The 57671-nt window shown below is 64.0% G+C and carries 45 protein-coding genes and 1 tRNA gene (2 of these 46 only partly in view); 28 read left to right on the top strand and 18 right to left on the bottom strand.

The window, feature by feature from the left end:
• The 6 genes from ETR14_RS11620 to ETR14_RS11595 form a co-directional block, all read left to right on the top strand.
• Positions 1–565, top strand: the 3' portion of a protein-coding gene (locus ETR14_RS11620) for a sodium-translocating pyrophosphatase (RefSeq protein WP_129384747.1). 1613 nt of this gene lie to the left of the window's left edge; the window shows 565 of its 2178 coding nt (coding positions 1614–2178); its start codon lies off the left edge, out of view; it ends in the stop codon at positions 563–565.
• Between the two features lie 506 nt (positions 566–1071).
• Positions 1072–1290: a translation initiation factor IF-1 gene (infA, locus tag ETR14_RS11615; protein WP_106511916.1), complete on the top strand. Its 219-nt coding sequence runs from the start codon at positions 1072–1074 to the stop codon at positions 1288–1290.
• Positions 1291–1300: 10 nt separating this feature from the next.
• Positions 1301–1867 carry a nucleoside triphosphate pyrophosphatase gene (locus ETR14_RS11610; protein ID WP_129384746.1) on the top strand — a complete coding sequence of 189 codons (567 nt, stop codon included), beginning with the start codon at positions 1301–1303 and terminating at the stop codon, positions 1865–1867.
• Positions 1860–2837 (top strand): ribonuclease, encoded by a 978-nt coding sequence (locus ETR14_RS11605; protein ID WP_129384745.1) that lies wholly within the window; start codon positions 1860–1862, stop codon positions 2835–2837. Before ETR14_RS11610 ends, ETR14_RS11605 begins: the two co-directional genes overlap by 8 nt.
• Positions 2815–3009 carry a DNA gyrase inhibitor YacG gene (locus ETR14_RS11600; protein ID WP_129384744.1) on the top strand — a complete coding sequence of 65 codons (195 nt, stop codon included), beginning with the start codon at positions 2815–2817 and terminating at the stop codon, positions 3007–3009. The genes ETR14_RS11605 and ETR14_RS11600 overlap by 23 nt, the downstream gene beginning before the upstream one ends.
• Positions 3010–3048: 39 nt before the next feature.
• Positions 3049–3124: transfer RNA gene (locus tag ETR14_RS11595), tRNA-Phe, on the top strand.
• A gap of 45 nt (positions 3125–3169) precedes the next feature.
• Here the strand turns inward: ETR14_RS11595 and ETR14_RS11590 are convergent.
• Positions 3170–4759: an alpha-L-rhamnosidase gene (locus tag ETR14_RS11590; RefSeq protein ID WP_243455875.1), complete on the bottom strand. Its 1590-nt coding sequence runs from the start codon at positions 4757–4759 to the stop codon at positions 3170–3172.
• 200 nt (positions 4760–4959) lie between these two features.
• On the opposite strand from ETR14_RS11590, the gene ETR14_RS11585 reads away from it, so the two are divergent.
• The 7 genes from ETR14_RS11585 to ETR14_RS11555 all read left to right on the top strand — a co-directional run bounded on the left by ETR14_RS11585 (position 4960) and on the right by ETR14_RS11555 (position 15453).
• Positions 4960–8139 carry a TonB-dependent receptor domain-containing protein gene (locus ETR14_RS11585; protein WP_129384743.1) on the top strand — a complete coding sequence of 1060 codons (3180 nt, stop codon included), beginning with the start codon at positions 4960–4962 and terminating at the stop codon, positions 8137–8139.
• A gap of 64 nt (positions 8140–8203) precedes the next feature.
• On the top strand, positions 8204–9772 hold the full coding sequence (locus ETR14_RS11580) for a glycoside hydrolase family 28 protein (protein WP_129384742.1): 1569 nt from the start codon (positions 8204–8206) through the stop codon (positions 9770–9772).
• Positions 9759–11381: a glycoside hydrolase 43 family protein gene (locus tag ETR14_RS11575; RefSeq protein ID WP_129384741.1), complete on the top strand. Its 1623-nt coding sequence runs from the start codon at positions 9759–9761 to the stop codon at positions 11379–11381. The genes ETR14_RS11580 and ETR14_RS11575 overlap by 14 nt, the downstream gene beginning before the upstream one ends.
• Complete coding sequence (locus tag ETR14_RS11570) at positions 11378–12538, top strand: endo-1,4-beta-xylanase (protein ID WP_129384740.1); 1161 nt, start codon at positions 11378–11380, stop codon at positions 12536–12538. Before ETR14_RS11575 ends, ETR14_RS11570 begins: the two co-directional genes overlap by 4 nt.
• 79 nt (positions 12539–12617) lie before the next feature.
• Positions 12618–13712 (top strand): type III polyketide synthase, encoded by a 1095-nt coding sequence (locus ETR14_RS11565; protein WP_129384739.1) that lies wholly within the window; start codon positions 12618–12620, stop codon positions 13710–13712.
• Entirely contained in the window at positions 13709–14395 is a 687-nt protein-coding gene (locus tag ETR14_RS11560) for a methyltransferase domain-containing protein (RefSeq protein WP_129384738.1), read from the top strand. The genes ETR14_RS11565 and ETR14_RS11560 overlap by 4 nt, the downstream gene beginning before the upstream one ends.
• Complete coding sequence (locus tag ETR14_RS11555) at positions 14374–15453, top strand: NAD(P)/FAD-dependent oxidoreductase (protein WP_129384737.1); 1080 nt, start codon at positions 14374–14376, stop codon at positions 15451–15453. The genes ETR14_RS11560 and ETR14_RS11555 overlap by 22 nt, the downstream gene beginning before the upstream one ends.
• On the opposite strand, the gene ETR14_RS11550 is transcribed toward ETR14_RS11555, so the two are convergent.
• The 4 genes from ETR14_RS11550 to ETR14_RS11535 form a co-directional block, all read right to left on the bottom strand.
• Positions 15382–15783 carry a hypothetical protein gene (locus tag ETR14_RS11550; RefSeq protein WP_129384736.1) on the bottom strand — a complete coding sequence of 134 codons (402 nt, stop codon included), beginning with the start codon at positions 15781–15783 and terminating at the stop codon, positions 15382–15384. The two genes, ETR14_RS11555 and ETR14_RS11550, sit on opposite strands and share 72 nt — an antisense overlap.
• Before the next feature lie 6 nt (positions 15784–15789).
• Positions 15790–20034, bottom strand: coding sequence for a translocation/assembly module TamB domain-containing protein (locus ETR14_RS11545; RefSeq protein WP_129384735.1), 4245 nt, complete (start codon positions 20032–20034; stop codon positions 15790–15792).
• Positions 20034–22232, bottom strand: coding sequence for a BamA/TamA family outer membrane protein (locus tag ETR14_RS11540; RefSeq protein WP_129384734.1), 2199 nt, complete (start codon positions 22230–22232; stop codon positions 20034–20036). Before ETR14_RS11540 ends, ETR14_RS11545 begins: the two co-directional genes overlap by 1 nt.
• 169 nt (positions 22233–22401) lie before the next feature.
• Positions 22402–22797, bottom strand: a complete 396-nt coding sequence (locus ETR14_RS11535; RefSeq protein WP_129384733.1) for a hypothetical protein — start codon at positions 22795–22797, stop codon at positions 22402–22404.
• A gap of 102 nt (positions 22798–22899) precedes the next feature.
• Between ETR14_RS11535 and ETR14_RS11530 the strand changes: the two genes are divergently transcribed.
• The 6 genes from ETR14_RS11530 (at position 22900) to ETR14_RS11505 (ending at position 31138) form a co-directional block, all read left to right on the top strand.
• Positions 22900–24333: an FAD-binding oxidoreductase gene (locus tag ETR14_RS11530; protein ID WP_129384732.1), complete on the top strand. Its 1434-nt coding sequence runs from the start codon at positions 22900–22902 to the stop codon at positions 24331–24333.
• A 214-nt stretch (positions 24334–24547) separates the two neighbouring features.
• Positions 24548–25360 carry a metallophosphoesterase family protein gene (locus ETR14_RS11525; protein WP_129384731.1) on the top strand — a complete coding sequence of 271 codons (813 nt, stop codon included), beginning with the start codon at positions 24548–24550 and terminating at the stop codon, positions 25358–25360.
• Between the two features lie 141 nt (positions 25361–25501).
• Positions 25502–26263, top strand: a complete 762-nt coding sequence (locus ETR14_RS11520; RefSeq protein WP_129384730.1) for a polysaccharide biosynthesis/export family protein — start codon at positions 25502–25504, stop codon at positions 26261–26263.
• A 63-nt stretch (positions 26264–26326) separates the two neighbouring features.
• The gene (locus tag ETR14_RS11515; protein ID WP_129384729.1) at positions 26327–28543 is read left to right on the top strand and encodes a GumC family protein; all 2217 of its coding nucleotides are present in this window, start codon (positions 26327–26329) and stop codon (positions 28541–28543) included.
• 46 nt (positions 28544–28589) lie between these two features.
• Positions 28590–29762 (top strand): hypothetical protein, encoded by a 1173-nt coding sequence (locus tag ETR14_RS11510; RefSeq protein ID WP_129384728.1) that lies wholly within the window; start codon positions 28590–28592, stop codon positions 29760–29762.
• Complete coding sequence (locus ETR14_RS11505) at positions 29762–31138, top strand: O-antigen ligase (RefSeq protein WP_129384727.1); 1377 nt, start codon at positions 29762–29764, stop codon at positions 31136–31138. The genes ETR14_RS11510 and ETR14_RS11505 overlap by 1 nt, the downstream gene beginning before the upstream one ends.
• Before the next feature lie 47 nt (positions 31139–31185).
• Here the strand turns inward: ETR14_RS11505 and ETR14_RS11500 are convergent, their stop codons facing one another.
• Positions 31186–32934 carry a hypothetical protein gene (locus ETR14_RS11500; RefSeq protein ID WP_129384726.1) on the bottom strand — a complete coding sequence of 583 codons (1749 nt, stop codon included), beginning with the start codon at positions 32932–32934 and terminating at the stop codon, positions 31186–31188.
• A gap of 266 nt (positions 32935–33200) precedes the next feature.
• Positions 33201–34334 (bottom strand): glycosyltransferase family 4 protein, encoded by a 1134-nt coding sequence (locus ETR14_RS11495; protein ID WP_129384725.1) that lies wholly within the window; start codon positions 34332–34334, stop codon positions 33201–33203.
• Positions 34335–34469: 135 nt separating this feature from the next.
• Between ETR14_RS11495 and ETR14_RS11490 the strand changes: the two genes are divergently transcribed.
• Positions 34470–35537 (top strand): EpsG family protein, encoded by a 1068-nt coding sequence (locus ETR14_RS11490; RefSeq protein ID WP_129384724.1) that lies wholly within the window; start codon positions 34470–34472, stop codon positions 35535–35537.
• A 183-nt stretch (positions 35538–35720) separates the two neighbouring features.
• Positions 35721–37019, top strand: a complete 1299-nt coding sequence (locus ETR14_RS11485; RefSeq protein ID WP_165356411.1) for a right-handed parallel beta-helix repeat-containing protein — start codon at positions 35721–35723, stop codon at positions 37017–37019.
• Here ETR14_RS11485 and asnB read toward each other — a convergent pair.
• Entirely contained in the window at positions 36997–38952 is a 1956-nt protein-coding gene (gene asnB / locus ETR14_RS11480) for an asparagine synthase (glutamine-hydrolyzing) (RefSeq protein WP_243455874.1), read from the bottom strand. The genes ETR14_RS11485 and asnB overlap by 23 nt on opposite strands.
• 319 nt (positions 38953–39271) lie before the next feature.
• Between asnB and rfbF the strand changes: the two genes are divergently transcribed.
• The gene (rfbF, locus tag ETR14_RS11475) at positions 39272–40042 is read left to right on the top strand and encodes a glucose-1-phosphate cytidylyltransferase (protein ID WP_129384721.1); all 771 of its coding nucleotides are present in this window, start codon (positions 39272–39274) and stop codon (positions 40040–40042) included.
• 31 nt (positions 40043–40073) lie between these two features.
• Here the strand turns inward: rfbF and ETR14_RS11470 are convergent, their stop codons facing one another.
• The 4 genes from ETR14_RS11470 to rfbG all read right to left on the bottom strand — a co-directional run bounded on the left by ETR14_RS11470 (position 40074) and on the right by rfbG (position 44767).
• A complete protein-coding gene (locus ETR14_RS11470; protein ID WP_243455873.1) occupies positions 40074–40964 on the bottom strand; it encodes an NAD(P)-dependent oxidoreductase in 891 nt (296 codons plus the stop codon).
• Between the two features lie 90 nt (positions 40965–41054).
• Positions 41055–42788, bottom strand: coding sequence for a thiamine pyrophosphate-binding protein (locus ETR14_RS11465; protein ID WP_129384719.1), 1734 nt, complete (start codon positions 42786–42788; stop codon positions 41055–41057).
• Positions 42788–43492, bottom strand: a complete 705-nt coding sequence (locus tag ETR14_RS11460) for a hypothetical protein (protein ID WP_129384718.1) — start codon at positions 43490–43492, stop codon at positions 42788–42790. Before ETR14_RS11460 ends, ETR14_RS11465 begins: the two co-directional genes overlap by 1 nt.
• Positions 43493–43654: 162 nt before the next feature.
• Positions 43655–44767, bottom strand: coding sequence for a CDP-glucose 4,6-dehydratase (gene rfbG, locus ETR14_RS11455; protein ID WP_129384717.1), 1113 nt, complete (start codon positions 44765–44767; stop codon positions 43655–43657).
• A 232-nt stretch (positions 44768–44999) separates the two neighbouring features.
• Between rfbG and ETR14_RS11450 the strand changes: the two genes are divergently transcribed.
• Positions 45000–45431 carry a GtrA family protein gene (locus tag ETR14_RS11450; RefSeq protein WP_165356410.1) on the top strand — a complete coding sequence of 144 codons (432 nt, stop codon included), beginning with the start codon at positions 45000–45002 and terminating at the stop codon, positions 45429–45431.
• Positions 45432–45437: 6 nt separating this feature from the next.
• Here ETR14_RS11450 and ETR14_RS11445 read toward each other — a convergent pair whose 3' ends face one another.
• The 3 genes from ETR14_RS11445 to ETR14_RS11435 form a co-directional block, all read right to left on the bottom strand.
• Positions 45438–46211 carry a TylF/MycF/NovP-related O-methyltransferase gene (locus tag ETR14_RS11445; protein ID WP_199192740.1) on the bottom strand — a complete coding sequence of 258 codons (774 nt, stop codon included), beginning with the start codon at positions 46209–46211 and terminating at the stop codon, positions 45438–45440.
• A 211-nt stretch (positions 46212–46422) separates the two neighbouring features.
• Complete coding sequence (locus ETR14_RS11440) at positions 46423–47232, bottom strand: aldolase/citrate lyase family protein (protein ID WP_243455872.1); 810 nt, start codon at positions 47230–47232, stop codon at positions 46423–46425.
• A gap of 141 nt (positions 47233–47373) precedes the next feature.
• A complete protein-coding gene (locus ETR14_RS11435) occupies positions 47374–48309 on the bottom strand; it encodes a glycosyltransferase family 2 protein (RefSeq protein WP_206186024.1) in 936 nt (311 codons plus the stop codon).
• On the opposite strand from ETR14_RS11435, the gene rfbH reads away from it, so the two are divergent.
• The 5 genes from rfbH (at position 48303) to ETR14_RS11410 (ending at position 55543) form a co-directional block, all read left to right on the top strand.
• A complete protein-coding gene (gene rfbH, locus ETR14_RS11430) occupies positions 48303–49811 on the top strand; it encodes a lipopolysaccharide biosynthesis protein RfbH (protein ID WP_243455871.1) in 1509 nt (502 codons plus the stop codon). The genes ETR14_RS11435 and rfbH overlap by 7 nt on opposite strands.
• Positions 49808–51463, top strand: a complete 1656-nt coding sequence (locus ETR14_RS11425; RefSeq protein ID WP_129384714.1) for a hypothetical protein — start codon at positions 49808–49810, stop codon at positions 51461–51463. The genes rfbH and ETR14_RS11425 overlap by 4 nt, the downstream gene beginning before the upstream one ends.
• Before the next feature lie 87 nt (positions 51464–51550).
• Positions 51551–52708 (top strand): glycosyltransferase family 4 protein, encoded by a 1158-nt coding sequence (locus ETR14_RS11420; RefSeq protein ID WP_129384713.1) that lies wholly within the window; start codon positions 51551–51553, stop codon positions 52706–52708.
• Positions 52709–52824: 116 nt separating this feature from the next.
• The gene (locus ETR14_RS11415; RefSeq protein WP_165356409.1) at positions 52825–54633 is read left to right on the top strand and encodes an ABC transporter ATP-binding protein; all 1809 of its coding nucleotides are present in this window, start codon (positions 52825–52827) and stop codon (positions 54631–54633) included.
• Positions 54634–54688: 55 nt separating this feature from the next.
• Positions 54689–55543, top strand: coding sequence for a glycosyltransferase family 32 protein (locus ETR14_RS11410; RefSeq protein ID WP_129391731.1), 855 nt, complete (start codon positions 54689–54691; stop codon positions 55541–55543).
• Positions 55544–55556: 13 nt separating this feature from the next.
• Here the strand turns inward: ETR14_RS11410 and ETR14_RS11405 are convergent, their stop codons facing one another.
• The 3 genes in view from ETR14_RS11405 to ETR14_RS11395 are tightly spaced (at most 23 nt apart) and all read right to left on the bottom strand, a layout consistent with a single transcriptional unit that may run on beyond the window.
• Positions 55557–56501 carry a glycosyltransferase family 2 protein gene (locus tag ETR14_RS11405; protein ID WP_129384711.1) on the bottom strand — a complete coding sequence of 315 codons (945 nt, stop codon included), beginning with the start codon at positions 56499–56501 and terminating at the stop codon, positions 55557–55559.
• Between the two features lie 23 nt (positions 56502–56524).
• Complete coding sequence (locus tag ETR14_RS11400) at positions 56525–57637, bottom strand: glycosyltransferase family 1 protein (protein WP_129384710.1); 1113 nt, start codon at positions 57635–57637, stop codon at positions 56525–56527.
• A gap of 4 nt (positions 57638–57641) precedes the next feature.
• A protein-coding gene (locus tag ETR14_RS11395) for a glycosyltransferase (RefSeq protein WP_129384709.1) crosses the window boundary here: on the bottom strand, positions 57642–57671 show its final stretch. 1077 nt of this gene lie beyond the right edge of the window; the window shows 30 of its 1107 coding nt (coding positions 1078–1107); its start codon lies off the right edge, out of view; its stop codon occupies positions 57642–57644.

The raw sequence follows: 57671 nt of genomic DNA, 5'->3' as shown, positions 1-57671 counted from the left end.
CGGTTTGCTGCTCGGCGCGCTGCTGCCCTATCTGTTCGGCGCAATGGGCATGACCGCGGTCGGCCGCGCCGCCGGCGAAGTGGTGATCGACGTCCGCGAGCAGTTCCGCAGCAACAGCGGCATCATGGACGGGACCAGCCGGCCCAATTACGCCCGTACCGTCGATCTCGTCACCCGTGCCGCGATCCGCGAGATGATCGTCCCGTCGCTGCTGCCCGTGCTGGCGCCGATCGTCGTGTTCTTCGGCATCTCTCTGATCGCCGGGCGTGAGCAGGGCTTCGCGGCCCTGGGCGCGCTACTGCTCGGCGTGATCGTCTCCGGCCTGTTCGTCGCCATTTCAATGACATCGGGCGGCGGCGCCTGGGACAATGCCAAAAAGTATATCGAAGACGGCAATTACGGCGGCAAAGGTTCCGAGGCCCACAAGGCGGCGGTGACCGGCGACACCGTGGGCGATCCGTACAAGGATACGGCCGGCCCCGCGGTCAATCCGATGATCAAGATCACCAACATCGTCGCCCTCCTCCTGCTCGCCGCGCTGGCGGCCGGTGGGGCAGGCGGCTGAACGTTCGGGCGGAGGCAGCTTGATCGCAAGCTGCCTCCGTCAACCTTCGCACCCACCGGAACATGGCGCCGATCGTCTCGATGCGGCCAGGGCCCCTCCCGACGATCGACCGTATTCACCGTTATTACGGTCGATTTTCACAATTGTGGCTCGACCGAATCTGCGAGGTCACCGGAGCGGCCTCCAAGTCATCATCCAGTCCCCAGCCTTCAAAGACGAGCGATGCGCCCGGCGACAGGGGAACGACTCCACGGCACCGATGGCTCGCCCGATAGCGGGCGAGTTCGAGACCGATCGTTGCCGCGGGAACATATCATGAACAAGGTGGAATGGCAACTTGGACCACCGGCGACGTGAGCCGCCGCGCCCCACCTGGGCAAGCAGGGCCAGCCGGTGCATGCCGGCCATGGCGTCACGGCGCAGCCCTGTCCTCCTCTACATGAGCTTCCCATTTTCGCCTTCAGCCGCTATGGCGGCGCGAATTTTTTCGAGCACCCAGAGGATCGATGGCCAAGGAAGAACTTCTCGAAATGCGCGGGCAGGTGGTTGAGCTGCTGCCCAACGCCATGTTCCGCGTCCGGCTCGAGAACAATCACGAGATCCTCGGCCACACTGCGGGCAAGATGCGCAAGAACCGCATCCGCGTCCTCGTCGGCGACGAAGTTCTCGTCGAGCTGACCCCCTATGATTTGACCAAGGGTCGGATCACCTATCGCTTCAAGTAGCGCGAGCCCAGTGCGGCTCGTTCTCGCCTCCTCCAGTCCGCGCCGGCTGGAGCTCCTCGCCCGTATCGGCGTCGTTCCCGACGCGGTCACCCCCGCCGACATCGACGAGACACCGCGCCGGGGCGAGCTTCCGGCGCCTTACGCCGCGCGCGTCGCGGCGGAGAAGGCGGCCGCCGTCGCGGGCGATGGCGGCCTTGTTCTTGCCGCCGACACCGTCGTCGCCGCCGGCCGGCGCATTCTGCCCAAAACCGACGACGAAGCGGAGGCACGGGCGACGCTGACGCTGCTGTCGGGGCGTCGCCACATCGTGCTTTCAGCCGTCACCCTGGTCGATGCGACGGGCCGGGCGCGGCATCGCCTGTCGACCAGCATCGTCACGTTCAAGCGGCTCAGCGACGACGAGCGCGAGTCCTACCTCGCCAGCGGCGAGTGGCGCGGCAAGGCGGGCGCCTATGGCATTCAGGGCCGGGCCGAGGCGCTGATCCGCGCGATTTCCGGCAGCTATTCCGGGATCATGGGACTGCCGCTGTACGAGACCCGAACCCTGCTGCGGGCAGCGGGCTATCCCCTTGCCTGAGTGGCTGTACGAGGAGGGCATCGGGGAGAACCGGGCCATCCTCGTCGACGGCGATTCCATCCTCGAAGCCGCCATCGAGCTGCCAGGAGCAATACGCTTCGGCGCGGTCGTCGAGGGGCGTCTCACCCAGATACACGTTCCCGGCCGCCGCGGCCTCGCGGTTTTCGACGGCGGCGAGGCGATCGTTGAGCCGTTGCCGTCGCGGATCACGCAGGGACAGAAGGTCCGGATCGAAATCACGCGCGAGCCGATCCCCGAACAGGGACGGCCGAAACCCGCCCGTGGGCGTATCACCGATTCGCCGTGCGGCGCCGGCGCAAGCCTGCGCGAACGGATCGGCGGAGTGGCGTCGCTCGGCCCTGGCAGCGGCGATCGCTTCGAAGCGGCGGGGTGGACGGAGCTGCTCGAGGAAGCGAGCGTCGGCGAGATCGGCTTTGCCGGCGGATCGCTGCGGATGAGCGTCACGCCGGCGATGACGCTGTTCGACATCGACGGCGCGCTCCCTCCGGCGGAGCTCGCCGTTGCCGGAGCCGCCGCCGCCGGGCGCGCGATACGGCGGCTCGGGATCGGCGGGTCGATCGGCATCGATCTGCCGACCCTCGCGGGCAAGGCCGAGCGCCAGGCACCCGCGGCAGCGCTCGACGCAGTGCTGCCGCAGCCGTTCGAACGCACCGGCGTGAACGGCTTCGGGTTCCTCCAAATCGTCCGCCGCCGCACGCGTCCCTCGCTCCCCGAACTGCTCCAGTGCGATCCCGTCGGCGCCGCGGCCCGGGCGCTGCTGCGGCGCGCGGAGCGTTCCACCGGCATCGGCGAACGCACGCTCCGCGCCGCCCCTTCCGTGATCGCGCGGATCGAGGCCAATCCGGAGTGGCTGGACAAGCTCGCGCCCCGCATCGGCGCCCGCATCGCCTTGCAGGCGGATGCCGGGCTCGCCATATCCGCAGGGCATGTCCACAGCCTCCACGTCTAGGAAGCGCAACGGCTGTCCGCTCTGCGGCAAACCGGCGGCGCCCGATCACACACCCTTCTGCAGCCAGGGGTGCCGCGACCGCGATCTTTTGAACTGGCTCGGCGATTCCTATCGCGTCCCGGGACCCTCGGCAGACGAATTCTCGTCCGACGGGCTGGACAGCGAGCGCTAAGCCCTTCTATAGGCGCGCTCGGCCGCACACGCAGCCCATGCCCAGGTAGCTCAGTTGGTAGAGCACGTGACTGAAAATCACGGTGTCGGCGGTTCGATCCCGTCCCTGGGCACCATTTCCCAAAGCGCCGTTAAACTCGACCTGGGGACGACAACGTCGATCACGTGAGCGTGATCCTCTGGTTCGGGGCCAGAGTGAATCGGCGGAACGGCGCCGATCCGATCCGCAACCGCACCTGCTGAACCGACGGATCGATCCCGAGCAATGCCTGCGCGCGGCCGGCCTTGTCGGTGATCAAGCGGGCGGCGCCGCCTTCGACGGTCGCGACGGGCTTGCCGGCCAGCTGCAGAGCCGCCCCCCTGGCGCCATAAGCCATCGCTGCCGTGCTTCCCGCATCGGTGCCCATAGTCAGCCGCGCGGAGCGGGCGGCAGGGTGGGCCGGCCGCACGTTCCAGTGCAGCGTCTCGGCTTCCTCGGTAAGCCCCACCAGACGCCAGGTGTAATCGATCATGACCAATGCGGCGGGCGAGTAATTCGGCTGGTCCGCACCCTTGGTGAAGGCGCCGCTTTCCGGATCGATCTGCTGGCGCATGGCCGGATCCGCCTGGATCGCCTCGCACCAGCGATCCATCATCGCAGTGAACTCGGCCGTGCGCCCATAATGTTCTATCCAGCGCGGGGCGCGCATTGCGGTGAGAGCCTGGGATGCACCGCCCCAGCTGTTGGCCGGTATGGGCCGAACGAACAGCGGATCGTCCGCAGCGATGGAGGGCAAAGGGTAAGGCGTCCAGAAAGCCTTGGGATTGCCCAATTGCCGCGCCCAGAGCGTATCGAACAGCGCTTGATCAACGACATGCTCCCCGCACACCCGGGTCAGCACGTCGCCTCGCACCCGAACGAAACTCCCCTGCGCGTCGAGATCATAAAAGGCCGCATCCTCGGGCACGTAGAGCGTGTCGAGAATCGAGCGGCGGATCGCCGCCGCGGACTCGGCCCAGCGATCTGCGTCAGCAGTCCTGCCGAGCGCGGACGCCATCGCGGCGAGCGCGACCCGCGCCCCGTAGACGGTCGCCGAGAGATCGGGGCACAGGCGCGGCAGCGAGGCGATCGGATGATGCCGGCGCGCATCCTTGTTGGGGCATTGGTTCGGGAGCCCGGCCCAGCGCGGGCTGTTGTCGTGACCGGTATCGTAGGTGCAGAAGCCTTCGACGAGGCCGGTGCCGCGTGTGTTGCGGTAGGTGCGCAGCCACCCGTCCCAGGCCGAGCAGCCCCGATAGGCGCGCTCGAGCAATTCAGAATCGCCGGTCGCCCGCGCGAGCTCCCAAGCGGTTGCGGCGATCGGCACGACCATCTGGATCTGGCCGAAGCTCGTCTCCGTTTCCTTGTTGTTGGCGGGGAGCTGGCCGTCGGCGCGCTGGAGATCGAAGAAGGTCAGGTGGCTGTTGCGGGCAACGTCGGACCGGAACTTGCGATAGAGCAGCGCCTCGTGCGGGCCGCATTCCTGCCAGATGCCGCGGTAAACCGAACCTTCGATCAGAACCGGCGCACTGACGTAGGGCATGATCTGCACATTGCCGGCGAGCACCGCCAGCGCTCGATCATACGCGGCCTGCCAGCGTGCGTTCGCCGTCGAAAAGGTGGGTGCGCCTTCCCCGGCACGCGCCTCGGCTGAGGCGACGCGTACCTTTCCAGTGACGGCCGCAGTGAGCGCGAGAGCACCGCCCCCGATGAATTCTCGACGCTGAATCATGGGCTTCCTCCCCTTTCTCGCAGACCTCGCCGCCAAGGTGAAGCCGCTTTCATGTCAGACAACATCCTACATGTTGAAATATCGTTTGACTATGTGGAAATGTGAGCGGTAACAATCGGCAGAGATCGGGTTCACCGGCATTCCATCAGGCGAATCGTGCACAAAGAGCAGTCGCTCTCGTGCCAAGGGGAGGTAAAGTCATGAGAAAGACTGGTTTTCGCTCGTATTTCACGTGCTCCGTCGCGGTTGCGGCACTTGCCGCCTCGTGGGGCGCGCCCGCGGCCGCGCAGACCTCGCCGCAGCCGGGCACGCCCGGCACTCCGGACCAGGCGCAGCCCTCGGTGGAACCGGTTTCGTCAGCGACCGCGTCGAACCCGGGCGATCAGCCCGATGGCAACGTTTCCGCCGATGGACAGGCGGTGCAGGGACAAGGCGAGATCGTCGTCACCGGATCGCGGATCGCCCGCAACGGATTCGCCGCCTCCACCCCGGTCAACGTCGTCGACGCGCAGGACATCAAGCTTTCCGGCAACGTCAATATCGAGCGGATGCTGGCGCAGCTTCCGCAGGCGGTCGCATCGCAGCTGGGCAGCGCCACGTCGAATACGGTTCCCGGCGGCTTCGCCGACGTGAACCTTCGCGGTTTCGGATCGACCCGCAACCTGGTTCTGGTCAACGGCCGCCGTTTCGCCATCTACGGCCCGGAGCAGGTCACCGACCTCAACACGATCCCGACCACCCTGATCGCACGAACCGAGGTCGTCACCGGCGGATCGTCCGCCGTCTACGGCTCGGACGCGATTACCGGCGTCGTCAATTTCATCATGCGCGAGGATTTCGAAGGGGTCGAAGCGCGCGCGCAGATCAACATGGATCGGCCCACCCAGACCCCGACCTACAATATCGATCTGACCGTCGGCGGCAATTTCGCCGACGGACGCGGCAACGTCGTCGTCTCCGGAAACTATCTGAAGCGCGGATCGATCACCCGCGGCCAGCGCGGCAGCTTCGCCTTCGATTCGCTGGAAGATGCCTGCGTGGTTGCGGGCACCAGCCGATCCGACCGTGCCGGCACGCCGCTGACGGTACCGGCCGGCCAGACCTGCACCAGCGCCGGCGGAGAGCTCGGCTTCCGCGCCGGCGGCAGCGGCGACATTCCCAACGGCCGCTTCTCCGGCATACCGACCCCGGGTTCAGCCCAGTCGAACCCGGCGCTCAACGCAGCCTATGCGGCTGCGGGTATCGGCGGAATGGGTGCGTTCGGCTTCACCTTCGACGAAGCCGGAGCGGCCGCGCGCGCCGCGCTCGATCCCCAGGATCGCTTCAACCTCGCACCCGACAATTACCTGATCCAGCCCCAGGAACGCTGGATGATCAACAGCTTCAGCCATTACGATTTCACCGATTCGATCACCGGCTACATGGAGCTGCATTACAGCAACAACGTCGTCAACGCGCGGCTGGCACCGACCAATGTCGGCGCACCGACCCTGTTCGACGTCAACAACCCCTATCTGACCCCGCAGCTTCGCGACGTGCTTCGGCAGCTGGATCTGCGCGAAACCGGCACGACCAACGTCACCAGCGGCACCAGCAGCCGGACGACTGTCGCCGGCGACAATCTTGCCGTGCTGACCGCCGGCCGGCGCTACGTCGAGGTCGGGCCACGCCTGGCAAGCGAGCGCCGCAACGTCTTCCGCGGGGCCTGGGGCGTTCGCGGCAAGCTGGGCGACCTTTCTGACTCCTTCCTCACCAACCTCAAATACGATCTTTATTACACCTACGCGCGCAGCGAGGACACGTTGCTGCTGCGTAATGCAATTTCGCGCAGCCGCCTGCAGGCTTCCCTGCTCTCGGTCGGCGGGGCGTCCCCGGTCTGCAACATTTTCGGCGCCAACGTTTCAGATGCCTGCGCCGACGCGATCCGGATCAGCGCGACCAACACGACGATCGCCACCCAGCAGGTCGCCCAGGGCAGCGTCACTGGAAACCTTTTCTCGCTCCCGGCCGGCCCGATCGGCTTCTCGACCGGCGTCGAATGGCGCAAGACCAGCGCCCGCTTCACGCCCGATTCCTTCTTGTCGTCGGGCGACGTCGTCGGGTTCAACCCGGGGCTTCCGACCGAAGGCAGCGTCTCGGTCAAGGAGATCTTCGGCGAGCTTCGCGTGCCGCTGATCCACGACACGCCGCTGATCGAAAGCCTGATCGCCAACGGCGCCTTCCGCTATTCCGACTACAGCCTGTCCGGCATCGGCGGCGTCTGGACCTATCTGGGTGGGCTTGACTGGCGGGTCAGCCCCGATCTGGCCTTCCGCGGCCAGTATCAGCGCGCGATCCGGGCGCCCAACGTCAACGAACTGTTCGGTGGCGTCACCCGGGTGGTCGGCGTGACAACCGATCCGTGCTCCAGCCGCGCCGCGGCGGCGCAGCAGACCGCAGCCGTGCGCGACGTCTGCATCGCAACCGGCGTGCCTGCATCCCAGGTGTTCACGGCAGGCGTACAGCCGAACACGATCTTCCCGGCCGATTTCGGCGGCAACCCCAATCTCGGCGAAGAGAAATCGGACACCTATACGGTCGGTGCGGTGATCACGCCGCGCTTCGCGCCCCGGCTGTATCTCAGCGTCGATTATTTCAACATCTCGCTCGACGGCGCGATTGCGCCGCTGGGCGGCGGTGCCCAGAACACCCTCAACCTCTGCTATCTCGTCCTTCAGGACGCAACCAGCGAGTTCTGCCAGGCCGTCCGCCGCAATCCGACCAGCGGCGAGATCAACGATCCCTATGCCCTGCAGATCAGGAACGCCAATACCGGGAGCCTCAAGACGTCGGGCGTCGACTTCGCGGCGCGTTACACCTTCGATCTGGGCTTCGGCCTTCCGGGGATCGCGGAGACCAGCCGGATCGAACTCGGCACCAACGTCACCTGGCTGCGGGAATTCACCAGCACGCCGGTGGTCGCCTTCCCCGACCTGCAGAACGAATGCGCCGGTTCCTTCGGGCCGACCTGCGGCCAGCCGCTGCCGCGCTGGCGCGGGACGTCACGGGTCACCTGGAGCCTCGCCGACCTCAGCCTCAGCCTTCGCCATCGTTATATCGGCAAGGTCACGACGGACCGCTACATCGTGCCGCATCGGCAGGGATCGGCGGCGACGCCGCTTCTCACCAACATCGCCTACCCCGTTCTCGACGATCAGCATTATTTCGATTTGTCGTTCAGCTACGACATCGGGGAGAATGCGCAGCTGTTCGGCGGCGCCAACAACATCTTCAACAACAAGCCGCCGATCACCACCCAGGGACCCAACGCCAACACCTTCTCCGCCACGTATGACGTGATCGGGACGGAGTTCTTCCTGGGCGCGACGTTCAAATTCTAACAGCTCCCGCCTCGGCCGCGCGTCCGAAGCGCGCGGCCGCTTTTTCGCGGGCAGGAGAGGGTTGATGATGCTGGACCGCCGAACGCTCGTTCTCGCCGGCCTCGCCGCCGGCCTGGTCGGCGCCCATCCGGCTTTGGCGGCGCTGCGGCCGCGCGGCGGCGAGGGCTGGATCGACGTGCGCCATTTCGGCGCCAAGGGCGACGGCCGCACGATCGACACGCCGGCGATCAACCGCGCGATCGATCATGTCGCCGAGCGCGGCGGCGGTACCGTCTACTTCCCTCCCGGCACCTATGCCTGCTTCACCATCCGCCTCAAGAGCCGGATCACCCTGCACCTGGAGAATGGCGCGACGATCCTGGCGGCCGCGCCGGGCGAGAGCAAAGGCTACGATCTTGCCGAGCCCAATCCCTGGGACCAATATCAGGATTTCGGCCACAGCCATTGGCGCAACAGCCTGATCTGGGGCGAGAATCTCCACGACATCGCGATCGAGGGCCAAGGACTGATCTGGGGCAAGGGCCTCGGCCGTGGCGACGGCAAGGACGATTGGCTGAAGGATCCGAACGGCCCGGGAACCGGCAACAAGGCGATCGCGCTCAAGTCCTGCCGCAACGTGACCTTGCGCGACTTCAAGCTCCTGGAGGGCGGCTGGTTTGCTCTGCTCGCCACCGGCGTCGACAATCTCACGATAGACAATATTCTGTGTGACACCAATCGCGACGGCTTCGACATCGACTGCTGCCGCAACGTGCGGGTGACCAATTGCACGGTCAATTCCCCCTATGACGACGCGATCTGCCCGAAGAGCAGCTACGCGCTGGGCGAAGCGCGGATCACCGAAAATGTTATGATTGCCAATTGCCTGGTCACCGGCAATTATCAGATCGGCTCCGTGCTTGACGGCAGCTGGCGCAAGATGCCCGCCGACTTCGCGCCTTTGATCCACGGCAGGATCAAGTTCGGGACCGAGACCAACGGCGGCTTCCGCAACATCACGATCAGCAACTGCACGTTTGAGGACAGCCGCGGCCTCGCGTTCCAGACGGTCGATGGCGGCGTCGTCGAGGATGTGACGGTGAGCAACATCACCATGCGCGGCATCGTCAACGCACCGATCTTCCTGCGCCTGGGCCGCCGCATGCGCGGCCCGCCGGGGCGGCCGATCGGAACCATGCGCCGGATCTTGATCCAGAACGTGTCCAGCTCTGGGGCCAACCCGCTGCCGTCGGTGATCGCCGGCCTGGGCGGGCACCCGATCGAAGATCTGAAGCTCAGCGATCTCCACCTTCACCATGTCGGCGGCGCGCCGGCGGCGATGGCGGCCCTGCGGCCCGAGGAGAACGAGCTCGGCTATCCGGAAGCGACGATGTTCGGCGATCTGCCCGCCACGGGCTTCTTCATCCGCCACGCGCGCGGCGTCGAGCTCAGCAATGTCGAGATCGCAGTCGCAAGGCCCGATCCCCGTCCGGCACTGCACCTGGACGACGTTGCCGACATCGACCTGTTCCGGGTGGGGGTGCCGGCCGGCGCCCGCGCTGTGACGATGCGCAACGTCACCAACCTGCGCAGCTTCGGATGCCGCACGATCACGGACCGCACCATCCCGGGACCCACCAATGGCCGCCTCTGATCGTCGCCCCCGCCGCCTCTTGGCGGCCGCCGCTCTCGTGGTCGCAGGATTCGGCCTGTCGGGCGCGGCTCCGGTCACCTTCCGCAATCCGGTGCTCTACGCGGACTATTCCGATCCGGACGTCATCCGGGTCGGCAGCGACTATTATCTGGTAGCGTCGAGCTTCCACTTCTCCCCCGGCATTCCGATCCTGCACTCGAAGGATCTGGTGCATTGGCGGATCGCCGGCCACGTCCTGTCGAAGCTCCCGTTCGCGCCGGAATATGACATGCCCGGGCCGCACACGCTGACCGATGCAATCTCGAAGCCGATCGGAGGGACCAAATATGCGAGCGGCGTTTGGGCGCCTTCCATCCGCTACCGGAACGACCTCTTCCACGTCTACTGGGCGACGCCCGACGAAGGCGTGTTCATGGCCACGGCGCGCCGCCCGGAGGGACCCTGGTCGACGCCGGTTGCCGTGATCGCCCAGAAGGGCCTTGAGGACCCGTGTCCGTTCTGGGACGACGACGGCACCGCCTGGCTGATCCATTCGCGCGTCGGCGCGGGCCCACTGATCCTCCACCGCATGAGTGCCGACGGCACCCATGTGCTCGACGCCGGAGCGACCATCGTCGAGGACAAGGCCGCGCTGCCGATCCTCGAGGGGCCCAAGCTCTACAAGCGCAACGGCTATTACTACATCTGGGCGCCGATCGGAGGAGTCTCGACCGGTCCGCAGGTCGTCCTGCGCTCGCGCCGGATCGAAGGTCCGTACGAACATCGGGTCGTGCTGGAACCGGGCGCGAGTCCGCTCGAGGGCCCCCACCAGGGCGGATGGGTCGAAACTCCCTCCGGCCAGGGCTGGTTCGCGCATTTCAACAGCACCGGCGCCTTCGGCCGGATCGTTCACCTGCAACCGGTTCGATGGACCGCCGACGACTGGCCGATCGTCGGCGAACCGATTCCCGGCAAGACTTCGGGACAGCCGGTGGCGGTGCACGCGATGCCGGACACGGGCGCGGACAGCGTCGGCTGGACGCTTCAGGACAGCGATGAATTCTCGTCATCGCGACTGGGGCTGCAATGGTCGTGGAACCACAATCCCGACGATCGCGCCTGGAGCCTGACCGAACGTCGCGGCTTCCTGCGGCTGCGCGCCAGGCCGGCCGAGCATCTGGTGGGCGCGCGCAACACGCTGACACAGATCCTGCAGGGACCTCGGATGATCTCGACGGCGCGCATCGACATCGGCCGAATGACGGAGGGACAGCGTGCCGGCCTTGCTCTGTTCGGGGTGCGTCCGAGCTGGATCGGCGTCGTGCGGGAAGGCGGCACGACGAATCTGACGCTCGCCTCCGAAGGCAAGGAGACGAAAGGTGTCGCTGTGACCGGCCGGACGCTTCAGCTGCGGGCCGATGTCCGTCCGGATCAGACCGCTTCCTATGCGTACAGCCTCGACGAGGGACGCAGCTTCAAGGCGTTCGGCGATCCGATCCCGCTCGCCCGCTTCTCGTGGTGGAAGGGGTCGCGGCCGGCGTTGTTCACCTTCAGCCGGGGCGGATCGGCAGAAAGATCTGGCTGGATCGACGTCGACTGGTTCCGCGTCAGCCGGAGCGAAGCGCAATGAGCGCGCTCATCTGCCGCCGCGACGCGCTCGCGATGATGGGGAGCGCGGCGGCCGTCGCGTCCGCGGCTCCCGCCTGGTCTAAAGCCATGCTGCCGCCCGGAGGCCCGTCGCTGGACGCGATCGCACGAAGGAAGGGCCTGCGCTTCGGATCCTCGATGGGGCTCGGCACGCAGGAGAAACCGCGCGGCTTCACCGATCCGCGGTATCGTGCGCTGATGGCCGCCGAATGCGGCATCACCACACCGGAAAACGAACTCAAATGGTCAGTGATCCGGCAGGGCGGCCCAGCCACCTGGGATTTCGAAGGGGCCGACCGGCTGCTTGCCTTCGCGGAAGCGAACGCAATGGCGTTCCGCGGCCACACTCTGCTCTGGAACCATCCCGATTACGCCCCGAGATGGTGGGAAAGCTACGAGTTCGGCGGGCGCCCGGCTGCCGAAGCGGAGCGGTTGATGCGGGAGCACGTCACCCGGGTCTGCGGGCGATACGGCGGGCGGATCGAAAGCTACGACGTCGTCAACGAAGCGATCGACCACAAGACCGGAGCGCTGCGCCAGACGGCATTGTCGCGGGCGATCGGACCCGAGCGGCTGATCGACGTCGCGTTCGAAGCCGCCCGCGCCGCGGCGCCGCATGCCGAGCTGGTCTATAACGACTACATGCTGTGGGAGCCGGGCGGCGCGCTTCACCGCAGCCGCGTCCTGCAGCTGCTCGAAGGCTTCAGGAAACGCAACGTGCCAGTCGACGCGCTGGGCATCCAGGCGCACATAGGGGATCACGATCCCGACAAGGGCAGCGCGTTCGGCCTGCACGACGAACGTGCCTGGCGCGCTTTTCTCGATCGCGTCACCGGAATGGGGTATCGGCTGCTGATCACGGAGCTCGACGTCAGCGACAAGCGGCTGCCCGCCGATATCGCCGTACGGGACGCCGCGGTCGCGGAGTATTGCCGGGCGTTTCTGGACGTGACCCTTTCCTACAAGCAGCTTCGGGACGTGATCCTGTGGGGCATCGCCGATCGCTACAGCTGGCATCAGGGGCTGACGCCGCGAAAGGACGGACTGCGCAAGCGCCCGACGCCCTATGACGAGGATTTTCGCCCCAAGCCGCTGCGCGATGCGATCGCCCGCGCCTTCGCCCATGCGCCGGAGCGATGAGCGACAAAGCCTGCAAGCTTCACCGCACTAAGGCCATGGCGGGAACTTAGGCGGGCGCCGTTCATCTCCCTCCCCGACTCTGCTAGTCGTTGCAGGGAGCTTCGGGGAGACGGTTACGCCTACCGCCTGTATCAACGCCATCGCGACCGCCGTTCCCAGCCACGACGTGCACCGCGCCTTCATCCAATGGGCGGAGCATCAGCTCGTGGACATGCGGGAGCGTGCGCTCTTCCGGCGCATGGCGGAGCGATCCGGCATCGGCCATCGCTGGTCGGTGCTGCCCTATGCCGAGAACGGCGGCTCCCCCGTCGATCCCGGCGGCTTCTACGAAAGTGCCTCGCCAGGCACGGCGGCGCGCATGCGCGTCTACGCCGAGGAGGCGCCGCGGCTGGCGCTGCGGGCGATCGCCGGACTTGGGCCGCTCGGCCGAATCACCCACCTCGTGGTTGCGAGCTGCACCGGCTTCGTCGCGCCGGGCATCGACCAGATCATCGCCGCGGAGCTCGGGCTGCCAGGCGACATCGAACGGACCCTGGTCGGCTTCATGGGCTGCTATGCGGCGGTGGCCGCACTGCGCGTGGCCTATCATATCGCACGGTCGGAGCCGGGTGCCCGGATCCTGGTGGTGAACGTCGAATTGTCCAGCCTGCACCTCCAATATGAGGCGCGCCTGGAGCCGCTGCTCGCCATGCTGCAGTTCGGCGATGGCGCCGCAGCGATGATCGTCAGCGGCGAAGGCCCCGGCTTCGCGCTGGAGCGGCCATTTGCCGCCACCTTGCCCGATTCCGCCCAGCTGATCCGGTGGGACGTCGGCGACACCGGCTTCGCCATGCACCTGTCCGGCGAAGTGCCGGGCCGGATCGCCGAAGCGCTCCGGGACGATGCGCTGCGGGCCGCCTTGCTGTCGGGGTCAGCGGCGGGAGACATCGATTCCTGGGCCGTCCATGCGGGCGGGCGCTCCGTCCTCGACGCGGTGGAACACGGGCTGTCGCTCGATCCCGACGCGCTTGCCGACTCGCGCGCGGTGCTGGCTGCGTTCGGCAACATGTCGTCGGCGACCTTGCCCTTCGTCCTCTCCCGGCTGCTGCGCGAACCCGACCGCACGCACGGTGTTGCGCTGGCGTTCGGCCCGGGTCTGGCCGCGGAAGGTTTCCACTTCCGCCGGCTGCGATGAGAAGCCTCGCCCGGCGGGCCATCGCCGAAGAGCAGATGGACGATCCGGGCCTTCCCGAGGCCGTCTACGACGCGGTGCTCTCCGATCTGGGCCGCATCAACCGCTGGACCCTCGCAGCGCGACCGACGCTCGGCTTCCTGCGGCGCGTGACGCGCGGCCGCGACCAGTTCAGCCTGCTCGACGTCGGTTTCGGGGACGGCGGCATGCTGCGCCTGATTGCGCGCTGGGCAAAACGGGCGGGCAAGTCCGCGGAGCTCGTCGGTGTCGATCTCAACCCGAAGAGCGCTGCGGTGGCGGCGGCGGCCACGTCGTCCACCGACGCGATTGCGTGGCGGACCGGCGACTATCGCGATCAGGGCGGCTTCGACATCGTGATCTCGAGCCTGGTCGCCCACCACATGGACGATGCCGAGCTGCGGCGGTTCCTGCGCTGGATGGAAGCGAATACGATGGCGGGCTGGCTGGTCAACGATCTCCACCGCCATCGCCTGGCTTATGCCGGTTACCCGCTGCTGGCCCGTCTGCTCGGCGTGCACCGCATCGTTCGCGAAGACGGCCAGCTTTCTATTGCCCGCGCCTATCGTCCCGCGGAGTGGCGGAGCATAATCGATGAGATCGGACTGGCCGAGGCGCAGGTCGTCCGCCGTTTCCCGTTCCGGCTGTGCGTCGAACGGCTGCGCTGATCGTCGGCGGCGGGCCCGCCGGCGCGGCCGCGGCGATCCGGCTCGCCCGCGGCGGCGTGCGCCCGCTGCTCGTCGAACGCAGCGCCGGGCCGCGCGACATGGTCTGCGGCGGCTTCCTCGGCTGGGATGCTCTTGCCAATCTGCGCAAGCTCGACATCGATCCGGGAGCGCTCGGAGCCCGGCCGATCGACCGCGTTCGGTTCGTTTCGCCCGAAGGTTCGGTGGAGACTGCGCTCCCCCATCCTGCCGCCGGCTTGTCGCGCCGGACGCTGGACGAAGCCTTGCTCGACAGGGCGCGCGCGGCCGGCGCGGAGATTCTGCGCGGCCGCGCCGTCCGGGCCGCCAGTAGCAGGCGGGTTCGCCTCGACGATGACGAGGAGATCGAGGCTGAGGCATTGCTGCTGGCGACGGGCAAGCACGAGCTGCGCGGGCACGAGCGTGATGCGTCGATCGCCGGCGCCGCGATCGGACTGCGCTGTGCGATCGGCCTATCCGATGCCGCTGCGCGGGCGATCGACGGAACGATCGAGCTGCACCTGTTCGACGGCGGCTATGCCGGCCTGCTGATCCAGGACGACGGCCGATGCAATTTCTGTCTGTCGGCTTCGCGCGCGCGGCTAAAGGCGGCGGGCGGACCCCAGGCGCTGCTGGAGCGGCTGACCGGGGAAAGCAGCGTGCTGGCGGAACGGCTGGCCGGCGGGGATGCCGGCGACTGGAGCGCCGTCGCCGGCGTCCCCTATGGCTGGCGCGCGCGGCGCACGGTTCCCGGCGTATACCGGATCGGCGATCAGGCCGCGGTCATCGCCTCGCTGGCGGGCGACGGTATCGCGGTGGCGCTTGCCAGCGGCCTCGGCGGTGCGGAGGCGTTGCTCGAGGAAACGGCCGCGGCCGACTGGCAGCGCAGCTTCCATCGTCGCAGCCGGCGGCCGATCATGGTCGCCGAGATGCTGCGCCGCGCCGCGGAAGCTCCGCGGCGGCGGGCGCCGTTAATGCAGCTGCTGAGCCAGTTTCCGAGCCTCGCCCGTATCGGTGCCCGCCTGACCCGGATCGGCAGCTGAGGCCGTTTCGGATGGCGCCTTGCGGAACAGGCCGGGCACGAAGCGGGTGAGCAGCAACAGCAGGGTGGGGATCAACAACGTGTTCCACACGTCCTTGACGCTTTCCGCCCATTGCATGTCGCGCTGCGGCCAGATCTCGTAATGGTAGTCGTAATATTCGTTGGCGAGGATCACCGCAGCGGTGACCAGCCAGGGCCAGGGGCTGGACAGCCGCCGACGCAGCACCAGCGCGACGAACACCTGGCACAATATCCCGGCGTGGACATGGAGCGCGTCCATGTCGAGACCGCTCGTGGTCTCGAGCCACTGCTTCACCGCGTGCCAATCCATGTCGGTTCAATATTGCTTTCTGTAGCGGGCGTTGAGGCTGGAAGTGCCCGTTGAACCGGCCTGGAACAAGACCGAAAGCGCACGCGAGAGCGCGACTTCGATCTGCGTGGCGGTGAACCCACGCGCATCGGTGATCAGCTCGAGATAGATGTCGTTGGAAATGTAGAAGCCGGCCGCAACCGCGGTGCCGCGTCCGGTCGTCTCGTCGGCGCCGAGCACACGAAGGCGATCGAGGCCGGATCCGGAACGCAGCTTGCCGAGCGGGTTGAGCCCGCCGCCACCGCCGCGGAGCGCGTTCAGCGACGATGCCAGCTGCACCGCCTGCAGGGCGGAAATCTCGCTGATCGAGCCGCCGAACAGGATGCGCGACAGCAATTCGTCCTGCGGCAGCGCCGGCTGCGAGGTGAAAGCGATCTGCGGATTGGTCGAGCTGCCGGTGACGTTGATGTTGACCGTCACGTCGTCGACATCCGCCGAGGCGACGATGTTGAGCCGCGGATTGATCGGACGCCCGCCCGGGAAATCGATCCGGCCTTCGGTCAGATCGAAACGGCGGCCGGAGAAGCTGAAGGTGCCGCGCAGGACCTCCGCTTCGCCGACGATCGAGGGCGTCGCCGATGTGCCCTGGACCCGCAGATCCGCCTTCCACTCGGATTCGAGCCCCATGCCCGAGATGAACAACTGGTTGTCCGCACGGACCCGCAGATCGAGCTTCCAGATGCTGGGCGTGCCGCTCTCTTCCTCGACCTGCTCGCCCGGTGTCGGCAGGGGATCGCCCTTGCGGCGCACGCCCTGCAGTTCGACGACCTGCGCCGCGCCCTGACGGACGAACTGGTAGCGCAGGTTCGGGATGTTGAGATCGCCGGCGATCAAGGCGCCGTTCGCCTTGCTGTTGGTGACCGCAATCGTGCCGCTGACGGTCGCGCCGATATTGTCGCTGCGGGCGAGACGCGCGTTGGCGAGCGTTGCCCTGATGTCCATCGGGAAACCGGCATCGGCTGCGAAGCCCACCCGGCCCTGGCCCTCGATCGTTCCCTCGCCCGCCCGGCCGGACAGACGATCGATTTCGAGGGTGGAGCTGGTGAAGCGTCCCTGGAGGGCGAGGTTGGTGATGCGGGTGCCGTAGGTCTCGTCCGTGAAGATGAGGTTGTTGGCCCGGATCACGCCGGTCAGCTGAGGCGCCTGGACCCGGCCGCTGAAATCGGCGGCGATGCCGATCGGCCCGGAAAGCTGCTGGCTGCTCATCCCGGTGAACGACCAGAGAACGTCCGCGGGACCATTGTAGCGGATGCCGCCGGCGAGCGGCGCGGCGAGAAGCCGATCCATCCAGCCGCCGGCGGCGGACGAGACCGGTTGCAGACGCGCCTGGGCGCGCCCGATGACGTTGCCGCCGCGCCGGATCACGGCGGCGAGGCTGCCGCCCTCGGGCCGCAGGGCGCCCGCAACCGCGAGATCGACCGGTGGGGACCGGGTGGCGATGCCGGTGCGGGTGAAACCGGCGACGTTGAGCCGGGCGTCGGCGCGCGGGAAGGCGGTGCCGGCCGGCTGCGCGAAATCGAGGCTTCCGGTCACGCGGCCGCCGACGCCGAGGCCCGGCGAGAAGGCGTTGAGGATCGACAGATCGAAATCGTTGAGCCGCGATTGCACCGACGTCCCGCCGCTGCCGCCGAACCGGCCGGCGAGCAGGACATTGCCTTGCGGAAGAACGATCTGGGCGGGCGCGAGCTGCCAGCCGCCGCCGGCCGCCGGCCGCACCTCGGCCGGTCGCGCCAGCCGGAACGGAATGTTGTTCGCCTGCCCCTGAAGGGCGACGCGGTAGAGATCGGGGGCGAGCGCCGCGTTGGCAGCAATCCGGAACGGCACGCCGCTGGAGCCTTCCGCGAACAGCTGGGCTGTGCCGCGACCGCCGCGATAGTCGGCACGGGCACGGCCGCGGACCAGATTGAAATTGTTGCTGCGAACGCCGGCAAATTGGGCATCGCCGACGATGTGGGGCGCATCCGGATAGAGGATCGCGGTCGCCTGGACGATCGCGCGCTGGATCAGGATCGGCGTCTCACCGGGAATACGGGCGTTGTTCGCCAGGGCGTTGACGTCCGCGCGCTGAAAGCGTCCCTCGGCGGCGAGACGGATGGTCCCGCTCATCCCCTCGCCGCTCATCGCCAGATTGCCCACGAACGGCCCCGCCGGCGATTGCGTGACCCGGCCGGTGAAGGTCATGCCGGCGAAGACGACCCGGTGGACGTCGACGCTGAGCGCGCGTCCCGCGACCACCGTCACGTCGGCCGAGAAGGGCCCATATTGCGATTCACCCGTGGCGTTGATGCGGTAGCCGCTGCCGGTCGAGCGGATGTTGGCGGTCACGTCGCGCAATCCCACGCCGAAGCCCGGGCTGGCCGCGCGCAGCTGAACTTGCGGCCGATCGACGGTGCCGCCGACCACGACCGCAAGCGGCCCGTATTCGCGCGAGACACCGGCAACGCGGAAATCGATGCGTCCGTCGGGGCGCCAGCTGCCGCTGCCGGAGGTGACGCGAAGTCCGGGCGAGTTCACCCGAATGTCGTTCAGCAGGACGGCGCCGGCTGGGTTCATCGTCACCCGCGCGGACGCGGTGGCGTTGCCGCCGAGGAAATCCCGGGCCGACGCATTGTCGATCCGCTCGGTCTTGATGGCGACGCGGCCGGCCAGGCCGAAGCCGCCCGGACCGCTGGTGACGTTCATGTTGGTCGTGATGTCGAGAAGGCCGACGCCGTCGAGCTGATAATTGTCGAGCGTGCCCTGAATGCCGGCCCGGTACTGGCCGCGCGCGACATCGCCGGCCAGCACGATGGTGGCATTGAGGCGGTCGGAACGGACCCGAAGATCGTCCGAGACGATGCGAGTGCCGCTGACGAACACGGTGCCGTCGGCGGCGACGTTGGTGAGCAGCCCGCCGACCGACGGATCGAGACCGGTGACCCGTTTCGCCCGCGCCGACACGGGTATGCGGATGCGGTCGGCGTCGACCTTGGCACGGCCGCGCGCGGTGAAGCCTTCGAGAATGGTGCCGTTGAAGCCGACCGCATCGGCCTTGACGTCATAGGCCACGAACGGCGTTGCGAAGGCGCCGTTGAGCACCGCCGAGGCCTGCAGATTGCGGGCGGCGAGATTGGGCGCGATCGCGCCCGGCTGCAGCAGGCGGCCGGCGAGCTTCAAATCCTGGAAGCGGTTCTGGCCGAGATCGACCAGGCCCTCGGCGGCGAGGGCGACGGCCGACGAGTTCAGGCGGAGCCGGAGATCGGCACGGCGCTCGGCAAGGGTGGTGACGAGCCCGAGTTGAACGGACGAGAAGAGACGCCGCGCCGGGCCTTCGGGCAGAAGCGTGCCGGGCTGGATCGGACCGTTGAAGGAGAAGGTGCCGTCGCGACCGCCGATGGCGATGTTGGCGAACGGTTTGCCCGCCACATTCGCACGGGCGCGGCCCTGCCAATTGGCCCAGGTGCCGGAGCCGGTGACCAGAGCGGCGATCGGCTGCTTGAAGCCGGTCAGGTTGGCGACGAACCCGTTGCCGGGCGCTTCGACGCGCAGGCCGATGCCGAGCCGGTTGGCGGCGGGCACCGCATCGACGCGCAGGACGAGCTTGTCGCCGCCGGGTAGATTGGGGGCCGCGAGCGCGCCGGCATCGAGCGCGACCTGGGCGCGCCCGTCGGCGATCTTGGCGCGGCCGCTGAGCCCGAGCAGGTGGCGGTAACCGGTGACGCCCGGATCCACCATGATTCGCCCGACGGCAAAGCGGCCGACGTCGATGTCGATGTCGGGAAGCAGCGGCGCGTTCGGATCGGCACCAGGCCGCAATTCCGGGAGCCGATAGAGATGGGCGTCGGGTATGGTAAGGGCGCGGATATCGATGTGATTGCGGAAATAGGCGAGCGGCCGCCACTCCATCTCGGCCTCGCGGGCGGAGAAGAACAGACCCTTCGGGTCCTTGAGCTTGATGTCGTGGACCTTGAGCGTGCCGAACAGGGAGCCTTCGATCCTGCCGACGTCGATATCGAGGCCGGACGCCATTTCCAGATTGTTGATCTGGCGGACGACGTAGCGGTGGCCGAGCTCCGAATTGAGCCAGACGAAGAATCCGCCGAACAGGACGAGCAGCCCGAGCAGGCCGATCCCGGTCCACTTCGCCGCGGTGCGGGCGCGGTGACGCGGGCGGGGCTGCGGCGCGGCGGCGGCCTGATCGGGGGCGCTGTCGATGGAGTCCTCGCCGGCCATCAGAAGGCCTGCCCGATGGACACGTAGACGGCGAGCTTAGATTCGCCTTCCCGGCGCCCGATCGGCATGGCGATGTCGGCGCGGATCGGACCGAAATTGGTGTAGAAGCGGCCGCCTATGCCGACGCCGAAGCGCAGATCGGACAGGGTCGGGAACTGACTGTCATAAACCTGGCCGGCGTCGATGAACGGCACAATGCCGAAATTGCCGAACCGGTAGCGGGCCTCAAGCGCGAACTCGACGACCGACCGGCCGCCCCTCGGCACCAGGATCGTGGCGGGCTCCTTGTCGGGATCTTCCGGATCGAAGTCCGGATTGGCAAGGACGTCCTTTGGCCCGAGTTCCTGGAAGCCGAATCCGCGCACGGACCCGCCGCCGCCGGCATAGATGCGCCGCGACGGCGCCAATTCGTCCAGGTCTGCGCCGAAGATCGATCCGATCCGTGTCCGCGCCGCAATGGTGATGTTGTCCGACGCCGGGAAATAGACGCTGCCGTCGACGAAATTGCGGATGTAGGGCTGAGTCGGATCGCGTAGTGACGTTTCCGGATTGATCCGGCCGAGCAGGCGGAACCCCTTGGTCGGATCGAGCAGACTGTTCGAGGCGTCATAGCCGAGCTGCCCGCTCACGCCGGCGAGCAAGAAGGCGTCACCGATCGAGAGATCCGGCTCACCGATCCGGCTTTCGTTGGTAGCGATGATCTCAGCGCCGTACGCCCAGGTCCATTTCTTCTGCCAGATCGGAGTCGATTCGCGCGAGATCAGACCGCTCAACCGCGTCGTGTAGCCGCGGAAGGCCGCGTAATCGCGGCGGCCCGCTTCCGCCTGCAGCAGGACGGTGCGATCCCGCTGGCCGGCATTGGCGCGGCGGAACTGGAAACGAACGGTCTGCTCCTGCGTACCGGCGATCACGGAGGCGCGGATCGCGCCTTCGGGCCGGAAGAAGTTGCGATGCTCCCACGTCGCCTCGGCACGGAAGCCCTCACCCGTGGCATAGCCCGCGCTGCCCGAGATCGATCGGGCAGGGCCTGCGTCCTGACGCACCAGGATATTCACATATTCATTGCCGTCGGGCGCCGCCTCGTTGGTCCGCACCGGCTCCGCCGAGACGGTGGTGAAGAGGCCGGTGGCGATCATCGCTTCCCGAAGGTCGTCGACCTTGCGCTGATCGTAGAGCTCGCCGCGCTTGAAGCGCGCAAGCACGCCGACATGGTCGGCATCGAAGGCGAGGTCGCCCTCGGTGGTGAAGCCGGCAAAGCTCGAGCGCGGGCCGGGCTGAACCGGCAAGGTGTAGTCACCAAGCCGCGTATCGGGATCGAGCAGAATGTCGCGTAGCCCGATCTCGGGGAAGGGATAGCCTTGCTGGGGGAGGCGCAGGCGGACATTGGCCTCGGCAGCTTCGACGTCGATCGCGACGATCGGCGCGCCGCTCTTCAGCGGCAGCGCCTCCCGAGCGAGACCCGGCGGCCGCGTGTCCGGCCCATCGATACGGATCGCACCGAAATTGTAGCGCTGGCCGGGGACGGCGGTGAGCACCACCCGCAAGCGGCCAGGCTCGACCAGCTGTTCGACCGTCGCGGTTGCGGTCGCGTCGTAATAACCCTGCGAGCGCAGCAGCCGCACGGCGAGCAGTTCGTCCTCGTCGGCGCGCTGCTGAACCTGAGAGCCGTTGGTCGCTTCGCCGTCGGAATCCTCGAGCGCAGACAAATCGCGGAACTCGTCCTCGAGCCCGATCTCGTCGAGGCCCTCGACGTCCAGCGTGTAGCGGACCGGCTCGATCGGGCCGGGCGCGTCGTCCGGCGTCTCGGCACCGGGGGCCGGCGTCGCCACGTCGAAGGACCCGATCGGGGTCAGCGGCTCCGTCAGAGCGGGATCGTTCGCAGGGGGTGCCCCGGGGACAGGCGCGGTGGGCGCAGCGGTGACCGGTGCGTCCGTCACGTCGAACGATTCGAGCGGTTCCAACGGCGCTCCGAGGGCAGGATCGAGCGACGGCAGCGCTTCCTGGAACTGGCTGTCGGGAACGATCGGCGCCGAACTTGCCGGGGGCAGCACCGGCGCAGGGGCAGCCGGCGCGGACAGCGGCCGGGACTGTGCAGACACTGCCGGCGCCTGTGCCGTCGGCGACTGCGCGCCGGCCGCCGAGGCGAAGGCGATCGCCCCGCCGGCAGCCGTCGATAGAAATAGTCCCGCCTTCTTCAACCAGCATCGCTCCCGAAACGATTATGGTTTGGCCGAAAAGTGCTGTGATTGGAAGACCTTGGCGATGCACGCCCGACGAAAAGATTTCCGGCGAACGCCGGAACAAAGCGGCTCGTCAACCTTTGTACCCGGTTACTTCAAGCGCAACCATACGAAGCAGGCTTCGAGGTCATTCGTCCTCGAAGATTGCCCCCTGATCGGGCGCGATTTCCACGATGCGGTTGACCAGGATCCTGCCACCCTCGTTGCGAACCGTCACCTCCTGCGTCGCCGGCGCCGCCCTGGCGTTGCACACGGCTTCGAACGCCAGAGCCTGCACGAGCCGATCCTGCCCGCTCTTGCCGAGCGACAGCCACGCCGTCTCCTCGATGGTCGCGCTGCCGGCACCGTCCGATTCCATCACCGCCGTCTTGACCAGCCGGGCGACCGAGGCCTTGACCTTGACGCAGAGATCGGCGGGCAGCGAACCGAGCAGCGGTGCGGCCGGCTGCTCCTGCGGCTGATCGCATCCGGCAAGCGGCGCCAGCATGATTCCAAAGCCGACTGCAACGGACCAGCGTCCCATGATTGTCTCCCTTCCGCTCTTCCCCGCTCCCATGTTGCAGCCCGCCGCGCGACGCAAGCATCGCACGTTGCCGGACCGCCGCGTTTGAGTCAGGGGAGGACGATGACCACCCCTCCCACAAACCTTCTCGACGAGCTTCAGTCCCTGCTGGGGCCGCGCGGCTTCACCGCGGCGGCGAGCGATCTGGCGCCCTGGCTGACCGACTGGCGCGGACGCTATCGCGGCAAGACGGCGGCATTGCTGTCGCCCGCGACGACGGACGAGGTACAGGCGGTCGTCACTCGGTGTGCCGCGGCCGGTGTGCCGCTGGTGCCGCAAGGCGGCAACACGTCGATGGTCGGCGGGGCGACACCGCCGTCCGACGGCGCAGCCTTGCTGCTGTCGCTGCGCAGGATGAACGCGATCAGGTCCATTTCCGTCACCGACAATGTGCTGACGGCGGACGCCGGGGTCATCCTTGCCCAGGTCCATGATGCCGCCGCGGCGGCCGGGCGGCGCTTCCCGCTCTCGCTCGCGTCCAAGGGTTCGGCGACGGTCGGCGGGCTCGTTTCGACCAACGCGGGCGGTACGCAGGTGCTGCGCTTCGGCCCGATGCGCTCGCTCGTCCTCGGAATCGAGGCGGTGATGCCGGATGGATCGGTTTACGAGGGGCTTTCCGCGCTTCGGAAGGACAATAGAGGCTATGATCTGCGCGAGCTGCTGATCGGCGCCGAGGGAACCCTGGGAATCGTCACCGCCGCAAGCCTGCGCCTTGCCGCCGCGCCGGGATCGCGCGCCGTGGCCTGGGCCGGGCTGCCCGACCCGCAGACCGCGCTTCGGCTGTTGCGGGATCTCGAGCGGCAGATCGGCGAGGCGGTGGAAAGCTTCGAACTGGTCCCCGCCAACGCACTTGGCCTGGTTCTTCGCCACATCGACGGATCTCGCGCGCCCCTCTCTGAAGCCCATGCCTGGAACGTGCTCATCGAAGCGGTGGCGCCACAGGGCGCCACCGACGCCGGCGAGGCGCTCGGTAACGCTCTGGGCCTGGCGCTGGAGCAGGGTCTCGCGGCGGATGCCGTCGTTGCCACGTCCGAACGCCAGGCGGAGGCATTGTGGCGGTTGCGCGAAAGCGTCTCGGAAGCCGAACGAATAGAAGGTCAGGCGCTCAAGCACGACATATCGGTGCCGGTATCGGCGATGCCCGAGTTCATCGAGACGGCACGCGCAGCGGTGGAGCGACGCTATCCGGGTGCCCGGGTGATCGCATTCGGCCATCTCGGCGACGGCAACGTCCACTTCAACGTCCAGGCGCCAGTGGAGAGCGAAGCCGCGACCTGGCTCTTCGAGACCGGCCCAAGCGTCTCCGCGTTCGTCTACGATCTGGTCACGGCGGCAGGCGGGTCGATCTCCGCCGAGCATGGCATCGGCCAGATGAAAGCAGCAGAATATTGGCGCACCGCTTCGCCGACGCGGCTCAGGGTTCAGCGGGCGATCAAGGGCGCACTCGATCCGCGCAATCTCATGAACCCGGGCAAGCTGCTTCCCGATCCCGATTGATCCGGGCAATGCGCACGAGTCCGCACGTGCGCACCACCGCCGGGTTTGACATCGGACGCAAGACTCGTCACGGCGACGGAGCGCTCAATGTGCTGCGGTCTTTCCCGCCGCAGCGTCGGGCCCTGCCCCCTTCAGCGCTTTTCGGCAGGACGAGACGGACGCGTGGGGGCGCGCGGCTGGTCATCGGCTGGGGCTGTGGAGTAGAAGTGCCGTCATGGGATTCTTTCAAAGGCTGAAGTCCAATCTCGGGACGCGTTCGGGCCCGCGCGGCAAGGATGGTGCGCGCGCCTATGCGATCGGGGATATTCACGGCCGCCTCGATCTGCTCGAGCTTCTGATCGCGAAGATCGAGGCCGATATCGCAGGACGGCCGCCAGCCCGCAATTTCATCGTCTTCCTCGGCGATTATGTGGACCGCGGGCCTGACTCTGCGGGTGTCATCGAGCGGCTTCGCACCTGGCAGCCGGACAATGCCCGAGTCATCTTCCTGGGTGGCAATCACGAAGAGGTGATGCTCCGGGTTCTGCGCGGCGACGAGGACGTTCTGCAAAGCTGGTTGAAGTTCGGTGGCGCCGAATGCGCCGAGAGCTACGGCCTCGATTCCGACTCCCTGCGCAAGCTTCATCCGGCCGCAGCGATCGACCTGCTGGTTGCCAAGGTGCCGCGGGCGCATCGCAAGTTCCTCGAGGAACTGGCGGACACGTTCAGATTCGGCGACTATCTCTTCGTCCATGCCGGGATCCGCCCGGGCCTGGGCCTGGAAGAGCAGGATCGCCATGACCTTCGATGGATACGCGAGCCGTTCCTCACCGACATCAAGGAACATGGCTTCGTGGTCGTCCATGGCCATACCATCGTGAGCCAGGTGGAAGAGCGCCCCAATCGGATTGCGATCGATACCGGCGCTTATCATAGCGGCGTGCTGACGGCACTCGCGATCGAGGGTGGCGAGCGCTGGTACGTCGCGACGAACCGCGACGAGCTCGAAGGCAGCGGCCCGGCGGGACCTTCCAGCGCGTTCGCCTGACGATGCTTATCGTGTGTCTATCTGTTTGCCGGGGAACGGATTCTCCGTGCGGCGCCGGTCGGGATGGGGTAAAGCGGGTTGACCGCGGAGCCGTGATCGTTAATTTTGGGGATCGAAATTTTGCAGAATTCAGGACCGTCCGTGTCGATCTTTGACGACGCCCCGCTGGCGGGCACACCCCGTTGCAACGCTAGTGCCGCCGGGGCATTGCGCCGGCTGGTCTTGGCTTCCGTTCTTGCCACGTGCCTGGCCGGCTGCGCCGGAACCCGTGGCGGCAATCTTCCGTATCATCCGAGTGAAGAAGCGTTCGGGGAACCCGATTCTCAGGCCCTTGCGGCGCTCGAGTCGAACTATCGTATCTCTCCGCTCGACAAGCTGAAGATCAACGTTTTCCAAGTCGCCGACCTCTCGGGTGACTATGAGGTCGATCTGACCGGCAACATCGCAATGCCCTTGGTCGGCAATGTTCGGGCGGTGGATCTCACGACGGATCAGCTCGACGCTAAATTGACTCAGGTGTTGGGCGAAAAATACCTGCAGTCGCCCGATGTGAGCGTCGGCGTCGTGTCGTCGAGCACGCGGGTAGTGACGGTGGATGGAGCCGTTCGCGATCCCGGCATGTACCCGGTGAATGGTCGCATCACGCTGATTCAGGTCATCGCGCGGGCGAAGGGCACAGCCGACGACGCCAATCCAAGGCGGGTGGCCATCTTTCGACAGATTGACGGTCAGCGTATGGCAGCGGCATTCGATCTCACCGACATCAGGCGCGGCAAAGTCGAGGATCCTCGCGTGTACAGCGGCGACATCGTCGTCGTCGACGGATCCAGCGTCCGTGCCGCGCAGCGCGAACTCCTCACCGCGCTGCCCGTAGTCGGCTTTTTCAACTCCTTCGCATTCTAGCACGACGCGCTTCCGTCAAGCGCTCGCCGACATATCTTCATTTGAAAGGCCGCTCCGCGTCTTATGAGCAAGAACGACATCGAGCCCGCAGGCGCCCAGCCGATCTGGCCGCTCGGCCCTCAAGTCGCGGGCAATCTCGCGCTTCCCGATAATTGGGGTCAGCAAAGCTACAAAGCGCCGAGTGCAACGGACATCAATATCGCCACTCTTTGGCGGATCCTTTCCGAATGGCGCTGGCTCATACTCGGCGCAACAGCTGTTGGCTTGGCCACGGCCGTCGTGCTCACGTTCTTGATGACGCCAATGTACAGCGCCAGCGCCACGCTCGAGATCAATCCCCCGACGGTTGAGATCTTGGACGAACGCAAGACCGGTACCCGAGCATCCAACGACCGTGACTATCTGACGACTCAATATGGTCTCCTTTCCAGCCGAAACCTTGCCGAACGCGTCGTTCAGAACATGAACCTAGCGGGCAACCCTGATTTCGTGCCCGCTGGAGCGGATCGCAGCACCCGCACCAAGATCGCCACCGGAACCCTCCAGGCGCATTTTCGAGTCGAGCCGATTCCACAGAGCCGCCTCGTTCGCATTGGTTATACGTCGCCGTCGCCAGCATTGGCCGCGCAAATCACCAACAGCTATGCCGAAAACTTCATCAATTCGAGCCTTGAGCGGCGCTACGAAGCCTCTTCCTACGCGCGGCAGTTCCTGGAGCGGCAGATTGCCAAGGTGAAAGCCGAGTTGGAGACGAGCGAGCGCAAGCTCGTCGCTTATGCCCAGGCGCAGCAACTGATTTCCACGGGCGGCGACAAGGATGGTGGAGGCGACACCAACTCGCTGGAGGGCGCAACGTTGGTTACCCTCAATCAAGCGCTTGCGGACGCTCAGAGCAAGCGGATCGCCGCGGAGCAACGCTATCGTCAGGCTGCGAGCTTGAACGCCGGAGACGTGGTGAGCAGCACCGCACCTCTGCGAGGTGCAAGAGCGGGTCTGCAAGCCGAGTACCAAGAGAAGCTGCAGAGCTTCAAACCCGATTACCCGGATATGGTCAGGCTGCGTGCCCGCATCCAGGCTCTTGATGAACAGATTGCTCGTGAAGGGGGCACGGTCGGTGGTGGCAAGACCAGCACCCTGCTCGCCGAATACCGAGCGGCGGTCGCAGCTGAGCGTAGCCTGCAGGGCCGCGTCAATCAGCTGAGGAGCGCTGTGCTGACCGATCGCGGCGATCGCATCCAGTATAACATTCTGCAGCGCGAGGCAGATACCAACCGCTCCTTGTACGATGCGCTGCTCCAGCGGTACAAAGAAATTGGCGTTGCCGGCGGCATCGGCACGAACACCGTGTCGATCGTCGACCGCGCCCAGCCCCCAGGCGGACCTTCGAGTCCGAACCTCATGCTGAACCTCGCCATCGGCCTTGCGCTCGGTGCGATTGCAGGTATCGCGGCAGCGCTCGCTCTCGAGTTCCTGAACGACACGATCAAGACGCCTGACGATATCCGGGAGAAGCTCCGCCTCCCCTCACTCGGCGTGGTCCCAAAGAAAAAGGGCAACGATCCGCTGTCCGAAGAGCTGAAGGATCAGACATCGCCTGTCTCCGAGGCTTATTCGTCGTTGCGGACCTCGTTACAATTCACCACCGACACGGGCGCACCGAAGACCCTGCTGATTACCAGCACCCGTGCCGCCGAAGGAAAGTCGAGCACGACGCTTGCGCTTGCTCAGGGGTTTGCCCGGCTCGGTAAGTCGGTCCTGCTGATCGACAGCGATCTTCGCAAGCCAGCGTTCGTGACCGGGGTCGAACCGAATGAAGGATTATCGAAGCTTCTCACCAATACGGAAACGCTCAACCAGCATGTGATGAAGACCCAATTCGAAGGGCTTACGCTTCTGCCTTGCGGTCCCTTGCCGCCGAACCCGGCGGAACTTCTGTCCTCTCCGCGCCTGAAGACGATCCTTGCTGAGGCAAGCGCCAATTACGACATGGTCATCGTGGACGGCCCTCCGGTGATGGGCCTCGCCGATGCGCCTCTGTTGGCTGCAAATTGCCGCGGGACCTTGCTGGTGATCGAAAGCGGCAAGACCCGCACCAAGGCTGCCATCGACGCGGTGAACCGCCTGAAGGCGTCCGGCGGCAGTATCGTCGGCGCCGTCCTGACCAAATTCCGCCACCAGGCGCATGGTTATGGCTACGGCTACGGCTACGAGCCCTATCGCTATGGTGGCGTCGGCAGCCGCGAGCGTGAGATCAAGCTGATTGCGCAGCGTGCCGAGTAGGAGAGGCCGGCGGCGGTGGAAGGTTGAGGGCCGGCAGTTCGCCTCCTTGGCCTTGCTGTTGCCCGTGATGGGGTTCCTCGGCTGGCAGGTCGTCAAGACCGCTGCCGTTGCGGAACTGGGCCCCCGCACGCCCGCGGCTGCCGCCGCGGTGGCACCAGGCAACCCGGAGGTAAGGTTGTCTTTGGCACTCCTCGAGCTCCGTCTGAACGGAGGTCGGGTCAGCCAGCCGACAACCGCGGCAGCGTTGCAGGCGCTTTCACGCTATCCGATCGCCGAGGAGCCCTTCCTGATTTCGGCCATAGGGGCGATCGCTAAAGGCGACACGACGCGCGGCGAGAACCTGCTTGTCGAAGCCCGGCGTCGCAATCCGCGCTCGCGGTTAACGCGCCTCCTTCTTCTCGATAGGTACATGCGGACGGGCCGAACGGCTCAGGCGACCCTCGAGATCAGTGCTTTGAACAGTCTAGTCCCGCGCACGGGCGAGGTCCTGGTTCCCGAGTTGGCGCGAATGGCGACGATACCGGAGCAGCAGCAGACGGTTCAAACCGTGCTTGCACGCGATCCGAAGCTTCTCGACGCGGTGCTCGCCCGACTCGCTGGCACCGGCGCCGATCCTGATCTGATCCTTCGCCTCGCAGGCCCATCGCGACGCGGCACGATGCAAGACGGCAGTTGGCAAGCGATCATGGTTCGCGAGCTGGTCAATCGCGGTGATCTCGCCCGGGCGTTTAGCCTTTGGCAGACCTTCACCGGCGTCTCCACGGACGCAAACATGAACGGTGTCTATGACGGCGCGTTCAGCGGCTTGGCCGGGGTCGCGCCGTTCAATTGGGCGCTCGGCGCCAGCGCGGATGGCGTTGCCGAACGGATTGCAGGGGGCGGGCTTGAAGTCACGTATTACGGCCGTGGCCGAACAGACTTGGCGAGGCAACTCGTCATGCTCAGATCGGGTCGCTATCGCTTGCAGTTCCGAGCGGACGGCGATGCCAGCGGTCAAGGCAGCAGCATCGTGTGGCAAGTGAGATGTCGCGAGAACAACGCCGCAATCCTCGATCTGCCGATCGCCAAAGTGACCTCGACGCCTAGGCCGTTCGCAGCGGACTTCGTTGTTCCCGCCGGCTGCGGCGGGCAATGGGTCGTCCTCGTCGGCATGCCTGCTGAATTCCCGACCGAGCAGACGGTAGTCATCAGAGACCTCCAGATCGCGAGGGCGGGCTGATGAAACATCTCCTTCGCGTGGCGATCGTTCCCGCCTATCTGGTTCTTTGTCTCGTCCTCGGCGGCGCCAGTGGCGGTGGCCATTGGGCGAACATGGTGCTGCAACTTCTCGCCCTTCCTCTTGTTGCAGCGGGCGTCCTGATCCGCCGCAACACGCCGATGGCATCGGCGGGGAAGCAGTTGATGTGGCTGGTCGCCTTTTCGGCGGCTCTCGTCATCCTTCACCTGATCCCATTGCCGCCGGCACTCTGGACGTCATTGGCCGGACGCGAGCCGATTGCCAGGGGCTTTCAGATGCTCGGACAGCCGCTTCCGTGGTTGCCCATCTCGCTGGCGCCAACGCGTACCATCGCGTCGGCCCTGTGGGCGCTTCCGGCAGTCGCGATCCTGTTCGGCATGTTCAGGCTGGGCGCATTCACGCCCAGGTGGCTGGCAGGGGCTCTGATCTCCGTGACTGCGGTCGGGGTTGGGCTCGGCGCCCTTCAGCTCAGTGGAGGAGAAACCTCCCGGCTTTATCTCTACCGCATCGCCAATCGAAACGCAGCAACGGGATTCTTCGCCAATACCAACAACATGGCCGAACTGATGGTTGTAGCCATTCCGTTCGTTGCCGCGCTTTATCTCGCCGCCGTTCGCAAGGGTAGCTCCGTTCAGAAACGGTCGGGGGTGCTCATCATATTGCTTGGCGCCTTGGCGGTGCTGGTCGTCGGAATCGCCGTGAACCGCTCACTCGCCGGCATCGGACTCGCCGTGCCGACCGTGGCTGCGACCGCCCTGATGATCTTCTTCCGCGGCAGGCGGGTTCCCGTGTGGGGTGGCGCGGCGATCGTTGCACTTCTCGGCGCATCGATCGCGCTCGTCCTGTCCACACCTTTCGGAAACAATCTCACCACCGACGCTGCTCGAACCTCGCAGAGTTCTCGCTACACGGCTTTCGGGACAACGATCGAAGCGACCAAGGACTATCTACCGCTCGGATCAGGAGTGGGAACCTTCCCGCAAATCTATCCGATGTATGAGGACCCGCAGCGGGTCGACCGTTGGTACATGAACCACGCCCACAACGATTATCTGGAGCTTGCCCTTGAGACAGGCATACCGGGGCTGATCCTCATCGCTCTGTTCCTGCTCTGGTGGCTTTGGCGCGTGGTACGCGTCTGGCGCGCAGATGAGCCTGACCAATTTGCGCGTGCCGCAAGCATCGGCGCGGCGGTCATTCTCGCGCACAGCTTCGTCGAGTTCCCGCTGAGAACGGCGGCTATCAGCGCGGTCTTCGCCGTCTGCTGCGCACTCATGGCCGAGGCAAGGTCCCGTGTGCGCAGCAAGAGTTCAGCCGCGGCGGAGCGCACTCAGGCTCGACACCTCAGCGCCGACTGAGAGCGGGACTCGGCCGATGAAAGGTCTTCCTGGCGCGGAATTGGGACTCAGAATCGCTCCGCGTTCATCTCGGCGCCTGCCAGCAAGGTGACCCCGTTGTCGCCGATGAGGACACTTAGCTCCGCATTGGCGCCGTTATAGGTAAAGTCGACTTCGATCGTGCGCGTGTCGCCGACGTTCGCGGGGATGTTCTGGAGAGCTCCGCCGCCGTTGCCCAGGTTAAGGCGTGAAAAAGTGCCGTCAGCATTCTGAATCTGAATGAACCCGAAAGCGTTGGTGGTGCCTCCGGCATCCACCGCCACGGCGAGACTGCCTGCTGTCGTGATCTTGCGGAGCAGGCCGCGGAGGCGGATCCGATAGCGTGCTACGGCGGCACTGTTTACCCGAAAATCGGCGATCGGACTGTTGTAGCCGATATAGTAACGCGCGCTCGGTACGGTGAAATCGCTCGGAACGATATAGCGAACATTTTGACCTGCGATTGGAGAAAAGACCAACGGCGTAATCAGCGTGTCGGTTGAAATGTAGCCACCGACGCCGCCCGAGGGGCTGATTGTCCCGTTCAGCACCTCCATCGACCCGCCCAAAAAGCGGATCTTCCCGAAGATCATAGTTACGATCGTGTTCGCGCTGGTTACCGCTTTGAGGCGCACATCACGGGCGATGATTTCTCCGTCGTTTATTGCGCTGAGGTTCTCGCCAGTCTTGCTCTCTATCCTGACACGAGTCATCTCGACCCTGCCGGTAGCGACTCGAGCCGGGATTCCGCCCTGCAACCCCGAGACGATGTTGCAGTCTTCCATAAAGATCCGACCGACCGTTCCGTTGATCTTGCTTATGAAGATGCTGTACTTGTCGTCGGTGCAATAAGCGTCACAGCGAACGTATCGGATGTTATCGACTTGCCCGCCGGCTTCGTCTCCGACCACGAGGAAGGGATGGCCTTTTCCGATGTGGCGCCCGTCCTTGTACGTGATGTTGCGCGACCCGGCGAGCGGGTGCCAGACCGCTTCGGTGGAGATGTCTCCATCGCCATCTCCCGAAACCATCCCGTCCCAAAGCACTCCGTCCACCCGAGTGCATTCGAAATGAACATTGGCATTGAACGAGGACACGTTGCGGAAGATGCCGTCCGTTCTGACGGCGGGCTGCGCTCCGGCATGGGCCCAGAATGCGTAGCCGCTTGTGTTATAGGCCGCGACATTCTCCACGACGAAGTTCCGCGTGCCGTCGGCCATCCAGATGCTGTTCGTCTTTCCTGGCGACTTGTTGCCGTCCACCGACAGGTTGCGAATGGTCGGTGCGATCGCGCCCGCGGTACTCCTGATCACCGTGCGCTGATCGAACGGCACGGAAGGCTGCAGTCCATTGCGCAGCTTGACGAGGGTAACATCCTTGCCCGCGCCTTGGAGCGTCTTCCCGCCGGGCACGAAGATCGCGCCATCGATGAGGATCGTGCCGGCGGGCAGGAGCAGGCTCGTCACCGCGGGACTGCTGAGCGCCGTGTTGATCCCAACCTCGTGGTTCACGCCGGAACCTACCGCCACCCCCCACCAAGACGCGTGGGCCACACCCGGTGTCGCCGGCCGTCTCACCCATGCACCCGCGGCACCACTTGGCGATGAGGCCGGAGAGACGTAAAAGCCCTGCTGAGGATCCCCGGAGACCTGCGACGTGAGGTTTCCTGCGGTAAAGACGAAAATGCCCTCCCGGCCGCTTTCGGCAAGATAGGCAGGCGATGCGGGATCCGCAGCGGCCAGCGACGCACGGTTCGGGACTGAGATGACATCTGCCATGCTGGTTCGCGCCTTTCCTGTGAGAGCGATTAAGTTGCTTCAGATACCCTTTGCTCCGTGGATGACTTTCGTCCGCGCGCACGGTGGGACTGCTCGTCGCGGTTCGTCAAAAAATCAGCTTAGGCTCAATCCCTGCTTACGGCCACCCGAAAGATTTCGAAGATGGCAAGGGCCTTAAGCTTCCTGGTTCACAACCTCGTGCCTCTGAACGCCAATCCGAACGAGGACTCGAGATGCGCGTGCGGTGGCGCAAATGCGTTCTGCGCTCAGGAGCGCGGATGGTTATCAAGTGCCGCTGCGATCGCCTCGACATAGCGCTCGGTCACGATCCGCTCGTCGAATTCAGCTCGCGCCTTTGCGCGACCTGCCGCGCCGAGCGCCTCTCGCTCGGCCTTCGAAAGCCGCAAGACCGTGAGCATAGCCTCGGCCAGAGATCCGGCGTCACGCGGCGCGCACAGGAACCCGTTCACCCCATGCTCCGTGATGTGACGACAGCCTGGCACATCGGTCGCGATGATCGGCTTTGCCATGGCAGAGGCTTCGAGCAGGCTCCTGGGCAGCCCCTCGCGATAGGAAGGCAGCACAACGCAATCCGCCGCGGCGATGAACGGACGCACGTCGTCGGAATGGCCGAGATAATCAACCACGCCTTCCTGCTGCCATCTTTCCACGTCGGCCCGTGACACGGCAGTGCGATTCTCCGCATCGAGGAAGCCAAGCAATTGAAAGCGGGCTTCGGGGGCTCGATCACGAACGGCTCGGGCAGCATCGACAAATTCCCCGACGCCCTTGTCCCAGAGCATGCGGGCAACGAGCAGAAAGGAGACCGTTCCGCGGCCGGCGACCACCGTTCGCGGCCGAAACCGCTCGAGATCGATGCCAGAGCCGGGCAGCAGACGTGCCTTCGCAGGCTCGACTATCTGCCGATCGAGGAAGAGGTCGCGATCCTCTCCGTTCTGAAAGAAAACGACTTCGGAGCGTCGGAACGCCAGCCTGTACAAGGTCGAAACCGTACGCATCAGCCAGCCACCCTGAATGAATGCGGTACCCAGACCAGAGACGTTGTTGATGACCTTGATGCCGAGCGCCTGGGCTGCCAGCGAGCCGTAGATGTTCGGCTTTGCGGTATAGCCAAGGAATACATCCGGCCTGAGCCGCCGGAGTGCGGCCAGATATCGTAGAAAGAGCAGTCCGTCTCGAGCCGGCGAGACCCCCTTCTTGTCCATCGGCAGTGGGTGATACTCGACCCCCAGCTGCACCAGCTGCTCGCTCCATTGATCGGGTGGGGCAAGCGCCAGCACGCGGTAGCCGGCGCCCTGCAGCGCTCGGATCAGACCCGCGCGGAAGTTCAGAATGTTCCACGATGCATTGATCGAGATGAGGATGGTTTTCTGGTTCATGTTCCGAGCGATGCTGGGGCGCCCTCGGCCGCGTATGCGGCTCTCTGGACGGATGGCAGAGGCAGGCTCTATAGCCTCGCTCGTGATCTGTCGCGCCTCGCTTTGATCTGTTGCGCCAAGGAAGGCTCTAGAGACTTGTACCCCTATTGGCTGCTGTTCGGCTTATGCGCGGTTGGCGCGATCCAATATTCCTCGCCGGCGGCCGCGAAGCAACGGTCCGGCGTGCTGCTGCTTTGGGCTGCGTTGGTCATCTGCCTGATGATCGGCCTGCGCTACCGCGTGGGCGGCGATTGGGAAAACTATATCGGGATATTCGAGGACATCTCCTACCTGGATTTCCAAAGCGCGCTTGCGTTTGGAGATCCGGGCTACACCGTCCTGAACTGGGCGGCTACGCAGCTCGGGTACGGGATTTGGTTCGTCAACCTCATCTGCGCGATCCTATTCACTTGGGGGCTGGTTGAGTTTTCGCGGGCGCAATACAATCCCTGGCTCTCGTTCGTGGTGGCGATCCCGTATCTGATCATCGTTGTCGCGATGGGATATACACGGCAGGCGGTCGCGATCGGTTTCATCATGGTCGCTCTTGCCGGGCTGGAAAAGCACTCGATATTCCGACTCGTCTTCTTCATCTGCCTGGCGGCGATCTTTCACAAGTCGGCGATCGTGGTGCTGCCGCTGATCGGCCTCGCTACGGCAAAGAACCGCTTCCTGATCATACCGCTGGTGCTCGCAGCGGCCATCATCTTCTACTATGTGTTCGTCAGCGCCTCGATCGACAAGATGGTGACCAACTACGTCGAGGAGGGGATGGAATCGCAAGGGGCGGCGATTCGCGTTGCTATGAATCTCCCCCCTGCGGCCCTGTTTCTCATTTTCCAGAAGCGCTTCGGCTTCAACGAGGTCCAGACCAAGGCATGGCGAAACTTCTCGCTGGCGTCAGTCGCGATGCTCGCCATGCTCGTCCTCACATCGGCTTCGACGGCGGTTGATCGCATCGCGCTCTATCTAATTCCGCTTCAAATTGCGGTTCTCGCACGGCTTCCGCACGCGTTCGGCAAGGAGACGCGCAATGGTCCTTTGGTGCTGGCGGTGATCGCCTACTCGGCAATCGTCCAGTTCGTTTGGCTGAACAAGGCCACGAACGCAGTCTACTGGGTGCCTTACCAAGTCTATCCGATAGGCGGAGAGGAAGAGGAGTAGGCCTGACCACGCGCGATCCGTCGACCTGCTGTCAGCCTGCATTCAGGGACGTGCCGAAAGGATGGTGCCATGAAGCTCAGTCGAAGAGCCGTGATCGGAAGTGGGGCCACGATGCTGGCGGGCACGGCCATGAGGCCCTTCACCGGCTTTGCTCAGCCCGCGGGCCGGGCCTACACTCCCGAAATGTTTGGAGCCGTCGGGGACGGCCGCACCAACGACAGCACAGCCTTCGCCAAGCTCGCTACGGCCGTCAGCATGAACGGAGGCGGCATCATCGAGCTGCGCAGAACAACGTATCTCCTGGCTGCCCAGCTGCCAAATGGCGCGCGTTCACCCTATCATTACGAGCCGTTCAAGCTCCTCGAGTTTACCGGCTGTCGAAAGCCGTTGATCATTCGGGGCAATGGCGCACGGCTGAGATGCGCCGCCGGTCTGCGCTACGGCGTCTTCGATGCCGCCGGCGCGCCCGCGCAGACTCAGATGCCGTATTTCGGCCCAGGATTGGCAACGCCCTACCGTTTTCTCGTCAAGGCGGAGAATTGCACGGGTGGGGTGGAGATCTCGGATCTCGAACTCGACGGCAACCTACCGGGGCTGCTGATCGGGGGCCAATATGGTGACACGGGAAGGCAGATACCCGCGATCGGCCTGGCGCTGATCAACAACGATTGCTCCGAGATGATTCGGAACGTCCACAGTCATCACCATGCACAGGATGGCTTTTACATCGACGGTATCGACCGGGAACCGATCAGGGAGCGCCTCTTCTGGGAATGCCGGTCGGAATATAATGCCCGTCAGGGCTGCAGCATCGTAGGCGGATCTGGCTACCTGTTCGAAAGGTGCCGATTCAATCACACCGGACGATCAACGATCTCGAGCGCGCCTGCCGCAGGCGTGGACATCGAAGCAGAGGGCGGCAAGCGCAATCGCGGCTTCCGGTTTCTCGATTGCGAGTTCTCGAACAATGTCGGGTGCGGCATGGTCGCGGACACCGGGGATTCCGCAGATGCATCCTTCACCGGCTGCACGTTCATCGGGACGACCAATTGGGCGGTCTGGCCGAACAAGCCGGGGTTTCGGTTCCACCGCTGCCGGCTGATCGGAGCGTCGGCGCGCGCCTTCGGCGACAATGATCCGGCAAGGGCAACCCAATTCCACGGGTGCACGTTCATCGACGATCCCAAGCTGACCCCAGGCGGGAAGGTCTACGGCGGTACCAATAAGGATCATCCGCTCTTCGATCTCGCGGAATCGGTGAACGTGCTGTTCAACCGCTGTACCTTCCTTGCGACACGCAGCGCCGTGATGCCGTGGTCGACCAACGCGATCTACGTCGATTGCACGATGAGTCAGGCGCGAAAGGTGCAAAGCTTCCCACGTGGGACTTGGCGCGGGCGAAATCTTCTGAACGGAGCGATCGAGCTCGGCGCCTCGCGCATTCAGGGGCAGGTAATCCTCAACGGCCAGCCGCGGCGCTGAGCGGCATCGGCGTGGCCTCCACGCTGTCCGAGGCATCGGCAAGCCAGCTTTGGAACATCAGCACCGTCCAGAGTGCCTGCGTGGAGTCCTTCTCGCCCGAAAGGTGCGCCCGCCACCGCTGCTGAACCAACCCGGCCTCGAAATAGCCATCCTCATGCAGCCGGCGTGGATCGAGAAGCGCCTCGGCCCAGTCACGCAGCGGTCCCTTGATCCATCCGCCCACGGGAACGGCGAAGCCCGCCTTTGGGCGGTCGAACAGCTTTTGTGGCGCATGCTTGTAGAGCAGCCGCTTGAGAATTTGCTTCCCCGACCCGCCGCTTATCTTCATCGACAGCGGAATACGCGCGGCGACCTCGGCCACGCGATGGTCCAAGAAGGGGATCCGCGATTCCAGGCTCACCGCCATGCCTGCGCGATCGACTTTACAAAGGATGTCGTCCGGCAGGTAAGAGACGGCATCGGAATACATCATCCGGGCGACATCGGGAGAGTCCGGCGCGAGCGTCATGTCGTAACGGGCGAGCGCCGGCAGGGGTGCCTGCGGCATGATCGGGGACGCCTTCCCCGCCCACTCGTCGAGAAAGGTGTCGACGAGATCCTCGAGCGTCGCGCAATCCCGCATGGTTCCGAAGAGCTTTTGCACCTTGGTACCAAAAAAGGCAGGGCGCCGGCCGGCCGGCAGCACGGCCGACAAGCTGTTCCAGCCGGCGGGCGGCACCTGTGCCAGGCAAGAGCCCAGCGCGGCGCGAAGCGGACGCGGCAAGCGCTTCAGCTTCGACCAGAGCCGTGACGTCGCGATGTAGCGGTTGTAGCCACCGAACAGTTCGTCGCCGCCGTCGCCCGAAAGCGCCACCGTTACATGCTCCCGCGCCAGCCTGCTCACGAGATGGGTGGGTATCTGCGAAGAATCGGCGAAGGGTTCGTCATACATCTGCGGCAGGAGTGGAATGACGTCCTGCGCTTCGCGCGACGTGATGTAGCGCTCGTGATGCTCGGTGCCGAAGAAGGCGGCGACTTCCTTGGCGTAAACGGCCTCGTCAAAGCCCGCCTCGGCGAAGCCGATCGAGAAGGTCTTGACTCGACCGGGCGCGTGCTTCTGGTACAAAGCGACGATGGTCGAGGAGTCGATGCCGCCCGAGAGGAATGCGCCGACGGGAACGTCCGCCACCGCCTGACCAGCGACCGCCTGCGCAAGGACATTCTCGAGTTCCTCAAGCGCCTCATCGGGATTGCCGATCGGATTGGCCAGACCGGCAACCATCGTCTCTCGATAGGACCAGTAGCGATCAAGCCTGATGTCGCCCGATTGACCCTCGATCGGCGGGGACGCCATACGTTGGCTCGCCGAGGTGGCTTCGACCGTCAGGATGCAACCCGGCTCGAGCTTGTAGATGTGATCGTAGATCGAGAGCGGCGCCGGTATGTAGGCACGCGCCCCGAGCACGCGCAGGGCATCGCGGTTAATCGCATGCGTGAAATCGGGATGACGGCGCAGGGCCTTCAGCTCCGATCCGAACACGAAATCGCGGCCGGCCCAGCCATAGTAAAGCGGCTTCTCGCCAAATCGATCCCGGGCCAGCTGCAGCGTCCGGCTGCGGTGATCCCACAGCGCCAGTGCGAACATGCCGACGATCTTGCGAAGCGTTGGCTCGAGCCCCCAGGTCGCGACGGCTTCGATCAGGGTTTCGGTGTCGCTGTGTCCCGTCCAAGCTACCGTGCGAAGGGCGTCGAGCTCGGCTCGAATCTCCAGGTGATTGTAGATCTCGCCGTTGAAGGCGAGCATGTAGCGCTCATCGTCCGACGGCATCGGTTGATGCCCCATCGGCGACAGATCGACGATCGAGAGACGACGGTGCGAAAGGCCGATACCGGCCACTTCGTCGAACCAGATGCCGCCATCATCGGGGCCGCGGTGCGTGATCGCCCGCCCCATATCTTCAAGCAACTGCGGTGAACGGCCGCCGCTCCCCAAGATGCCTGCCAAACCGCACATGTTCTTTCACCCGGCACCCCGGCGACTGCTGTCGAAAACAGCTCCGGATCGTTGACGATGGGATCCCTTAACCGGCAGGGCGGCCCATTGGAAGGGAGGTGATAACGACGAACATAGCGGTGCCTCTTTGCTTGATGGTCGTCCGGGCCGCGTTGCCCGCGCTCGCGCCGCAGGACACCCGCGCTGGGGATTGATAAACCCCCGGACAGTCCCTAATCGGCGCTGAGCAACGGGGCCTGCGCCCGCGCAGAGGACGATCATGAAGGCAATCATTCTTGCTGGGGGTCTCGGTACCCGTCTTGCCGAAGAAACGGCCGTGCGACCAAAGCCGATGGTGGAGATCGGCGGACGGCCCATCATCTGGCATATCATGAAGATCTACTCGCATTTTGGCGTGAACGACTTCATCGTATGCCTTGGCTACAAGGGTTATTTGATCAAAGAATATTTTGCGAACTACGCACTCCACATGTCGGACGTTACGATCGACATGCGCAAGGGCACGACCGAGGTGCACCGTAACACCGCAGAGGACTGGCGGATCTCTCTCGTCGACACGGGCGACGAGACGATGACCGGGGGACGTCTGAAACGGGCTATGTCCTATCTCGGCGACGACGATACCTTCTGCCTTACATACGGCGACGGAGTGGCGGACATCGACATCGCCAAGGAGATCGAGTTCCACCGCAGCCATGGCAAGGAAGCCACGGTCGCTGCAGTGCGTCCGCTTAGCCGCTTCGGACAACTCGATCTCGACGGTGATCGAGTCCACGCCTTCGCTGAAAAGCCGGTAGAGGAAGGCGGCTGGATTAACGGCGGGTTCTTTGTTCTTTCCCGTTCTGTGGAGAAATACATCGAGGGCGATACGACCGTCTGGGAGCGCATGCCCCTCGAACAACTCGCAGCCGGGGATCAGATGCGTGCCTATTTCCACGACGGCTTCTGGCAGCCGATGGATACGCTGAGGGATCGGCATTTCCTTGAGGAACTCTGGCAGAAGCGGCAGGCGCCCTGGCGGGTTTGGTAGGCCACAAGGGGCGAACCGCCCGCTGGCCCGATCACCGCGCTCCGGCGCGGAGCCGACCGGCAATATCGTCGACGGCTGATGCGAGATCATAGGAGAGCTCAAGCCCCAGCTCGCCTCGGGCGCGTGCAATCGAGGGCACGTAGCGATCCACCGCCGGATCCGTAATTGGCGGAACCTCGGCCGGGACGCCAAAGCGTTCAGCGACGACGCGCGCTACGTCTCCGACCGTCACCGCTTCGTCGGATCCAACATTGTAGATGGGGCAGGTTGAATCTGCGGCCTCAGCGATCGTCAGCAACCATGCGACCAGATCGTCGGCGTGCATGTAACTGCGGACGACCGCCTTGCGGGCATTCACTCGCACCGGTCGCCCGGCGAGGCCGTCCGCAAGGAAGTTGCCGATCGCGAAATGCTGATCGCGTGGAAGATGGTAGCCTATAAAGGCAAAGCAGCGTGCGACTGCGGTCCGGACGGAAGCCGCGCCGAGGGTGGCAAGAAGCGCTTCCGACGCGCGCTTGGCCTCCGCATAATCACGCTTGGTAGCAACCATCTCTGCCGTTGCCGTGAGCACATGATCCTCGCGGAGCGCCGCAACATGCCCTGGCTGCTGGCCATAAACAGCGCCCGAGCTTGCCAGTACGATCCTGCTTTGGCGGTGCTCGCGCGCGGCGATCCGCACATAGTTCCCGATAGCTGATAAGATGCGCTCGCACTCGCCCTTCGCATCCTGGGCGTAAAGGCGAGCATCCGTCGTCGTCGCAGCGTGAATGACCAGGTCCGCCGCGGGCAAGGTCTCGGCAATCGCGACATCGAGATCATGAAGCGCGACGCCTGGCCCGACGAGGTCGGGATGCGTCGTGCGAAGCGCCGAGGCGCTCCGCGCGACGACATCGATCCGATCGACGGACCAAGGGTTCAGCAAGCCTCGACGGTAGGCGTCAAGGAACGACTTCCCGAAGAATCCCGTCCCCCCGATCAGGAGAAGTGAGCGCCCTGACATTGCTGGCTTCGCTCAGAGATCAGCGAGGTAGTCGATTTCGGGGGTCATCCGATCGATTGGATTGGATTCCATCGACCCCGTCGCGGTAATGCGGCTGCTGATCTTGGGGAAATATGTCTGTTCGGGATCGATCGGGACGATGAATGCCGCTGGCCCCTGCAAGGCCATCAACTGCCGAAAGGCGGGATCATCCTCAAACTGCAAAGGCAGACTCAGCACCGGAATGTCCCAGGCCGGGAAGAGCTTCGCCCAATTTGGAAGACCCAAGCCAGAACTTTCGTCGCACCCAAGATATTTACCGTCGAAGTAGTTGCGCTGGGTCATACGGATCGAAGCATAGCCCTGATCATGAAAAATAAAAATTTTCAGATTCAACTTGTTTACTGCGACCGTGCCGAGCTCCTGGAGGTTCTGAGCAAACCCCCCATCACCTTCGATCAAAATGGTTCGCCTGCCGCCACCCGCAACCGCGGCGCCGATCGCTCCGCTCAAGCCGTAGCCCATCGAGGCGAGCGATCCATTGTGGACGATACGTTGGCCGAGCTTTTGCTTGTAGATCTGCAAAGCAGTCGTCGAGGCACTGCCGCTGCTGCAGGGGATGAACAAGTCTTCCGGGGTGGTGACATCGTCAAGGCGAACCATGAAATCGTAGGGGGAGATATATTCCGGCCTCGATTGATTCACCGGTTCCACGCGGGGGATAAGGTCCCTGATCCTGCGCGCATGTGCCAGCCAATCGGCCTTGGCAGGGAGCTCGGTAGCGAGCAGCGCGGCGAGGAAATGATTGGGATCGGCGTGGTATCTATGATCCGTTCGGGGATGCCCCTTGTTCAGTTCCGCAGCATCGATCTCGACCTGGACGACAGTGGCGTCTCGACCGAATTCCTGCCAGTTGAAGCCCGTGCGCTGAAGGCCCAATCGAGTGCCCACCGCCAGGATCAAATCTGCTTTCTGGATGATGATGTTTGAACTGCGCTGCCCCCACGTGTCGGGACGTCCCAGATAGAATGGATCATCGCCATCGAAGCGATCGAATCCGTTCCAAGTCGTCATTGTCGGAATTCCGAGCGCCGCGAAACGGTCTCGCAGGCGCTGCACCGTCGAGTAATCGACGCCGCCGCCAAGCAACACCACTGGGCGCTCGGACCGGCGGTACAGATCGGCGGCGAATTCAATTTCCGATTCGGTCGCAGTCGGCAGCTTCGGCGGTCCGACTGGCGGAAGGGCGCTCTCCGCGACTTGGGCGGCCTGAACGTCGAGCGGCATTTCCAGGAAGACGGGCCCTTTCCTCGGCTCCCAGCTGACGGCGATCCTATCCAGGAATTCCTGGGCGGAAATCGGCTCCATGAAGCGGTACGAGAGCTTGGTGGTCGACTCGACAAGCGCAGCACCGTCGATCTCTTGAATGCCGCGTGAGCGGACCTGCTGCATGGCCAGGTCAGTGGTCTTTACCTGCCCACCGATCACCAGCAATTCCCGGCCCTCCAGCCAGGCCCCGGATATGGCCGTGACAATGTTGGTCAGGCCCGGCCCGGCCGTGACCAAGGCCAATGCCTTCGCGGGGGCGGCGATCTCGTTGAAATATTCCGCTCCGATGCCGGCCGCGACTTCGTGCACGACAGGGATGCCCTTGAGGTAGCGATCAAGGCTTTCGGTGAGGTGCATAATGTTGCCGCCGCCGACATAGAAATAGTGGGTGTAGCCGGCCGCCTTGAGCCAGGCGCCGATCTGATCGCTGTATTTCATCAGTTTTGCTTCTCGGTGAGGGTCAGGAGCGAGGAGATGATCGTGAAGATCTGGTGGTGGCTGAGACTGCTCAGATCGGAATGATCGTAGCCCCAATTTGCGTGCAGAGGGAGATGAACCATGCCTTCGAATGGCTCGAGATGCGAGTTCATGTCATCAACGTAAACGATCAGCCAGCGTCCGCGCTCCAGCCAGTTCTGCTCCTGCGCGACCGCCAGCTTCGAACCGGCGCGCCGGATATCTTCCTGGCCGAAGACACGGATGACATCGGCATCGTGGAATGCCAGGGCCTGGCGGATCGAGGCCACGTTGCGGGTGGAGAGGATCGCAAATCGGTGGGGGTAAGCGATCAGCAACGGCCGTATCAGAAAGAAGAAGTCGTATGGAGGCATCACCTTGGGCCAGTCGGGATCCTTCGTGATTTCCTCTCGCGCCGCGAAAAAGGCGCTGGCAAACGCCCAATCATCCTCCTCCGGGTCGATCTCCCGCAGCATCGATGGGAGGATCGTGCCGCGCGCAATGTTGTACAAGCGATTGTAGTGCCAAGCGTCTGTTACGACCGAACGGAAGGTCTCGAACTCGTTGAACGAGACATCCTGACGAAAGCCGGGGCGCCCCTCGGCCGCTTTCTGCGCAACGGTGTAAGCTTCATAGTTACTATTGAAGAGTACGCCATCGAAGTCGAGAAGGAATTGCAGCTCCATCAGCGCATGCTCCACTTGATTTGCGCGGCTACGCGCGCAAGGAAGATCGGTGTTGCGATCCTGAAGTCATTCATCTCAGTTTCTCACTAGGTCCTTAATGCGATATGCCGAGCCTTGCCGCCTCGTTCATCGACAGCGTTGCGGAAGCCGCGAGTTGGACGTTCAGGATGATTCTGCTCCCGCCATACGTGACGTGGACGACGCTCGTTGATCGCGAAGCGCCAAAAATGCGCGGATCTGTCCGACGCTGACATCGTGCGCGTCTTGCCCGCTCCCGACAGCCTTGTGCCAAGCCACAATCGCGTCGATCGCTTGTTCCAGGGTGAAAGTGGGCCGCCAACCCAGTTCGGTACGAGCCTTGGAGCAATCCAGCTTCAGCAAGCCAGCCTCGTGCGGAATTTCGCCGTCCCAATCTCGCCAGCGGCTTTGCACCCCCCAACTGTGCGCCATTTTGTCGACGATCCATGCCACTGGGCGCGCGTCTTCGTCAGCGGGGCCAAAGTTCCACGCTTCCGCGAAGCGCCCGTCGCCGCCGAGCAGCCGCTCCGCGATCCCGACATAACCCACAAGGGCCTCAAGCACATGCTGCCAAGGGCGAACCGCGCCGGGCGAACGAATAATCGGATCTGCGCCGGCTTCGAACGCACGAACGAGGTCCGGAACGAGACGGTCGAGAGCCCAATCACCGCCTCCGATGACGTTCCCCGCCCGCACGGAGGCCACGGCGGTGCCGTGTTCGGAGAGCCGGGCCACCGGAAAATAGGAGGAGCGGTAGGCGGCAATGATGAGTTCGGAACATCCTTTGCTGCTGCTGTAGGGATCGTGGCCACCCATCGGATCGGTTTCACGGTAAGGATAGACCCACTCGCGGTTCTCGTAACATTTGTCGCTGGTAACGGCGATTACAGCCTTGACGGTGCCAAGCGCGCGCACTGCTTCCAGAACGTGCACGGTGCCCATAACGTTGGTTCCATAGGTTTCGACCGGATGATCGTACGAGTAACGAACAAGCGGCTGGGCCGCCAAATGGAAGACGACATCGGGGCGAGCATCCCGCATCGCGGCAACCAATGTATCGTGATCGCGCACGTCCGCGACCACGCTGGTCATCGTCCCGCTCAGCCCCGCGGCTTCGAACAGGCTCGGATCCGTCGGGGGCGCGAGCGCGTATCCGGTCACCTCGGCTCCGAGTTCCTGAAGCAGCATGGAAAGCCAGCTGCCCTTAAATCCTGTATGGCCGGTGATGAAAACGCGGCGTCCATTCCAATCGGTCATCCGGTGATACTCAGCTGAGAGAGAAGGCCTGCGGCCTTGATGCGGGGGCGGGAGCCACAACATGCGCTGGCGCTCTCGACAGATCGACACGGTTTCACCAACACCCTCCATTATGAGCCCGGGAACCGGTTAGAAAATTCGGGCGGCCGGCGCCAGCCGGTTGCGGAGGCTTGCCGGAATCGCACAAAGTTGTAGGTGCTCGCACGTGCAAGATGGACCGGGGACAAGTACCTTGAACAGGATCGAACATGGCCTTGCCCTTCTTCGGCGGGGACCGATCGCATGGATCCGCGATCCGGAAGCGCGCCGCTTCCTGCTCTTCCTGTTGGTCGGAGGTCTGAACACCCTGGTTGGATACGGCATCTTCGCCGCATTGATCCTCATCGGACTCCCCACTCCCGCGGCGGTGATTGCCGGTACGGTCCTCGGCATCCTATTCAATTTCGTATCGACAGGCTCGGTGGTTTTTCGAAACCGAACGGGGCGGCTACTGCCTCGGTTCGTAGCCGTTTACGTGGTGCAGATGGGGATGAACATAGCCGCCATCAGCGCTCTTGAGAGGGCTGGCCTGCCGCCTTTGACAGCCGGGGCGCTGATGGTACCGCCGCTTGCGATTTTCACCTATTTCGCAATGCGGCGGTTCGTTTTCGTCGACGTGGACTGACCGGGCTTACTCGAACACGGCCCATGCACAATTGGGCTGGTGAGGAAAGTGCTGGAGACGCAGATTGTTGAGGCCGAGGACCTCCTGGACGGCGATCGTCTCACCCGGGAACGGCAAGACATTCAGCTCATCGAACACCAGAACCGACCCCTTGGTCAGCCGCGGCATGATCGCCTCGAGAACATCCTTGGTGGGCTTGTAGATGTCCATGTCGAAGATCGCCATGGAGATGATGGCGTGCTTGTTGTCGTCGAGCCACTTGTGCACCGTCTCTGAGGCATCCCCCTTTACCAGCTCGAATTTGCGGATGTGAGAAATCGGCGCATTTGCCTCATGCAGCGTCAGCAACCGCTCGAGCACCTGCTCGTGGCCTTCTTCAACGCGGTAATCGCCCTCGTTGAGGTGGGCGCCATCGTTGACCGGGTCGACGCTCGGAAAACCAGCGAAGGTATCGAACCCAACAATGCTGCGCCGGTAGTTATAGGGTTCGTAGATGCCCCGAAGGTTGGTCAGGAGTGCGAGCGTCGCGCCCCATTGCACGCCAAATTCGCAGATGACGCCGGGCACTCCCACGATCTTTCGATAAAGCTGATCGTAATAGAGGGCGCGGCTAAGCGTCTGTCGGGTGAGCGCAACGAGAGTGTGCCCGTTCCAGCTTTGTCCGAACTTCGGCAGAAGATCGGCGTAGGTGCTTTGCAGCTCGTCTACCAGCCCCTCCTCGGCCTCCGTCCTTCCAGTGATTTCCCGCTTTGCGTTCATCTTGAACGGGCTCGTCTGCATGATCAGCTCCAATTTCTAAATACGTTTCAGGCACTCGCCGCCTGATGATCCGGCCGCTGGAACGAGGTCCGCGGCCGCCGCACTGCATTCCGGTCGGCACCGCCGGTGCCGATCACACGAGACGGCGCCCTGGCCCTCAGCCACGGCGCGAACCCAGAACCGGCTTGCACGCCAGCGCCGGCCGTAGACGCCGCGCACCGTTTGAGACGCCTCAGCCGACTGCAGCGATCTGCTGCGGCGTCACCTTGCGAGCCCGCGCTTCCATCATTTCGATACGAGCGAGATCCTCGTCGGCAATACGCTGGTAATATTCCCGCTTGTTCTTGAGCCAGAGCAACTCGAAGTCGACCGCATTGGCGATGCCGTCGAAGATCGCATCGGTCGTAACCGCTGCTCCGTCGAAGATGACCTTGCGTGTTTCGAAGCGATCAAGGCGCACCGCCTGGATCTCACGCAAGGCTTCCACCGCGTCGGGCGACACCGAGCCACCCACCACCAGCTCGAGATCCGCCGCACGGCAAGCCTGAGCCACCTTCAGCACCGCGTCCGTGATTGACCTTTCGTTGATTGCCCCCCGCGGCATGCCCCGCGACAAGGTGAAATCAACCCGGCCGAAGACCACGCCATCAACGCCCTCCTTGGCGAGAGGCAGCATGTCGTCCAGATTCTGCAGCGTTGTCTCGGTTTCCAGGTTGAACAGGAACTCGGTACGGGCTTCGTCCGGACCATGGGTCTTGTTCTTGGCATCAACGAACTTAGACAGTGCGTAACGAGTTTCGACCATCGGCGCGATGATATAGTCCACGCCGTAGACCTTGCTGGCGAGCAGGTCCGATACAGCCTCGCAGCCGCCAATTTTCAACGCTACCTTGAGGCCCGCCCGCTGCGCGAGCTCGAGCAACCGGTGAAACTCGTCGGGGCGCGTACCTTCGGCCTCGAACTCGGCCTTCACTGCCACCACCCCGTGATGATCGCGCCCTTTCTTCAAGAGGTCCAACATGTTCCGCTCGGTCGGAGTCACGACACACACCCTTTTCTAAGTCTGAGATGTGATTGGCTTGGCGGAGCCGCACCCGTACGTCAACCCGTATCGGCTTGAGACCGCCGCCTTCGGCGCCGTGACGCCGGGCCGCCGCCCTGCAGGCGCAGGGCGCGCCGACGATCAGAAGTTCAAGCGCTCTTTCTCGATCACATGCGGTCGCTTTTGAACCTGGGTGTGGATCGCACCGACATACTCGCCGATAATGCCGATGAAGAAGAGCTGAACCGACATGAAGAAGAAAAACCCGATCAGAATGGGCGCCGTTCCAAGGGCAAACTGGCTCCAGAACAGGAGCTTTGCAATCAAATAACCCAGTGCAATAAACAGACTGGCGGCAGACAGGAAGAAGCCTGCCATCGTGGCCATACGTAGCGGAATTTTCGAATGATTGGTAATCCCTAGCATCGCGATATCGTACAACTTGTAAAAGTTGTTGCTTGTTATTCCGCGCTTTCGAACAGGCTGATTGAAGGGGATCAATGCCGCTTCGTACCCAAGGTCGGCAATGAGGCCGCGGAAATAGGGGTACGGATCATCAATTTGGCGTAACTGCTCCACCACCACGTGGTCGTAGAGCCCAAATCCCGTGTAGTTCTTAATAAGTCGAACCTCGGACAAACGGCCACTGAGATCATAGTACAACTTCCGGATCGCATACATGGCGGGCGACTCCTGCGACTGGGTCTTGACACCCAGCACCACTTTGAAGCCCTCGCTCCACTTCGCAAGAAAATCCGGGATCATCTCAGGGGGGTCCTGAAGATCGGCGACGAGGTGGATCACGGCCTCACCGCTTGCCTGGAGGATGGCATGATAAGGCGACCGGATGTGGCCGAAATTGCGGGTGTTGAGGATCACCTTCGTCCGGCTGTCCTCGCCCGCAAGCTGACGCAGCACCTGTGCGGTTCCATCGGTGGAAGCATTGTCGATGAGGATGTGCTCATAATCATAATCCGGTAGTTGCGCGAACACCCCCCGGATACGGGCGACAAGCTCCCGAACGTTTTCTTCTTCGTTGTAGCACGGGGTGACGATCGAAATGAGCTTGTTTGCCATGGCGCGCCGCATCGCATCAAATCCGGCGCGCTGCCAAGCGAAAACGCTCCTCCACGGCGTGCTCCTCGGCACGCCCGTCCCCTGCGCGGGAGCGTGCCCCATCGACGTTCTGGTTTGAAGCCGCTAACGAGCGTTTCGAAATCGACTTGGCAGTGCAGCCACCTCCCCACGACAGGATCGACATGACTGACGATTTGCGTTCTGAAATCATCCGCCTTGCCCGACAGTTTCACGAGTCACGCCCTCCGGCTCCGTTCGTGCCTGGAGAGACCTACATACCGCCGTCGGGAAAGGTGATGGACGCGGACGATTGCGCGAACCTCATCGATGCCTCCCTCGACATGTGGCTGACCGCCGGGCGCTACGCCGATCAGTTCGAGACCGAGGTCGCCGCGATCTTCGGCCGTCGCCATGCGAAGCTGACCGTGTCCGGGTCTGCCGCGAACCTGTTGGCGTTCGCTTGCCTGACCTCCTGGAAACTTGGCGAGAAGAGGATCAAACCGGGCGATGAAGTGATCACGGTGGCGGCAGGCTTTCCGACCACCGTTGCGCCGATCGTTCAATATGGCTGCATCCCAGTGTTCGTCGATGTCGATGTCGAGACGCACAACGTCAACGTGGACCTCCTCGAGGCAGCGATCACGCCGAAGACCAAGGCGGTTATGATCGCTCATTCACTCGGCAATCCGTTCGACGTTCAGAGGGTGGCAGCGATCTGCAAGGCGCACAACCTGTATCTGATCGAGGATTGCTGCGACGCCTTTGGCGCGCTTGTCGGCGGTCAGCACGTTGGGACGTTCGGGGATGTGGCGACCCTGAGCTTCTATCCTGCGCACCACATCACCATGGGCGAAGGCGGTGCCGTTCTCATGAACAGCCCGCTGCTCGCGAAGATAGCCGAGTCGTTCCGCGACTGGGGCCGCGATTGCTATTGCAAGCCCGGCGTGGACAACACCTGCAACAAACGCTTCGGCTGGCGGCTGGGCGAGCTGCCCAAGGGCTACGATCACAAATACACATATAGCCATATCGGCTATAACATGAAGGTCAGCGACATGCAGGCGGCCGTCGGAGTGAGCCAGCTCAAGAAGCTCGATCATTTCGTGGCGCGACGGCGGGAGAACTTCGCCGGCCTGGAGCGAAGGCTACGGGACGCGGGTCTGGACGAGCTCTTCCATCTGCCGGTTCCCACCCCCGGCACCGATCCGAGCTGGTTCGGCTATCTTCTGACGGTCCGGGACGGCAGTGGCGTCAATCGGAATCTGCTCACGAAGACGCTGGAGGAGCGCAAGGTGGGTACCCGGCTCCTTTTCGCCGGCAACCTCACCAAGCAGCCTGCCTTCCGCGACGTCGCCTATCGGGTGCACGGCACGCTCGACAACACCGACAAGATCATGAACGACAGTTTCTGGATCGGGGTCTGGCCGGGGATCGACGAGGCACGCCTCGATTATATGGTAGAGACGATCGCCTCCGTGGCCACGGAAATTCGCGGCCGATGAGCGATCTGGCCATGGCGAAGCGTGGACGGCGCCTTGCAACGATGGCTCCGCCGCTCTGGTTGAGCGGAGCTCTGCTTTTCGGTGCGATAGCGTTCGCCTCACTGGCGTTGATCCTGCCGAACACCTACACCAACAAGTACGTCATCGACTGCTTCTACTTGCTGAACGCCGGCTACCTGGTTCACCACGGCTACGTTCCGCACGTCGATTTCGTGTGGCAATTCGGCGGTTACGAGATCTACCTGATCGATTGGGCGATGCGACTCTTTGGCCCGACGTTCAAGGCGATCGAGCAGGCGATCGTCATCGGCTTCTTCATCTGCGCGGCGCTGTTCTACTGCGGCATCGCGCGCCAGGCTCGCCTCGCCACGTTCGCGCTCCTGCTGGTCCTGCTCTCTGCAACCAGTTTGACCTGGTCCCCTTTCGAAGACGGCGGAGCCGAGATATTCCGCCATTCCTACTCGATGTACTACAACAGGCTGTGCTGGGCCTTGGCGATCACATGCTATGCGACGGTGCTGCTGTCAGACCAGCCTCTCCGCCAAGTGGAGTTGTTCGTATGCGCGGCGGCAGCGTTCCTGATCCTCGTCACCAAGCTCACCTTCGCCATTCTGCTCGTACCTGCCGCTGCTCCCTTGCTTTACCGCAACGGCTTGAAAGGACTGCTTCACTGCGCGTTGTACGGGATCGCAATGATCGCCATGGGCTGGGCCGTTCTAGGTTATGGGCCGGAAGCCTATATGAAGGCGCCGGGCGACCTTTCCGCGGTCGCAGGGGTAGGGTTCATCATCGACTGGGCGTTCCGCAAACTCTTCTATAACAGCCTTTATAATTTCTTCGGGCTAGCAATCGCGGCCGGGTCGATCGCTTATCTTTGGGTTACGCGCAAAGAAGGAAGGTGGCTGGCAATCAAGTTGAGCGTACTCGCTGCGATCCTCCCGCTCGGTATGCTCGCTACGCTGACGACCGGCTCCCTGGATTATTTCATCGCCGCGACCACCCCGATGATCGCGTTCGTCGTGATCATGGCGGCGGACGAAGGCTTGCATCGGGAAGACGGTGAGGCCCGCATGTTCACGATCGCTCTGGCCGTATACGCCCTTACCTTCATGACACCCTACCTGATGAACGTGCTGGTTGGGCTTCGCGGTCAGGCACGTGGCGGCGAACTTTCCCTGTTCAAGAGCGGTACGCTTGCGGGACTGATCGTCGAACGGCCGGAGACGTCCCAGACGCCGCTATTTACGCGGCCCTCGATCGCCATCAAGAAGATTGGCGATCGGCTGCACCTCGAACAAAGCGCGCGGTGGATGGGGGATTACGAGTGGCAATATGCCCATGCGGATGGACTCGCACTTCTGTCCCGCTTGCCGAACATCCGGCAGCGGAAGGTCCTAAGCTTCTACTCGAGCACATGGCCTTTCGTGCTGCAGTCCCAACCAGTCCTCAGCTTCCCGCTTGGCGCAAGTCACGAATCACCGATCATGAAAGCGCTCAATGCTATTCCAGCCGACATTGACACGGTGCTGGTACTTCGTGACGATCGAACCAACGAGCTCCACTCCCGGTTCCTGCCGTCCCTGAGACAGCAGTTCGACATCCAGGATCGATCTACGATGTGGGACCTCTACATACGGCGTCCCAGCGTCTGAGACCACAATAGATGATGGGCGGAACGGCACTGTGACCAGATCGGACAATAACGGAGGAGCCGTCCCGCCATGCAGGTTTGATCGGCGATGACTAGGACGCTTCGTGCCGCCTTCATCGCAAACGGCAATCCGCGTGACATCAAACTCTGGTCCGGCACGCCCCACCACATGCTCAAGGCGCTTGAACGGCAGTTCGACGTCACATTGGTGGTCGAGCAGGTATGGGCGGATTGGTACCGGCCGCTCGGGCGAGCGGCCAAGCTGCTGACGGGAGGACGCTTCGAGTATAGCTGGTCGCGCTTCTACTCGCGTCTTGCGGCGGCCCGCACAATCAGGAAGCTCGAAGCCGCTCGCCCCGATGTCGTGTTCGCCGTCGCGCTGACCGACGCCGCCTATCTTTTCACCGAGCGCCTGCCGGTCGTCACGATTACGGACGCGGTCATTCCCGATTTGGTAGAATATTACGACATGTTCCGCCAGCTTTCGGTGACCGCCAAACGCAAGGCTCGCGCCGCCGAACACCGCGCCTTCCACGAATCTTTGCTGGTGCACTTTCCGTCTCATTGGGCCTGTCGGTCTGCCATCGAGAAGCAGGGCATGCCCGCCGAACAGGTTGTGCAAATCGCCTGGGGGGCCAACATGCCACCAGAGCGACGCCTCCCGCGCCGACTTGGGGGCGGGCCCGTACGCTTGTTGTTCGTCGGCACCGACTGGAAACGCAAGGGCGGCCCAGTAGCTCTCAGTGCGGTACGCGCGCTTGCAGAACGCGGGATCCAGAGCTCGCTCGACATCGTCGGCTGCAGCGAGGAGGTGCTGGAAGGTGCATCGCCACTGCCGAACGTCACCTTCCACGGCTTCATCGATAAAAGTTCCCCGGCGGACCAAGCGACTCTGAATCGCCTGTACTCAGAAGCCTCTTTCTTCATCCTGCCAACTGCCGCCGAAGCATGGGGGATCGTGTTCGCCGAAGCAGCACATCACGGACTCCCGTCGCTCGGCTATGCCACCGGCGGCGTCACGACTGTGGTAAGCGACGGAGAAACCGGCATTCTGCTGCCGGTCGGTTCTTCGGGAGACACGTTCGCGAGTCATATTGAAGCGCTGCTGAACCATCCCGACGCATATGAGCGGATGTCGGCCGCAGCGCTGGAAGACGCCGCGAACCGTCTGGACTGGCAGGTCTGGGCTGCTAAGCTTGAGCGGGTGGTTCGCCAGCGGCTCGATCTCGGCAGGTCTCCAATTTAGCAGCCCGCCTGCAGCTGACCCGCATCGTCATTGGAATGGATTTCGCACTGCCGAGTTGCCATGGAACAACTGGACTCGCGCGGATGCAGAGCGTCCATGTTCACGCAAGGAAAACTATGAGCAGTGAGGATTTACCGAGCGCTAGAAGAGAGGCGCCGGCTCGGGGCGGTTTAGCCGCCCTCTATAGCATCATGGGACGGCAGCGCCGGCTACAGCTGCTCGGCACTGCTGCGTTGATGCTGCTTGGTGCGATCGCCGAGCTGCTGACGATCGGAGCGGTCGTGCCGCTCCTCGCGCTGGCCGCAGATCCTAGCTACTTCGCCAAATACCGGGCGGTGCAATCTTTGCTGGAGATGCTGGGCGCGACCAATGGCCGCGAGGCGATCGTCGCAGCAGCCGTCCTACTCGTCTCCGCGGCAGTCGTAGCGGCCGTCATCCGATCCGCTCTCACCTGGGCGAGCCATCGATTTGTCTACGGACTCGCACACGACGTCAGCATGCGGGTTTTCGAGCGCCTGCTGCATCGGCCATACGAAATCTACGTGCGTCAGAACAGCAGCGTTGCGTTGGCGGCCGTAGAGAAGATTCACCTGGTAGCGACAGCAATCCTGTCGCCTGGACTGCTTGCATTCACCTCCGCCGTGATCGCGCTGTTCATCCTTGCATTCCTGTTTCTGATCGATCCCATGAGCGCTGCTGCTGCGTTGCTATCGGTCGGTCTCCTCTATGTTTCGATCAGCCTCTTCACGAAGAAGGCGTTGATCGCGAACTCCCATCGGAGCTCGGCAGTGCGCACCGAGCGCCTCAAGGTCGTTCAGGAGGTCTGGGGCGGCATGCGCGACATCATCCTCGACCACTCACAGCCGATCTTCCGACAGAAGTTGGGAGAGATTGAGGAGGAAATGCGACGCCTGCAGGTGCATGCCGGTGTGGTGATCGATGCTCCGCGTTTTGTGGTCGAGAGCTTCGGTATCGTCGTCTTTGCCCTGCTTGCAATCTATTTCACTTCACAGCCGGGCGGGGTGCTCGCTGCGCTCCCGGTGCTCGGCGCGCTGGCAATCGGCGCGCAACGGCTTCTGCCGCTGGTGCAGGCGATCTATCGAGGGTGGGCCGGCTACTCGATCAATGCCCACGCACTCAAAGACGTCGTTGATCTGATGAATGCTCCGGTCAGCACCGCCGTGCCGAGCCGAGGGGCAGCGACGCTGCCGGCCAAGTTGGATATCGAAGCGCGCGATCTGTGGTTCAGCTACGCTCCCGATCACGATGTTTTGCAGGGAATAAGTCTATGTATCCGCGCGGGCGAGCGCGTCGCTTTCGTCGGCAAGACGGGCAGCGGGAAAAGCACGCTCGTCGACGTGATGATGGGACTGCTGCAGCCATCGCGGGGACAGCTGCGAGTGGGGGGGGCAACTCTCGACGAAAGCAACATTGCCGAGTGGCAAACACGGATCGCTCATGTTCCCCAGGCCATTTTCCTAGCTGATGATACGATCGCGGCGAACATAGCCTTCGGTTTCCATCGCAACGACATCGACATGGCCAGGATCCGCAGGGCGGCTGCCCGGGCCGACATCGCCGCGTTCATCGACAGTCTTCCAGAAGGCTTCGAAACGCGCGTCGGCGAGCGAGGCGTGAGGCTATCAGGAGGGCAGAGGCAACGGATCGGAATCGCCCGTGCTCTTTATAAAGACGCCTCGATACTCGTTCTTGACGAAGCCACCAGCGCGCTCGATGCTGCTACCGAAGCGGCGGTGATGGACTCTGTCTCGGAGCTTGATCGCGAGCTGACCATTATCCTCATTGCGCACCGCCTTTCGACCGTCGCAGGCTGCGATACCGTCTACAGGCTGGAATCCGGGCGGATCGTTCAGGAGGGCACTTACGAGCAGGTCGTGCTCGGAGGCGCGCAAACGGCAGCCTGAACGGCAATCGTTGGAATGGAGCAGTCGTGGGTTCTTCTGGAGTCTTAATAAGCGAATGACGATCGACGTAAAGATGGTGGCTCTGGGCTCCTCCGTTCCGCGCATCATTCACCAAACCTATGCCACCAAAGATCTTCCCTCGAAGCTTCGGGACAATGTTGATGCGCTGAGGCGGCGCAATCCCGGATGGAAGCATCGCCTGTACGATGACGCCGATATCGAATCCTTTATCGCCGAGCATTATGGCTCAGAAATGCTGGCACGCTACCTCCGGATCAACCCGGCCTACGGCGCGGCACGCGCGGATCTCTTTCGATACCTGCTGATGTATCAGGTCGGCGGCGTGTATCTGGACATCAAGAGCACGGCGACACGACCTCTCGACGAGATCACCACAGACGACCGCAGAATGCTTTTGGCCAAGTGGGACAACGGCAAAGGTGGCAGCCACGAGAATTGGGGTCTGCAAAGAGGCCTCGAGCATGTGGAAGGTGGCGAGTTCCAGCAGTGGCACATCATCGCAGCACCGGGTCATCCCCTGCTCCGCGCCGTGATCGATCATGTCCTTCGCAACATCGAACGCTACCGACCCTGGCGCGACGGTGTCGGCCGGGAGGCCGTTTTCACGCTCACCGGGCCGGTCGCCTATACGCTTGCGATCACGCCGCTCCTCGAACGAAACGAGTGCACGGTGCTCCCTAATGAGCGCATGCTTGGCCTCGAATACAGCGTCGTCGCCGGCGAGCAGCATCGGACCTTCTTCGATGGCCACTATGCCGAGCGGACCGACTCGATCGTCAAAATGTCCGGTCTGAGCCGCCTGCTTGGCGCCGGATACAGCGCCGGCAAGCGGATGCGGCGCCGACTCGGGCGTCTTAAGACGTCGGCCAGAACGATGGCTCGCGCCTGAAAGCGACCTACGCTCAGTCGCGCGACCCGCGCAATCGCATGCGCAGCCGTAGGGCAGATCGAAGAACCGGGCCAGGAAGCGCAAGCACTAGCGACAGCATGCCCGCACGATCGAGCCGGCGTCCAGGCATTTGCCGCCCAATCGCGCGGGCGCCGTCGATATCGAACACGGCGAGCCGTCCGATCATTGTCAGCCAGGCGGCGCTGCGCTGATAGCGCTCGGCTGCGTCGCATCGATCAGGTACGAGGTCTCCCTTGATGCTTTCCAGGAAGGCGACGGAAGGCCAGATCTCAAAGAGGCCGCGAGTAAGCGGGGCGGTCTTCTCCGCCCGATGCACCTGTGCCATCTCACTATTCTCATTTCGGAAGTAGTAAGCCGTTACCCGGTCGGACTTGATGACCGGCGCCCGCATTGCCACGCGCATCCAATATTCGAGATCCTCGCCAGTGCGCCAGTGTCCGAAGCCGCCGAGATCGTTTGCGAGGTCGCGGCGGACGGCGGTTGCCGAGGACCAAACGATCCCCACGGAGCGGGCGGCCTCGGCGAGATAGTCGATGGGCCTGATGTCGGCGCCATGATGGGGCTGGGATGCGGCGGGATCCGCCCCCTCTGCGTAGCTGGTGGAAAGCAAACCTGCCTCCGGATGGAGCCGCGCCATCGTCTCCAGCTCGGCAAGATGATCGGGAAACCAGTAATCATCCGCATCAAGGAAGGCGATCCAGGGGCGCGAAGCCTTTTGCATCCCGAGATTGCGTGCAGCGCCCTTCCCCGCATTGGGCTGTCGGATGACACGAAGGCGCCGATCCTGGAATGATGCGACCTGCGCCGGTCCGTCGTCTGTGGAACCGTCGTCGACGATGATCAGCTCGAACTCTTGAAAGCTTTGCGCGAGTGCGCTTCGGACCGTCCGACCTATGAACGCGCCCTTGTTGTACAAAGGTATGACGACCGAGAACATGCAAACCTTCTGATCAACGCCGATTACGCCTTGGACTTGTAGACCTGCTCAACCTGCCGAGCGAGCGCAGGAAAGGTGAAGTCGGCGATCCGCCGCTCGCCATAAGCCACTAGTGCCTGCTGGCGATCGGGGCTGGCGAGCACGTCCCGGATGGTCGCCGCCATCGCAACGGCGTCGTCGGGAGGGAAATAGGCGCCCTTGTCCTCGGTGAGCTCACGAAACACCGGTATGTCGCTTAGCACCAGCGGCCGGCGTGCAGCCATCGCCTCCAGGATCGGAATCCCGAACCCTTCATAGGTCGACGGGAAAGCGACCAGTTCGGACAGCGCGTAGATGTGCGAAAGCTCCTGGTCGCTGACGCCCTGCAGCAGGCGAACGTGCTCGTCGAGGTTCAAACGGCGCACCTCTGCCGCCACCGTTGCGCCCTCGCCGCCTTCGTTTCCGACGATCGCCAGCGCGATCGGTTCTCCGTCGGCGCGGAGCTGTGCGAGTGCCGCGAGCAGGCGCAAGTAATTCTTGCGGGCTTCGAGATGTCCGACCGCAAGGATGAAGCGGGCCGGAAGGCCGAGCTTCATGCGTGTGCCTTCAGCTTCATCCCGGTTGACGTCCTGAAATCGGCTAGGATCAATGCCGTTGTAGATCGCACTCACGGACGCCCGCGGCTCGATCCCGACAATTTCCTCCTGCATCGTCTCCGACACGGTGATCACATGATCCGCTCGCCTCAGACCGCTTTTGAGTATCCGCCCATAGAAGAGCCGCTTCATCAGCGGTACATTGCGAAGCACCGGGCGTGCGTCGTGTACCGTCATCACCGTCGGGCAATCGGGGGCACGCAGCAGCGGGAGATGAAACATCTCGAAGAGATCCAGCTTCTCCCGCTTCAGCGCGCGCCGCCAGTAAAGCAGACCTCCGATCGCGCGCCGCACCCGACCAGTGCTCGGCAGCGGAGTGCGCCGGACGGTGACGTTCGGAGCGCCGCCGAACCAATCGGCAACACGGCAATCTACCGGCTCGAATATGACGAATTCAATCTCGGGGCAGCGTGCGATGAGCGCTCCGTAGATCCCAGCAAACCGCTGATTTGCGCCCGAGGGGCGATCGTTGAAGCAAATTGCGTTGAGGCCGACACGCACGGGATCAGGCCGCGATCGGTTCGGCGAGGCCGAG

It is taken from the genome of Sphingosinicella sp. BN140058 (assembly GCF_004135585.1).
Lineage (GTDB): Bacteria > Pseudomonadota > Alphaproteobacteria > Sphingomonadales > Sphingomonadaceae > Allosphingosinicella.
The sequence above is the reverse complement of the archived record's forward strand: the minus strand, read 5'-3'. Positions and strand labels throughout refer to the sequence as shown.

Coding starts and splice junctions, on each gene's coding strand:
- infA (WP_106511916.1), top strand. CDS start 1,072: ATGGCCAAGGAAGAACTTCTCGAAATGCGCGGGCAGGTGGTTGAGCTG.
- ETR14_RS11600 (WP_129384744.1), top strand. CDS start 2,815: ATGTCCACAGCCTCCACGTCTAGGAAGCGCAACGGCTGTCCGCTCTGC.
- ETR14_RS11590 (WP_243455875.1), bottom strand. CDS start 4,759: ATGATTCAGCGTCGAGAATTCATCGGGGGCGGTGCTCTCGCGCTCACT.
- ETR14_RS11585 (WP_129384743.1), top strand. CDS start 4,960: ATGAGAAAGACTGGTTTTCGCTCGTATTTCACGTGCTCCGTCGCGGTT.
- ETR14_RS11580 (WP_129384742.1), top strand. CDS start 8,204: ATGATGCTGGACCGCCGAACGCTCGTTCTCGCCGGCCTCGCCGCCGGC.
- ETR14_RS11575 (WP_129384741.1), top strand. CDS start 9,759: ATGGCCGCCTCTGATCGTCGCCCCCGCCGCCTCTTGGCGGCCGCCGCT.
- ETR14_RS11570 (WP_129384740.1), top strand. CDS start 11,378: ATGAGCGCGCTCATCTGCCGCCGCGACGCGCTCGCGATGATGGGGAGC.
- ETR14_RS11560 (WP_129384738.1), top strand. CDS start 13,709: ATGAGAAGCCTCGCCCGGCGGGCCATCGCCGAAGAGCAGATGGACGAT.
- ETR14_RS11550 (WP_129384736.1), bottom strand. CDS start 15,783: ATGGATTGGCACGCGGTGAAGCAGTGGCTCGAGACCACGAGCGGTCTC.
- ETR14_RS11545 (WP_129384735.1), bottom strand. CDS start 20,034: ATGGCCGGCGAGGACTCCATCGACAGCGCCCCCGATCAGGCCGCCGCC.
- ETR14_RS11535 (WP_129384733.1), bottom strand. CDS start 22,797: ATGGGACGCTGGTCCGTTGCAGTCGGCTTTGGAATCATGCTGGCGCCG.
- ETR14_RS11530 (WP_129384732.1), top strand. CDS start 22,900: ATGACCACCCCTCCCACAAACCTTCTCGACGAGCTTCAGTCCCTGCTG.
- ETR14_RS11525 (WP_129384731.1), top strand. CDS start 24,548: ATGGGATTCTTTCAAAGGCTGAAGTCCAATCTCGGGACGCGTTCGGGC.
- ETR14_RS11515 (WP_129384729.1), top strand. CDS start 26,327: ATGAGCAAGAACGACATCGAGCCCGCAGGCGCCCAGCCGATCTGGCCG.
- ETR14_RS11505 (WP_129384727.1), top strand. CDS start 29,762: ATGAAACATCTCCTTCGCGTGGCGATCGTTCCCGCCTATCTGGTTCTT.
- ETR14_RS11500 (WP_129384726.1), bottom strand. CDS start 32,934: ATGGCAGATGTCATCTCAGTCCCGAACCGTGCGTCGCTGGCCGCTGCG.
- ETR14_RS11495 (WP_129384725.1), bottom strand. CDS start 34,334: ATGAACCAGAAAACCATCCTCATCTCGATCAATGCATCGTGGAACATT.
- ETR14_RS11485 (WP_165356411.1), top strand. CDS start 35,721: ATGTTTGGAGCCGTCGGGGACGGCCGCACCAACGACAGCACAGCCTTC.
- asnB (WP_243455874.1), bottom strand. CDS start 38,952: ATGGGGCGGGCGATCACGCACCGCGGCCCCGATGATGGCGGCATCTGG.
- rfbF (WP_129384721.1), top strand. CDS start 39,272: ATGAAGGCAATCATTCTTGCTGGGGGTCTCGGTACCCGTCTTGCCGAA.
- ETR14_RS11465 (WP_129384719.1), bottom strand. CDS start 42,788: ATGAAATACAGCGATCAGATCGGCGCCTGGCTCAAGGCGGCCGGCTAC.
- ETR14_RS11460 (WP_129384718.1), bottom strand. CDS start 43,492: ATGGAGCTGCAATTCCTTCTCGACTTCGATGGCGTACTCTTCAATAGT.
- rfbG (WP_129384717.1), bottom strand. CDS start 44,767: ATGACCGATTGGAATGGACGCCGCGTTTTCATCACCGGCCATACAGGA.
- ETR14_RS11445 (WP_199192740.1), bottom strand. CDS start 46,211: ATGCAGACGAGCCCGTTCAAGATGAACGCAAAGCGGGAAATCACTGGA.
- ETR14_RS11435 (WP_206186024.1), bottom strand. CDS start 48,309: ATGGCAAACAAGCTCATTTCGATCGTCACCCCGTGCTACAACGAAGAA.
- ETR14_RS11425 (WP_129384714.1), top strand. CDS start 49,808: ATGAGCGATCTGGCCATGGCGAAGCGTGGACGGCGCCTTGCAACGATG.
- ETR14_RS11420 (WP_129384713.1), top strand. CDS start 51,551: ATGACTAGGACGCTTCGTGCCGCCTTCATCGCAAACGGCAATCCGCGT.
- ETR14_RS11415 (WP_165356409.1), top strand. CDS start 52,825: ATGAGCAGTGAGGATTTACCGAGCGCTAGAAGAGAGGCGCCGGCTCGG.
- ETR14_RS11410 (WP_129391731.1), top strand. CDS start 54,689: ATGACGATCGACGTAAAGATGGTGGCTCTGGGCTCCTCCGTTCCGCGC.
- ETR14_RS11405 (WP_129384711.1), bottom strand. CDS start 56,501: ATGTTCTCGGTCGTCATACCTTTGTACAACAAGGGCGCGTTCATAGGT.